Source organism: Tenacibaculum jejuense, assembly GCF_900198195.1.
Taxonomy (GTDB): domain Bacteria; phylum Bacteroidota; class Bacteroidia; order Flavobacteriales; family Flavobacteriaceae; genus Polaribacter; species Polaribacter jejuensis.
In genome coordinates this window covers 3,725,829-3,782,508 of the sequence record NZ_LT899436.1, presented here as the reverse complement: position 1 = coordinate 3,782,508, position 56,680 = coordinate 3,725,829, and the positions used below count along the sequence as shown (strand labels likewise).

Annotated in this window: 61 protein-coding genes and 3 tRNA genes (2 of these 64 only partly in view); 36 read left to right on the top strand and 28 right to left on the bottom strand. The window is 30.3% G+C overall.

Features of this window, described 5'->3' with window-relative positions; genetic code table 11:
• From AQ1685_RS16525 to moeB, 4 genes are all read left to right on the top strand, one after another.
• Window positions 1-195 carry the end of a serine hydrolase domain-containing protein gene (locus tag AQ1685_RS16525; protein WP_095073977.1) on the top strand. The gene continues 891 nt to the left of window position 1, outside the view, so the window shows 195 of its 1,086 coding nt (coding positions 892-1,086); its start codon lies beyond the left edge, outside the window; its stop codon occupies window positions 193-195.
• A gap of 22 nt (window positions 196-217) precedes the next feature.
• On the top strand, window positions 218-1,099 hold the full coding sequence (locus AQ1685_RS16520) for an alpha/beta hydrolase fold domain-containing protein (RefSeq protein ID WP_095073975.1): 882 nt from the start codon (window positions 218-220) through the stop codon (window positions 1,097-1,099).
• A gap of 86 nt (window positions 1,100-1,185) precedes the next feature.
• On the top strand, window positions 1,186-2,523 hold the full coding sequence (locus tag AQ1685_RS16515) for a hypothetical protein (RefSeq protein WP_095073973.1): 1,338 nt from the start codon (window positions 1,186-1,188) through the stop codon (window positions 2,521-2,523).
• Window positions 2,510-3,565, top strand: a complete 1,056-nt coding sequence (gene moeB / locus AQ1685_RS16510) for a molybdopterin-synthase adenylyltransferase MoeB (protein ID WP_095073971.1) — start codon at window positions 2,510-2,512, stop codon at window positions 3,563-3,565. Before AQ1685_RS16515 ends, moeB begins: the two co-directional genes overlap by 14 nt.
• On the opposite strand, the gene AQ1685_RS16505 is transcribed toward moeB, so the two are convergent.
• Window positions 3,540-3,962 (bottom strand): hypothetical protein, encoded by a 423-nt coding sequence (locus AQ1685_RS16505; protein WP_095073969.1) that lies wholly within the window; start codon window positions 3,960-3,962, stop codon window positions 3,540-3,542. The genes moeB and AQ1685_RS16505 overlap by 26 nt on opposite strands.
• 68 nt (window positions 3,963-4,030) lie before the next feature.
• Entirely contained in the window at window positions 4,031-4,384 is a 354-nt protein-coding gene (locus tag AQ1685_RS16500) for a hypothetical protein (RefSeq protein ID WP_095073968.1), read from the bottom strand.
• Window positions 4,385-4,578: 194 nt separating this feature from the next.
• Here AQ1685_RS16500 and AQ1685_RS16495 point away from each other — a divergent pair, with 194 nt between their 5' ends.
• The 6 genes from AQ1685_RS16495 to AQ1685_RS16470 all read left to right on the top strand — a co-directional run bounded on the left by AQ1685_RS16495 (window position 4,579) and on the right by AQ1685_RS16470 (window position 7,814).
• Window positions 4,579-4,878: a hypothetical protein gene (locus tag AQ1685_RS16495; RefSeq protein WP_095073966.1), complete on the top strand. Its 300-nt coding sequence runs from the start codon at window positions 4,579-4,581 to the stop codon at window positions 4,876-4,878.
• A gap of 57 nt (window positions 4,879-4,935) precedes the next feature.
• A complete protein-coding gene (gene ctlX, locus AQ1685_RS16490; RefSeq protein WP_095073964.1) occupies window positions 4,936-5,871 on the top strand; it encodes a citrulline utilization hydrolase CtlX in 936 nt (311 codons plus the stop codon).
• A 121-nt stretch (window positions 5,872-5,992) separates the two neighbouring features.
• A complete protein-coding gene (locus AQ1685_RS16485) occupies window positions 5,993-6,346 on the top strand; it encodes a hypothetical protein (protein ID WP_095073962.1) in 354 nt (117 codons plus the stop codon).
• Between the two features lie 132 nt (window positions 6,347-6,478).
• Entirely contained in the window at window positions 6,479-6,835 is a 357-nt protein-coding gene (locus AQ1685_RS16480) for a hypothetical protein (protein ID WP_157730263.1), read from the top strand.
• 160 nt (window positions 6,836-6,995) lie between these two features.
• Window positions 6,996-7,280, top strand: coding sequence for a hypothetical protein (locus tag AQ1685_RS16475; protein WP_095073957.1), 285 nt, complete (start codon window positions 6,996-6,998; stop codon window positions 7,278-7,280).
• 207 nt (window positions 7,281-7,487) lie between these two features.
• Window positions 7,488-7,814 carry a hypothetical protein gene (locus tag AQ1685_RS16470; RefSeq protein WP_095073955.1) on the top strand — a complete coding sequence of 109 codons (327 nt, stop codon included), beginning with the start codon at window positions 7,488-7,490 and terminating at the stop codon, window positions 7,812-7,814.
• A gap of 27 nt (window positions 7,815-7,841) precedes the next feature.
• On the opposite strand, the gene pafA is transcribed toward AQ1685_RS16470, so the two are convergent.
• Window positions 7,842-9,494 (bottom strand): alkaline phosphatase PafA, encoded by a 1,653-nt coding sequence (gene pafA / locus AQ1685_RS16465; RefSeq protein ID WP_095073954.1) that lies wholly within the window; start codon window positions 9,492-9,494, stop codon window positions 7,842-7,844.
• A 144-nt stretch (window positions 9,495-9,638) separates the two neighbouring features.
• Between pafA and AQ1685_RS16460 the strand changes: the two genes are divergently transcribed.
• The 4 genes from AQ1685_RS16460 (at window position 9,639) to AQ1685_RS16445 (ending at window position 11,456) form a co-directional block, all read left to right on the top strand.
• Complete coding sequence (locus AQ1685_RS16460) at window positions 9,639-10,379, top strand: MlaE family ABC transporter permease (protein ID WP_095073953.1); 741 nt, start codon at window positions 9,639-9,641, stop codon at window positions 10,377-10,379.
• Window positions 10,380-10,382: 3 nt separating this feature from the next.
• Window positions 10,383-11,147 (top strand): ABC transporter ATP-binding protein, encoded by a 765-nt coding sequence (locus tag AQ1685_RS16455; protein WP_095073952.1) that lies wholly within the window; start codon window positions 10,383-10,385, stop codon window positions 11,145-11,147.
• A 113-nt stretch (window positions 11,148-11,260) separates the two neighbouring features.
• A tRNA-Lys gene (locus tag AQ1685_RS16450) sits at window positions 11,261-11,333 on the top strand.
• A gap of 40 nt (window positions 11,334-11,373) precedes the next feature.
• A tRNA-Tyr gene (locus tag AQ1685_RS16445) sits at window positions 11,374-11,456 on the top strand.
• A gap of 280 nt (window positions 11,457-11,736) precedes the next feature.
• Here AQ1685_RS16445 and AQ1685_RS16440 read toward each other — a convergent pair.
• The 5 genes from AQ1685_RS16440 to AQ1685_RS16420 form a co-directional block, all read right to left on the bottom strand.
• A complete protein-coding gene (locus AQ1685_RS16440) occupies window positions 11,737-12,207 on the bottom strand; it encodes a hypothetical protein (protein ID WP_095073951.1) in 471 nt (156 codons plus the stop codon).
• Window positions 12,208-12,230: 23 nt separating this feature from the next.
• Entirely contained in the window at window positions 12,231-12,845 is a 615-nt protein-coding gene (locus AQ1685_RS16435; RefSeq protein ID WP_095073950.1) for a hypothetical protein, read from the bottom strand.
• 169 nt (window positions 12,846-13,014) lie between these two features.
• Window positions 13,015-14,202: a sensor histidine kinase gene (locus tag AQ1685_RS16430; RefSeq protein ID WP_095073949.1), complete on the bottom strand. Its 1,188-nt coding sequence runs from the start codon at window positions 14,200-14,202 to the stop codon at window positions 13,015-13,017.
• The gene (locus AQ1685_RS16425; RefSeq protein WP_095073947.1) at window positions 14,199-14,738 is read right to left on the bottom strand and encodes a heme NO-binding domain-containing protein; all 540 of its coding nucleotides are present in this window, start codon (window positions 14,736-14,738) and stop codon (window positions 14,199-14,201) included. Before AQ1685_RS16425 ends, AQ1685_RS16430 begins: the two co-directional genes overlap by 4 nt.
• A gap of 2 nt (window positions 14,739-14,740) precedes the next feature.
• Window positions 14,741-15,145: a response regulator gene (locus tag AQ1685_RS16420; RefSeq protein ID WP_162288584.1), complete on the bottom strand. Its 405-nt coding sequence runs from the start codon at window positions 15,143-15,145 to the stop codon at window positions 14,741-14,743.
• Window positions 15,146-15,360: 215 nt separating this feature from the next.
• On the opposite strand from AQ1685_RS16420, the gene AQ1685_RS16415 reads away from it, so the two are divergent.
• Entirely contained in the window at window positions 15,361-16,797 is a 1,437-nt protein-coding gene (locus AQ1685_RS16415) for a DUF389 domain-containing protein (protein ID WP_095073945.1), read from the top strand.
• 50 nt (window positions 16,798-16,847) lie between these two features.
• On the opposite strand, the gene AQ1685_RS16410 is transcribed toward AQ1685_RS16415, so the two are convergent.
• The 4 genes from AQ1685_RS16410 to AQ1685_RS16395 form a co-directional block, all read right to left on the bottom strand.
• Window positions 16,848-17,474, bottom strand: a complete 627-nt coding sequence (locus tag AQ1685_RS16410) for a hypothetical protein (RefSeq protein ID WP_095073944.1) — start codon at window positions 17,472-17,474, stop codon at window positions 16,848-16,850.
• Window positions 17,475-17,485: 11 nt separating this feature from the next.
• Window positions 17,486-17,908 carry a DUF2141 domain-containing protein gene (locus AQ1685_RS16405; protein ID WP_095075102.1) on the bottom strand — a complete coding sequence of 141 codons (423 nt, stop codon included), beginning with the start codon at window positions 17,906-17,908 and terminating at the stop codon, window positions 17,486-17,488.
• 133 nt (window positions 17,909-18,041) lie between these two features.
• Window positions 18,042-20,198 carry a TonB-dependent receptor gene (locus tag AQ1685_RS16400; RefSeq protein ID WP_095073942.1) on the bottom strand — a complete coding sequence of 719 codons (2,157 nt, stop codon included), beginning with the start codon at window positions 20,196-20,198 and terminating at the stop codon, window positions 18,042-18,044.
• 96 nt (window positions 20,199-20,294) lie between these two features.
• Window positions 20,295-21,203 (bottom strand): AraC family transcriptional regulator, encoded by a 909-nt coding sequence (locus AQ1685_RS16395; RefSeq protein WP_095073940.1) that lies wholly within the window; start codon window positions 21,201-21,203, stop codon window positions 20,295-20,297.
• 86 nt (window positions 21,204-21,289) lie between these two features.
• On the opposite strand from AQ1685_RS16395, the gene pdxH reads away from it, so the two are divergent.
• The 13 genes from pdxH to moaA all read left to right on the top strand — a co-directional run bounded on the left by pdxH (window position 21,290) and on the right by moaA (window position 32,963).
• Window positions 21,290-21,937 (top strand): pyridoxamine 5'-phosphate oxidase, encoded by a 648-nt coding sequence (gene pdxH, locus AQ1685_RS16390; RefSeq protein ID WP_095073939.1) that lies wholly within the window; start codon window positions 21,290-21,292, stop codon window positions 21,935-21,937.
• A 30-nt stretch (window positions 21,938-21,967) separates the two neighbouring features.
• Entirely contained in the window at window positions 21,968-22,456 is a 489-nt protein-coding gene (locus AQ1685_RS16385; protein WP_095073938.1) for a SixA phosphatase family protein, read from the top strand.
• Between the two features lie 12 nt (window positions 22,457-22,468).
• Entirely contained in the window at window positions 22,469-23,362 is an 894-nt protein-coding gene (locus AQ1685_RS16380) for a Ppx/GppA phosphatase family protein (protein WP_095073936.1), read from the top strand.
• Window positions 23,363-23,481: 119 nt separating this feature from the next.
• A complete protein-coding gene (locus AQ1685_RS16375) occupies window positions 23,482-25,569 on the top strand; it encodes an OmpA family protein (RefSeq protein WP_095073934.1) in 2,088 nt (695 codons plus the stop codon).
• Window positions 25,570-25,716: 147 nt separating this feature from the next.
• Complete coding sequence (locus AQ1685_RS16370) at window positions 25,717-26,733, top strand: XdhC family protein (protein ID WP_095073932.1); 1,017 nt, start codon at window positions 25,717-25,719, stop codon at window positions 26,731-26,733.
• A gap of 3 nt (window positions 26,734-26,736) precedes the next feature.
• Window positions 26,737-27,315, top strand: a complete 579-nt coding sequence (locus tag AQ1685_RS16365) for a nucleotidyltransferase family protein (protein WP_095073931.1) — start codon at window positions 26,737-26,739, stop codon at window positions 27,313-27,315.
• A complete protein-coding gene (locus AQ1685_RS16360; protein WP_095073930.1) occupies window positions 27,312-28,484 on the top strand; it encodes a molybdopterin molybdotransferase MoeA in 1,173 nt (390 codons plus the stop codon). Before AQ1685_RS16365 ends, AQ1685_RS16360 begins: the two co-directional genes overlap by 4 nt.
• 3 nt (window positions 28,485-28,487) lie before the next feature.
• Window positions 28,488-29,234, top strand: coding sequence for a sulfite exporter TauE/SafE family protein (locus AQ1685_RS16355; protein WP_095073928.1), 747 nt, complete (start codon window positions 28,488-28,490; stop codon window positions 29,232-29,234).
• A 2-nt stretch (window positions 29,235-29,236) separates the two neighbouring features.
• Entirely contained in the window at window positions 29,237-29,470 is a 234-nt protein-coding gene (locus tag AQ1685_RS16350; protein WP_095073926.1) for a MoaD/ThiS family protein, read from the top strand.
• 12 nt (window positions 29,471-29,482) lie between these two features.
• Window positions 29,483-30,451 carry a hypothetical protein gene (locus AQ1685_RS16345; RefSeq protein WP_095073925.1) on the top strand — a complete coding sequence of 323 codons (969 nt, stop codon included), beginning with the start codon at window positions 29,483-29,485 and terminating at the stop codon, window positions 30,449-30,451.
• Between the two features lie 18 nt (window positions 30,452-30,469).
• Window positions 30,470-30,904 carry a molybdenum cofactor biosynthesis protein MoaE gene (locus AQ1685_RS16340; RefSeq protein ID WP_095073923.1) on the top strand — a complete coding sequence of 145 codons (435 nt, stop codon included), beginning with the start codon at window positions 30,470-30,472 and terminating at the stop codon, window positions 30,902-30,904.
• 146 nt (window positions 30,905-31,050) lie between these two features.
• Complete coding sequence (gene moaCB, locus AQ1685_RS16335; protein WP_095073922.1) at window positions 31,051-31,959, top strand: bifunctional molybdenum cofactor biosynthesis protein MoaC/MoaB; 909 nt, start codon at window positions 31,051-31,053, stop codon at window positions 31,957-31,959.
• Window positions 31,959-32,963, top strand: coding sequence for a GTP 3',8-cyclase MoaA (moaA, locus tag AQ1685_RS16330; RefSeq protein WP_095073920.1), 1,005 nt, complete (start codon window positions 31,959-31,961; stop codon window positions 32,961-32,963). Before moaCB ends, moaA begins: the two co-directional genes overlap by 1 nt.
• A 9-nt stretch (window positions 32,964-32,972) precedes the next feature.
• On the opposite strand, the gene AQ1685_RS16325 is transcribed toward moaA, so the two are convergent.
• Together AQ1685_RS16325 and AQ1685_RS16320 are read right to left on the bottom strand one after the other, a co-directional pair.
• Window positions 32,973-33,890 carry an OmpA family protein gene (locus AQ1685_RS16325; RefSeq protein ID WP_095073918.1) on the bottom strand — a complete coding sequence of 306 codons (918 nt, stop codon included), beginning with the start codon at window positions 33,888-33,890 and terminating at the stop codon, window positions 32,973-32,975.
• A gap of 134 nt (window positions 33,891-34,024) precedes the next feature.
• A tRNA-Ser gene (locus AQ1685_RS16320) sits at window positions 34,025-34,109 on the bottom strand.
• A 307-nt stretch (window positions 34,110-34,416) separates the two neighbouring features.
• Between AQ1685_RS16320 and aroC the strand changes: the two genes are divergently transcribed.
• On the top strand, window positions 34,417-35,481 hold the full coding sequence (gene aroC / locus AQ1685_RS16315; protein WP_095073916.1) for a chorismate synthase: 1,065 nt from the start codon (window positions 34,417-34,419) through the stop codon (window positions 35,479-35,481).
• Window positions 35,482-35,495: 14 nt separating this feature from the next.
• Here the strand turns inward: aroC and AQ1685_RS16310 are convergent, their stop codons facing one another.
• Complete coding sequence (locus AQ1685_RS16310; RefSeq protein WP_095073914.1) at window positions 35,496-36,215, bottom strand: LytR/AlgR family response regulator transcription factor; 720 nt, start codon at window positions 36,213-36,215, stop codon at window positions 35,496-35,498.
• Window positions 36,216-36,232: 17 nt separating this feature from the next.
• Window positions 36,233-37,327 carry a sensor histidine kinase gene (locus AQ1685_RS16305; protein ID WP_095073913.1) on the bottom strand — a complete coding sequence of 365 codons (1,095 nt, stop codon included), beginning with the start codon at window positions 37,325-37,327 and terminating at the stop codon, window positions 36,233-36,235.
• A gap of 210 nt (window positions 37,328-37,537) precedes the next feature.
• Between AQ1685_RS16305 and AQ1685_RS16300 the strand changes: the two genes are divergently transcribed.
• Window positions 37,538-39,853, top strand: a complete 2,316-nt coding sequence (locus tag AQ1685_RS16300; protein WP_095073911.1) for an outer membrane beta-barrel family protein — start codon at window positions 37,538-37,540, stop codon at window positions 39,851-39,853.
• Window positions 39,854-39,986: 133 nt separating this feature from the next.
• Window positions 39,987-41,051: a PA0069 family radical SAM protein gene (locus AQ1685_RS16295; RefSeq protein ID WP_095075101.1), complete on the top strand. Its 1,065-nt coding sequence runs from the start codon at window positions 39,987-39,989 to the stop codon at window positions 41,049-41,051.
• A 78-nt stretch (window positions 41,052-41,129) separates the two neighbouring features.
• Here AQ1685_RS16295 and AQ1685_RS16290 read toward each other — a convergent pair whose 3' ends face one another.
• Both AQ1685_RS16290 and AQ1685_RS16285 read right to left on the bottom strand, forming a co-directional pair.
• Window positions 41,130-41,990, bottom strand: coding sequence for a hypothetical protein (locus AQ1685_RS16290; RefSeq protein ID WP_095073910.1), 861 nt, complete (start codon window positions 41,988-41,990; stop codon window positions 41,130-41,132).
• A gap of 23 nt (window positions 41,991-42,013) precedes the next feature.
• Entirely contained in the window at window positions 42,014-42,700 is a 687-nt protein-coding gene (locus AQ1685_RS16285; RefSeq protein ID WP_095073908.1) for an Ig-like domain-containing protein, read from the bottom strand.
• Between the two features lie 301 nt (window positions 42,701-43,001).
• Between AQ1685_RS16285 and AQ1685_RS16280 the strand changes: the two genes are divergently transcribed.
• The 3 genes from AQ1685_RS16280 (at window position 43,002) to AQ1685_RS16270 (ending at window position 46,581) form a co-directional block, all read left to right on the top strand.
• Window positions 43,002-43,907, top strand: coding sequence for a helix-turn-helix domain-containing protein (locus tag AQ1685_RS16280; RefSeq protein ID WP_157730262.1), 906 nt, complete (start codon window positions 43,002-43,004; stop codon window positions 43,905-43,907).
• 93 nt (window positions 43,908-44,000) lie between these two features.
• The gene (locus AQ1685_RS16275; RefSeq protein WP_095073904.1) at window positions 44,001-44,426 is read left to right on the top strand and encodes a nuclear transport factor 2 family protein; all 426 of its coding nucleotides are present in this window, start codon (window positions 44,001-44,003) and stop codon (window positions 44,424-44,426) included.
• A gap of 1 nt (window position 44,427) precedes the next feature.
• Window positions 44,428-46,581, top strand: coding sequence for a DUF5916 domain-containing protein (locus tag AQ1685_RS16270; protein WP_095073903.1), 2,154 nt, complete (start codon window positions 44,428-44,430; stop codon window positions 46,579-46,581).
• A gap of 73 nt (window positions 46,582-46,654) precedes the next feature.
• On the opposite strand, the gene AQ1685_RS16265 is transcribed toward AQ1685_RS16270, so the two are convergent.
• The 8 genes from AQ1685_RS16265 to AQ1685_RS16230 all read right to left on the bottom strand — a co-directional run bounded on the left by AQ1685_RS16265 (window position 46,655) and on the right by AQ1685_RS16230 (window position 54,246).
• Window positions 46,655-48,286, bottom strand: coding sequence for a pyruvate dehydrogenase complex dihydrolipoamide acetyltransferase (locus AQ1685_RS16265; protein ID WP_095073901.1), 1,632 nt, complete (start codon window positions 48,284-48,286; stop codon window positions 46,655-46,657).
• Between the two features lie 25 nt (window positions 48,287-48,311).
• Window positions 48,312-49,301 carry a pyruvate dehydrogenase (acetyl-transferring) E1 component subunit alpha gene (gene pdhA, locus AQ1685_RS16260; RefSeq protein WP_095073900.1) on the bottom strand — a complete coding sequence of 330 codons (990 nt, stop codon included), beginning with the start codon at window positions 49,299-49,301 and terminating at the stop codon, window positions 48,312-48,314.
• 113 nt (window positions 49,302-49,414) lie between these two features.
• A complete protein-coding gene (locus AQ1685_RS16255) occupies window positions 49,415-50,083 on the bottom strand; it encodes a hypothetical protein (RefSeq protein ID WP_095073898.1) in 669 nt (222 codons plus the stop codon).
• A gap of 65 nt (window positions 50,084-50,148) precedes the next feature.
• Window positions 50,149-50,817: a M15 family metallopeptidase gene (locus AQ1685_RS16250; protein ID WP_095073897.1), complete on the bottom strand. Its 669-nt coding sequence runs from the start codon at window positions 50,815-50,817 to the stop codon at window positions 50,149-50,151.
• 96 nt (window positions 50,818-50,913) lie between these two features.
• The gene (locus AQ1685_RS16245; protein WP_173862365.1) at window positions 50,914-51,444 is read right to left on the bottom strand and encodes a nuclear transport factor 2 family protein; all 531 of its coding nucleotides are present in this window, start codon (window positions 51,442-51,444) and stop codon (window positions 50,914-50,916) included.
• Between the two features lie 29 nt (window positions 51,445-51,473).
• The gene (locus AQ1685_RS16240) at window positions 51,474-53,462 is read right to left on the bottom strand and encodes a PspC domain-containing protein (protein WP_095073896.1); all 1,989 of its coding nucleotides are present in this window, start codon (window positions 53,460-53,462) and stop codon (window positions 51,474-51,476) included.
• Window positions 53,455-53,799: a PadR family transcriptional regulator gene (locus AQ1685_RS16235; protein ID WP_095073895.1), complete on the bottom strand. Its 345-nt coding sequence runs from the start codon at window positions 53,797-53,799 to the stop codon at window positions 53,455-53,457. Before AQ1685_RS16235 ends, AQ1685_RS16240 begins: the two co-directional genes overlap by 8 nt.
• Window positions 53,800-53,811: 12 nt before the next feature.
• The gene (locus tag AQ1685_RS16230; protein WP_095073894.1) at window positions 53,812-54,246 is read right to left on the bottom strand and encodes a DUF4870 domain-containing protein; all 435 of its coding nucleotides are present in this window, start codon (window positions 54,244-54,246) and stop codon (window positions 53,812-53,814) included.
• Window positions 54,247-54,394: 148 nt separating this feature from the next.
• On the opposite strand from AQ1685_RS16230, the gene AQ1685_RS16225 reads away from it, so the two are divergent.
• Both AQ1685_RS16225 and AQ1685_RS16220 read left to right on the top strand, forming a co-directional pair.
• Window positions 54,395-54,865: a DUF4442 domain-containing protein gene (locus AQ1685_RS16225; protein WP_317042146.1), complete on the top strand. Its 471-nt coding sequence runs from the start codon at window positions 54,395-54,397 to the stop codon at window positions 54,863-54,865.
• 42 nt (window positions 54,866-54,907) lie between these two features.
• The gene (locus AQ1685_RS16220; RefSeq protein WP_095073892.1) at window positions 54,908-55,714 is read left to right on the top strand and encodes a TIGR00266 family protein; all 807 of its coding nucleotides are present in this window, start codon (window positions 54,908-54,910) and stop codon (window positions 55,712-55,714) included.
• A gap of 104 nt (window positions 55,715-55,818) precedes the next feature.
• On the opposite strand, the gene AQ1685_RS16215 is transcribed toward AQ1685_RS16220, so the two are convergent.
• Window positions 55,819-56,040, bottom strand: coding sequence for a hypothetical protein (locus AQ1685_RS16215; RefSeq protein ID WP_095073891.1), 222 nt, complete (start codon window positions 56,038-56,040; stop codon window positions 55,819-55,821).
• 290 nt (window positions 56,041-56,330) lie between these two features.
• Window positions 56,331-56,680: the 3' end of a TlpA family protein disulfide reductase gene (locus tag AQ1685_RS16210; RefSeq protein WP_095073890.1), read on the bottom strand. 1,048 nt of this gene lie beyond the right edge of the window; only the last 350 of its 1,398 coding nucleotides appear in the window; its start codon lies off the right edge, out of view; the stop codon is at window positions 56,331-56,333.

The following is a 56,680-nucleotide window of genomic DNA, read 5'->3' as shown; positions in this document are numbered from 1 at the left end:
ATCACATTGCGTCCACTTTCACCAGAAGCGCCAGAAGATACTTTTGCAGCCTTAGGGAAAAATGGTCAAACTATAGCAGTAGTACCAAGCGAGGATATTGTAGTAGTTAGATTTGGTGATGAACCTAATCAAGGTCAATTATCTATAAATTATTTTAATGATCTGTGGGAAAAAATCAACAAGATTATCAATTAAAAGCAAATAGAAAAATCAATAAATGTTAAGAAATCTTACTTTTTTTATTATTCGATTAATGGGAATCAAAAAGATATTTTCAAAAACTCCTGTTGATTATGAAAAATTAAGAAAGTCAGATAGAAAATTACCACCTAAGCGTTTTTTAAAAAAGTTTTCAGTAGAAAGTTTAGATTTAGATGATACTAAAATTTATAAAATAAAAAAGGCAGATACCACTAGTAAGGATTTAATAATTTTTATACATGGAGGGGCTTTTATTTCTGGTCCAGCTGAACATCACTGGAATGCTATTGAGAAAATAGTAAAAGATACAAGCAAAGAATTGTGGTTGATAGATTATCCTAAAGCTCCAGAATATAACATTCATCAAATTTGTCAAAATATAGATTGGGTTTACGAGTTTGCAACTCAAACTTTGGCCTTATCTGAAAATATTACTTTGATAGGAGATTCTGTTGGAGGGAATTTAATTATGACTTTAACGCAAAGGCTCTTAGAAAAGAAAAAAGAAATTCCTAAACAATTAATTTTAATTACTCCGGTTTTTGATGCGAGTATGTCAAACACTGAAATAGAAAGCATAGCTGAAAAAGATCCAATGTTAAACGTATCGGGAATACTTTCTGCAAAAGAAATGTGTGCAAATGGCTTAGATTTAAAAGATAAAACCATTTCTCCTTTATATGGAACGTTTAAAGGGTTTCCTAAAACTGAGATTTATATTGGAGCATATGATATTATGTATCCAGATGCAAAAATAGGAGTTAAGAAAATGCAAGAAGAAGAGGTAGATGTAAAACTTATAGATGGAGCTAAAATGCCACATATTTATCCGTTACTACCAGTTTTACCACAAGCAAAAAAAGCTTTACAGCAAATTATTGAAAGTATAAAAGAGTAATAACACTCTATGTTTTCTAAAATGGATTATGACAAGATTAATACTGTTTTAATATATATTGAAACTTAGAATTAGTAGTTTTACTTATGCAGAAAAAGAACCTTATTACATTTTACTTTATCGTATTTATTTTAGGATTATATGCTCAGAAAAATGAATACTGGAAGGATAATTGGAAGAAAATTACCATTACTGATGATTTCTATAAACCTAATAGTGTTTATTTTAGTAGTAAACATAACAAATGTGAAATAAATAGAAATTATGAACTTCGCTCACTTGTAAATAATGAGAATATAACTACTAAAATTAATTCTAGTCTAATAGATTCGTTATTTCTAGCTATTCAAACTCAGAAGAAATCAAAAACAAATCCTTTACAAATGTTTAATAAAGATTCAGATTGGTTGGCTAGTAATGCTGAAGAATTATGGGGGAAATATTGGTATAGAATAGACGAGAAGAAAAACGAGCAAATAGATTCTTTTGCAATTACGATTATTAAAGATTACAAAAAAAATAAAAATCTAGTTTGGTCCATGCAGGGAGAAGGAACAGATAGAAATTTATCATTTGTAAGAATCCAAATCATAACAGAAAAAGATACATTGAACATTACTTCTACTGGTAAATTTCCTTATATGCTTCCTTGGTATGTGGAAAATACAAAAGTGTATAATAGTGATATTTCAACAATACTATCTAAAATTATTCCAGATGAAGTAGAGGTAAATAAAGAAAAACTGTTAGGAACTAATTTTAACTTTACACTTCTAAATTTAATAAAGAACAAATACTTAAAAGATAGAATTAATTATATTAAGCTTAAGAAGAAATATAAAAAACAATTCAAATATTTAGAGAAAGAGTTTGTAATTAAGAGAATAGAAGAATCTTATATGTCTTCTGTTGAATGGGAAGGTATCATGACAAAATCTTTGGAAATAGAACTTTTAGATAAGAATGGGTTTGATAATATTGAGTTTTATACCATATTTAACGCAAACTTTCCTTTTAGTTCTTCTAAATCAATTGTTCGGAATAAGAACAAATTACTTAAAATTTTAGAAAATAATCCAGTCTTTAAATATTCTATCAATTGTGAAAATTGTGTAGGTGAAATTCATTGGGTGAAATCTAAGTCATTTAGTAGAAAAGCTAAAGAGCATTTTATTGAAGACTTGATAAATCGAGGCGCAGATAAAAACAAATATAAAGGTCGTTACAAAGATGCCATTTTTTTTGAATTAACAGAAGAAAGGGAATCTGGTAAAAGCATTTCAAGATGGATTTTTCTAAAAGACGGGACTTTAATTTTATGGGAGTTAGAAGGAAATTATTTAATGAACTTGTCAAAAGAACTTATGAAAGAAAGAGGTTTTGTGTGTTTAGAAATTAAAAAAGAAGAATTTGATGCTAACTAGAGAAGAACAAAAACAATATAATCGTCATCTTATTTTAGAAGAAATAGGAGAGAAGGGACAAATAAAGTTAAAACAGGCTAAAGTTTTAGTAATTGGTGCAGGAGGTTTAGGCTGTCCTGTTTTACAATATTTAACAGCCGCAGGAATAGGAACAATTGGCGTTATCGATGATGATGTTATAGATCAAACCAATTTGCAGCGTCAGATTTTGTATACTGTTGAAGACGTAGGAAAATCAAAAGCAGAAACTGCAGCAAATCGATTATCAAAATTGAACCCTTTTATCAATTTTCAGATATATAAAGAGCAGTTAACTAAACATAATGCGATTGAGTTATTCAAACAATATGATATTATTGTAGATGGAAGTGATAATTTCCAAACTCGATATTTATCCAATGACGCTGCTGTAATCACCAACAAACCTTTAGTTTATGGATCTATCTTTAAATTTGAAGGTCAAGTAAGTGTTTTCAACTATAAAGGAAGTGCAACATACAGATGTTTATATCCGACACCACCAAACCCGAAAGATGTTCCTAATTGTTCTGAGATTGGAGTTTTAGGAGTTTTACCAGGAATTATAGGAAGTTTACAAGCAAATGAAGTGCTTAAAATGATTATTGGTTTAGGTGATGTACTTTCAGATAAATTATTAGTGTTAGATGTGTTGTCGATGCGTCAATTAGTGTTAAACTACAGTAAAACTGAAAGAGCTGAAGTTACTGCTTTAGATGAAAATTATGAAGCATTTTGTGGTGTAACAATTATTGAAGATGAAATAACTCTTGAAGATTTGAATCAGAATAAAACAAAATACAATTTGTTAGATGTTCGTGAAAACTGGGAACGTGAACAATATCATATTGGCGGGCAACATATTCCACTAGGAGAATTACCTAGTCGTTTTTCTGAAATCGATATATCCAAACCAGTAGTTGTGTATTGTAAATCAGGAATCCGTAGTACCAGAGCTATCGATTTTTTACAAGAGCAAGAATTACAAGGAAACTTTATTAATTTGAAGAATGGGTTGAGTTAGTTTTTTTCTCTTCCAAACGTAAGATAGTATCTAAAAAAATTACATCTCTTCCATTATTGGGTTCAGTATACCCGAAAGAGGCATAATAATAGGTGTTACAATTATTACAACAAGTCACTTTGGAGCAAAAACCAATTCCATTGTGATTTCTTATATCGTTAGTAGCAATAATAACTGGAGTATCTGTGTTTGATTGATACGTACAAGTTTTATTTCCAACATTTCCAAGATCATAATGGTTTATTTCTACAGTGGCATCATTACAAACAATACACTTAAATTTATATGGAGTTTCAGTAATATGATCTAAAATAGTGTATTTGTTAGTCCAGCCTTTATCATTTGATAAAACAACTTCTTTAACACGATATTCTCTTGGCTCTTTATCTTGTTTCATAAATTAAAATAGAAATATTAAATATAATGTAATATCATGAAAGTAAAATAGAATAAAAAGAGTTGTTTTTAATTTATAGCTTCATCTTTTACTCTAAAACAACGTTCAGAACCTAAAAAATTTGGATCTCCAAATTCTTCAGACCAAAATCCATCTAAAATATCTTTTGTGATACATCTATAAGCTGCTGTTCCAGTACAAGCAATATGATTCTCGTCTAAATATTGAAAGTTAATAACAAGAATATTATCGTTAAAGAATCCATATCCAGTTTGTTCTTGTTCCTTGCCAATTATCCAACGTGCATGTACTCTTTTATGTTTATCTATAGTTATAGATAGCGTTCCTTTATATTCGCTATTTTTTTCATCTTGATTAGAACCTATTATTGAAAACTCACCTACTAAATCTTCTACAACCATAAATAGTTTAACATAAAAAGTTTACAAATATAAATGATTATTTACGTATAAATCTTATGTGCTTGTAACAGTCATTATGCAGTTTTTAGGGGGATTTATCCCCTTTTATGGGTAATAACGAGCATTTCATCTTTAACATATGTTAATTTTATTTAGAAAAAACTATATTTAAATGTGAACATAATTAGGAGGATATGGTTAAAGGAAGAATTTACGGAGTGATTTTGAGTTTATTATTGTTTAATGTTCAATTTTTATTATCTCAAAATCAAGAAGAAAAAGGTTCGGTTAATAGATTAAGAAATAATATTTCTGAAGTAGTTAGGCCAGAATATGTTTTACATATAAAATTAAAAAAGAGACCTAATAGTAATAAAGTAGTTATCACGTCTATGACTTATGAAAGTAGACAGCCAAATATATTCAAGTTATTAATTGCTCAAAAAGAAAGGATAGCAGCTTTAGAGAAAAAAGAAAAGAAAAATAGAAAATAAGATTTTCTTCACTTATAAATAGCAGAACAGAAGTCAAAAAAAGTTACTTTTGCGGCTATGAAACAAACTACCAATACGATTCTAATGATTCGTCCTATTGGTTTTAGGATGAATGAACAAACAGCTGTAAATAACTACTATCAAAAAGTTTTAGATAATGTTTTACCGGCTACAGTTAACGCAAAAGCCCAAGAAGAATTTGATAATTACGTAGAGAAACTAAGGAGTTATGGAGTAAATGTAATTGTAGTTTCTGACACAAAAGATTCAGATACACCTGATTCTATATTTCCAAACAATTGGATTTCATTTCATCAGGATGGAACAGTAGCTTTATATCCTATGTTTGCTGAAAATAGAAGATTAGAGCGAAGAGAAGATATTTTAGATACTTTAGAAGAAAACGGTTTTGTTATTGAGAACGTGATTGATTATACTTCTGCTGAAGAAGAGCAGGTTTTTTTAGAAGGAACAGGAAGTTTATTGTTAGATAGAGTAAATAAAAAAGCATATTGTGCTTTATCCCCTAGAGCAGATGAAGAGTTATTTATTGAGTTTTGCGAAGATTTTGAATACACACCTGTAGTATTTACAGCAAATCAAACTGTAAATAATGAAAGAAAAGCAATTTATCATACTAATGTTATGATGTGTTTAGCTGAGACTTTCGCTGTAATTTGTTTGGCTTCTATAGATGACAAGAAAGAAAGAAAAAATGTTGTAAAGCATTTGAAAGAAGATGGAAAAGAAGTTATAGATATAACAGAAGCTCAGGTGAATAATTTTGCAGGAAACATGTTGCAAGTAAGAGGTAAAGATGAAGAAAGGTTTTTAGTAATGAGTCAAGCGGCTTATGATTGCTTAACTAAAGATCAGATAAATAAGATAGAAAAACATTGTAAAATTATATCTAGTTCTTTAGATGTAATTGAAGGCTGTGGAGGTGGAAGTGCCAGATGTATGATGGCAGAAGTCTTTTTACCAAAACAATAAAATAAACAAAATCCGCTAACAATCGCGGATTTTTATTTTATATAGTTTATATGGAGAATTTCTGAAATGTGACTTTTTAATAAATTGAGTGTCATAATAGTGTAATTAAAATTTATAAACTATGACTTCAAAAATCAAATTATTATCAGTAGTAACATTTTGTTTATTCTTAGGAATGAATACAGTAGCTGCACAAAAAGTTGTAGTTAAAAATGGAGTAGAATATCTTGAAGAAGAGGATGCATCAGAAGACTTAAACTCAATTACAGTACCTTCAAAATCATTACAAGTAAAACTCAAGAAGAAAGGGAATAAAAATGTAGTTGATAATGCAACTATCGCAAATATTAGAAAGGTTTCTAAGAAAAGAAAATCGTTATTACGATTTAGAAAAAAGAGAAAACAAGTTTCTAATAAATGTTTCAAGGAAGCTGATAAAAAGTGTAATTCGATAAAAATTAAAAAGAAACATTAAGAAAGTTTCCATATGTGAAGTTCTCATTATGAGTTTTTTACCATTCATCGATACTTTTAAACGCTTTATCGATACTAGTTTTTTTTAAGCTGTTTTTTTTCGTATATTTATTCTATCCCCAAATTAATGAATATGTATGCTAAAAATCCCCTGTTATTAGTAGTAATCATTTTACTATTTTTAAATTCCAAAGAAGCTTTTTCACAAGAAAAAGTAGTTGTAAAACACGGTGTTGAATATTTAGAAGAGTCTGATGACGACGGAGGTCTAAATTCCATAAAAATACCAGTTAAGAAAGCCAAAACTAAGGCAAAAACAAAAAAAACTAAGCAATTAAGTAAAGAAGTTTTAGCGATACAAAAGCTAAGCAAATCTTCAATAAAAAAGAAAAAATTAAGATTTAGAAACAAAAGGAAAAAAGGATCTAACAAGTGTGTTAAAGACGCAAAGAAACAGAAATGTGATTCATCTAAATCTAAGAAAAAATAACTCCAAGCTGCTCATGAGCAGCTTTTTTTATTTAAAATACTTCGTAAACAAAAATAAAGAATAACCATTCATCGAAACAATACTTTACTTTCATCCATCTTCATGAAAATTTATAAAGTCTTAAAGATATCTTTAAATTAATAACATTAATCAAAGAAAGATGAGAAGAAGAACAAGTTTACAAGTAGTAATACTTTTAATATTAAGTGTAACTTTAGTAAATGCCCAAAAAGTAGTTGAAGAAAATGGTTTGCAATACCTTAAAAATCAGAAAGCAGAAAATCTCAATACAATTGATAGACCTTCTTTTATGATGAATGTGAAAGTTCAAAAGAAAAAGGGAGAGAAGGCAATAGTATCAACAAAAATTATAAGTACACATAAAACGAAGCTTGATACAAAAGTGTTGAGATTTAGAAAAAAGAGAATATGTAAGTCTAAGTAGATATATTTTTATATAATAATATTAAGATGAAAACCACTAATTAGGTGGTTTTTTTTGTGGCCTAGAATAGTTGATTTTGCTGGTTTTTTGAAATGCATATAAGAAAAACTTATTCTTTTTTGTAAAGTCATTGAGAATAATGAGACTATTATATCAAGCATGCTGATTTAAATAATTAGAAATATAACCAGATAAAAATTAATTATTATGGACTCAAAAATTAAAAATATACTTATTCCTCTACTAGTTGTATTGGTTTTAGGTATTCAGCAAACAAAAGCTCAAAAAGTAACTAAAAGTAATGGTGTAGAATATCTAGAGAAAGCTACTGAAACCAACGACTTAAATACAATAAAAGTACCTGTAAAAAGCCTTAAGAAAAAGAAATTAAGAAAAGTTAAAAAGAGTATTAGAACTGTTGCAGATTTAGAAAGAATAGTTCAAAGACGAAAAAATCTTAGATTTAGAAATAAAAGAAGATCACAAGAAAAGTGTTACAGTCACACAGAAGAGAAATGTGAAACTAAAGAATAAAAAAGAGCACCCTTGGGTACTCTTTTTTTATTTTAATACATCATGAATTATTTTTCCTGTGGCTCCGTTAGGAAATTCAATTTTTAATAAATTAGAAATCGTAGGAGCTATATCAATAACTTCATAATATTCTTTAGAGCTTCCATTAGATATTCCATTGCCATAAAATAGTATTGGAACATGGGTATCATAAGAATAACCTGATCCATGAGTTGATCCTTTCTTAGGATATATAATTGTTGATGGATTAGGGATTAATAATACATCACCAGAAAATTTTTGATTGTAACCATTTTGTAAATGGTTTAAAATACCATTGTTAAATTGTGCGTTTTGTAAAGTGTTAGCAGTTATTGACTTATAAATGCCATTGAAATTAATAACGTTATCACTAATCACTTGTGCAACTTGATTCACAGTCAATTTTTTCTTTTCAATGTTTTCTTTATTTAGGAATATTTGAAAATTAGAAATATTTTCAATGAAGTCATCTGACTTAAAATATTTCTTGGTAATTTCATTTACATAGTCTAAAAGTTTTTTTCCACTTAAGTAATTTGCAGGAATTTTTACTGATTTCAAATAATTCGGAACTTGAACAGCAGCATGGTCAGCAGTTAAGAAAAGAGTATAATTATTTTTACCAACCTTTTCATCTAAAAATATTAGTAAACTCTCTAGTTCTTTATCAAATCTAAGATAAGTATCTTGAATCTCTTTAGAATCTACTCCAAATTGATGTCCTACATAATCTGTAGACGAGTAACTTACAGCTAAAAAATCGGTATGTTTACCTTGTCCTAATTCTTCTCCAATAATAGCAGCTTTAGCAAAGTCTGTGGTTAAAGAATTTCCAGCAGGTATAGCTTTAATAATACTATAATTGTTATTCTTACTTCTTAAGTTCGGAATATCATGAGGAAAAACAGGACGCTCTTCTCCTTTAAAAGTTTTTTCAAAATTATTATCGTCAATAATACTTTCAGTGTAAGTATTAATATCATAAAGAGTTTCCCAAGGTTGTTTTAAGTATTCATCAGCTTTACCAGAAGTATTAAAATCAGTAACCCATTTTGGTAATTCGTTCATGTAAAATGAAGAGGTAATCCATTGTCCTTTACTACCACCATCAAACCAATATGCTGCATTAGCAGTATGTCCAGCAGGTAAAATAGCAGAACGATCTTTAATACCAATTCCTATAGTTTTACCCTGCATATTTTGAGCCAATCGTAATTGATCGGTAACAGTTGTAGTTAACATTCTGTAAGGAGATTTCTTTCCGCCATCACCATCGTTACCAATAGTTTTATATCTCTTATCATCAACACAATAAATTGATTTTTTTTCGAATTTATCATACCAATTATTACCAATAATTCCGTGGTTATTAGGTGTAGTTCCGGTGTAAACAGAAGTATGGCCTACTGCCGTATATGTTGGGATATAATTAAAATGAGCATTCTCTAAAGAAAATCCATCCTTAATTAATCGTTTAAATCCACCCTCTCCATATTTACTATCGAATCTAGTTAGATAATCATATCGCATTTGATCTACGATAATTCCTACTACTAACTTAGATTTCTTAATAGAATTATCTTTTTGCGTATCCTTTTGATTACATCCCAGAAGAATAATAGATAGAGTTATTACAATAAGTTTTATCCTATAATTCATTATTTAAATTTTAAGAAGCAAAATTAAATAATTCAGAAATGAAAATAAATTATCTGAAGGCGTTATAAATGATTTTTTTAATCTTAAAGTATAATTTATACAAATGAATATTCTTTAGTACATTAGCAAAATAAATTGTATTAGATGAATTATATCGAGCATGTAGGGAAGTATTTTATGATGCTTGGTCAAGTTTTTAGAGCACCACAAAAGTTCCGAGTTTTTTGGGAAGCTTTATTTAGAGAGATAGAAGAATTAGGATTAAAATCCATTGGTATAATTGCATTTATTTCTTTCTTTATTGGTGGAGTAATCGCTTTACAAACAGCCTTAAATATTAGTGATCCCTTAATACCAAAAATGCTTATTGGTTTTGCAACAAAAAGATCAGTAATATTAGAATTTGCGCCAACATTTTGTTCTATAATTTTAGCAGGAAAAGTTGGATCGTACATAACTTCAAGTATTGGAACTATGCGAGTAACAGAGCAAATAGATGCCTTAGAAATTATGGGAGTTAATTCATTAAACTATTTAATTCTTCCTAAACTATTAGCTACTATTTTCTTTTATCCTTTTTTAGTGATTTTAGGTATGTTTTTAGCAATCTTTGGAGGTTGGGTAGCAGGAACAGCTACGAATATGTTTTATGAGGCAGATTACATAGCAGGAATTCAATATGATTTTGACCCGTATCTAATTATTTATGCGTTAATAAAAACAATTGTATTTGCTTTTATTATTGCAACAGTTCCTTCTTATCACGGATATTATGTAAAAGGTGGTTCTTTAGAAGTAGGGAAAGCCAGCACACAATCTGTAGTTTGGACTATCGTAGTAATAGTTGTTTGTAACTATTTCTTAACTCAAATGTTACTTACTTAATATATGATTAAAGTTAACGACATACATAAAAGTTTTGGTGAAGCACAGGTCTTAAAAGGGATTTCGACTTCTTTTGAACCAGGAATGACCAATCTAATAATTGGTCAGAGTGGTGCAGGAAAAACGGTTTTTTTAAAGAGTTTATTAGGGCTTTATACGCCAGAAGAAGGAACAATAGTATACAATGGTCAGATCAACAGAGAAATGACAATTGATGATAAAAGAGAGTTCAGAAAGGAGTTAGGCATGGTTTTTCAAGGAAGTGCTTTGTTTGATTCTTTAAATGTGGAAGAAAATGTAATGTTTCCACTAAAAATGTTCACTAAACAATCTTTAGAAGAGATGTTAGAACGTGTGAACTTTGTTTTGAAAAGAGTTGATCTTGAAAACTCAAATATGAAATTTCCTGCAGAACTTTCTGGAGGGATGCAAAAAAGGGTAGCTATAGCTAGAGCAATAGTTATGAATCCAAAATATTTATTTTGTGATGAACCAAACTCTGGTTTAGATCCAAGTACTTCGATACTTATTGATAACTTGATAAAAGAGATTACAGAAGAGTATCAAATCACAACAGTAATAAATACCCACGATATGAATTCCGTTATGGAAATTGGAGATAAAATTGTCTTTTTAAAAAACGGAATTAAAGCATGGGAGGGAAGTAGCAAAGAAATATTTAAAACAGATAATACTGCCGTTGTAGACTTCGTTTATTCTTCGAACTTATTTAAAAAAGTTAGAGAAGCATATTTAAATGAAAGATAAAATACTGATATTTAGAGTGCTGTTTTTTGATAAAAAAAATATTTAAAATTTATTGAAAAAACATTTGGTGCAATCAAAAAAGCTCTATATATTTGCAACCGCTAAGAAAAAATGACCGGGTAGCTCAGTTGGTAGAGCATCTCCCTTTTAAGGAGAGGGTCCTGGGTTCGAGCCCCAGCCCGGTCACAAAAAGCTTCTCTTCGGGAGGCTTTTTCTTTGCAAACTTGGGGAGATTCCAGAGCGGCCAAATGGGACGGACTGTAACTCCGTTGTCTTTCGACTTCGCAGGTTCGAATCCTGCTCTCCCCACTAAGTTTTTATACTTTAATTAGGGGATTTTTATGAAGGGCGTTTAACTTGAGGGAGTTGGGCGTTTTTTTTTAAAAGAAGATGTCATCTTTCCTTTTCTTATTCGCAAGTTTACAGAATCATACTACTTTTTTACAATTGAACAAAATAGTTATTCCTTAAAACTTATCTAAGTTTCAAGGAATATTACCAATTTTATGTATTGTTTTCTATATTAGACATTGATTATTAATTTTCTAATGACAATTTTATCCTATAAAATTTAGGTAAGTAACTTAACCTATAGCATTTGATATCGTTTAAAACTTAAATCGAATAGGTTTTTAGAAAAGTTATTCTTAAGATATTCATCAGCAAATTCCCATATAAGATCAGGTAAATATTCATCCTCATTTATAATACCCGATCCAATATTTTCAACAATTTCGCCTTGGGAAGAAATGTGTTTTCTTTCGAGTATACCGTCGTTGAATTTTTCAAAATAATAAGTGTCAGAAACTTCAGAAATAATAAACTGAATTATTTCTCCCTTACTAGAACTTAGGTCATACATTTGACCGAGTTCAACAAAAATTAAAGTTCCATGTTCGGTAGTTAATAAATCAATTGTTTTTTCTTCTTTAAAAGCGCTCGAGGCTTGATCAAAGTCTACATCTTCTGTATATTTAAGACTACAATCAAAAAACAATTCTATACTTTGTATAGTTTTAAAGGAATCTTTAGCGACAATCCCTGCAATATTAAATCCCATATTAATTATTTTATATTTAGTTTTTAACTGTAAAATTCGATTTCTTTTTTCCCTTTTTTATAAGATGTATAAGTCCAATATAAAAAAGCCATTACAACTAAACTACCTACAACAATAGTGTTAGTAGTACCTAGTGATTCTGCTAGTAGTAACATTAATCTTTTTAGTCCTCTTTTTCCACCACTAATACTAACTGTATCTCCAGACTCTATACTTCTAGCCATATTAAATGTTATTATAGTCATAATAAAAGCGATTATTGTATATAGTGCTTGTTTAATCCATGAAGAAAAAGAGTTCGATGATTCTTTCTTTAAGGAAAAATTAGTAGTGTATAAGAAGTATTCTTTTACGGCAGTATACTCTGAAATATCGTTAAATTGAAAGTATGTTTTAGAGTTCTTATTTCCTTTTTTGAAGAACAATTGGATGGCTAACTCTTTTTCTTCTAAGATAAACTTTGTGATCTCTTTAATTTTGATATGAATATGAGTATCTAAAAATGATTTTTTTTGGGTGTTTACTTTGTCTAAGAAGGTTTCTTCATTTTCATAATTTTCATCTGAAGCTAAAATAGTATCATCTTTAATGAATACATTTTTCATTAGTGCTTCTTGGTTAACAATAAACTTGTGCATATACTTCTATATTTAAATTAAAGTTTCAAACTATAAGGCGCTAAAATATAATTAGTGCTTTACAGAGAATACTTACGATGTATATACGCAATTACTAAAGCTATATTTGTGTATAGTTTTAAGAAGGTATGAAATGAAGTGAATTATTTAGTGTAAAACAAATAATATATTATTTGGGTAAAAGAAAAATAAATGTAGCTCCTTTACCGAGTTCAGACTCTACCCAAATTTTACCTTGATATAGTGCAATAATCTTTGTTACAATAGCCAAACCTATACCTGTAGAATTATGATGATCGTCTAACGTTTGAAAAATGTCAAATATTTTTTTGTGGTATTTTTCTTCAATTCCCTTACCGTTATCTTGTATTCTAAACTCCCAGTATTCTTCTTTATCAGTATAACTTACAGTAACTAAGCCATTATCTTCCTTAGCGTACTTAATAGCATTACTAATTAAATTTTGAAAAAGTTGATGTAATCTAAATTTATCTCCACGAATTGTAGGTAGCTTGTAAGGAATATCAATTTTTACATGATTGGGCACATGAATAGTTTCTGTTATTTCACCAACAACAAAATCTAAATCTACTTGACGATCAGCTCGTTCAATTTTATCAACCCCGGCATATTTTAAAATTCCATTAATTAAATGATCCATTTTATCGATCTTCTTAATTAAAAGTTGGAAGTTTTTTTCGATGTCTTCATTATCAGTAATTTGACTAAAATCTTCATGTAGCCAAGTTACTAAAGCATTCATACTTCTCAGCGGTGCTTTTAAATCGTGAGAAACAACGTGAGCAAAGTCATTAAGCTCTTTATTACTAATAGTAAGATGATTTAGTAATTCTTCTCTTTCTTTTTGAGCTGTTAAATCTTCTGTAATATCTCTAACAATACCATGAGCAAAAACAGGTTCATTGGCTTCGTTATAGACTAAACTAGAGTTTATTTCTATCCAGCGAAGCTCCTTATCTTTATTATATACTCTGGCTCTAAAGTTTTTAAATGTTCCTTGTTTTAATAAAGTGGCATAAGACTCCATTGCATAAGGAACATCTTCTTTATATAAACTTTTTGTTACATTAAAAGTATCAGTATAACCAAAGAAGTTTTGAGAAGCATCATTCATTTTTAGAACATTACCATACAAATCCATTAATATATAAGGATCAACAATAGTTTTAAATAAACTTTCTAAGTGTATTTCTTTTTCACTAAGAACGTTTCTTAAATTCTGATTGGTTTGATAAAGTTCTAGAGATTTGTCTTCAAGGATTTTTTCTGCAGCTTTTCTAGCTAGTCTTTCTCTATTAAGAGCTTTCTCTAATAGAGCTATTTTAGCATCACTCATTTTTTAACGATTTCAAAACGTACTTCTGAACCATCTTCTTTGAGTAGTTCATGTTTAATATCACAGTTTTGGCCATAGTGTTCAAAACTCTTTTCCATTAGTCCGTGGGCAAATGGATAAAGCGATCTTGAAGAACGATATATTAAAACTAGTTTTTCATCGGTTTGCTCTAAAGTTTCAAATTGCGGTAATTCAGCATCTGGATACAATTTACGTACTTGAACATGAATATGCCCTTCTATTGAAGATAACAATTCAATTGGACCTTTGTATGATTTTAGGATAGATCCATAATTATTTACTAACGCATCAAAAAAATGTAAACCATATACTCTAAGAAGATCGTTGGGGGCTATTTTTGTGGCTTTACTCAAATTGGTAAGTAAAGATACCATTTCATTAAACTTGTAAGTTCCAACAGAAGTATAAACTCCATTAGATTCCAATTCAGATTCATCAATGATTTGTTGAACTGTCTCCAGTCCAAATTTAGATTCTACTAAATCTAAGAATTCTGTAAAAACGATTCCTTTCATAATTAACCGACTAATTCACTACTTGTCCAATAATCTAACATAGTAGTTATGTTTTTGCTGTAATCTTCGTAACGGATAGGTTTTAAAATGTAACCTGCTATACCAAGTTCGTAACATCTTTTAAGATCCTGCATGTTATCAGAGCTAGATAGAATTATTATAGGAATGTATTTTAGTCGTTCATCAGCCTTTAGTATTTCCAGAAATTCTATACCATTCATTTTTGGCATATTCAAATCTAAAAAAATGAGTTGAGATAATGAAGAGTTTTTTAATTTCTCTAGTGCATCTTCTCCATTAGTAGCTTCAATTATTTCTGTAGGGTGATCAGTTTGTCTACAAACCCTAGAAAATTTCATTCTTTCTACTTCGTCGTCGTCGATAAATAATATGTTTAATTTTCTCATTATCATCATGAAATCTAAATTGCGATATGAAAATAGAAAAAATGAGCGTTAAAAGTTTTTTTATTCATTCGACGAGGATTTAAGTTTAGATTATTGGTTGATTACTGTAGATGAATGTTTTTTGAAAATTTCGAATTAAATGAATTGAAGTATTTAATTTTCAGATGAAATACTACATGTTTTTGTATCTTTCGCTCAAAAAATAAATCAAAAGTATGGATGAAAATAAGCAGGAAGAAACGATAGATAAGTCTAAAGAAGCTGTAAGGCAAGATGCTAAAGGTTTGTGGGCTAGTTTTAAAACGTTCATGAATGAACTTTTAGATTTTAAACATGATACAGATCAAGAAGCTACTATAGAAGCTATAAAAGGTGACGTTCCATTTAAAGGAGCTACAGCTTGGATTTTAATTTGTTCCATCTTTGTTGCATCGATAGGTTTAAATGCAAATTCAACAGCAGTAGTAATCGGAGCCATGTTAATATCTCCGTTAATGGGACCAATTTTAGGAGTTGGAATGTCTTTAGCAATAAATGATATAGACACCTTAAAAAAATCATTAGTCAATTTGGCTACAATGATTGTTTTAAGTTTAATCACTGCATTTTTATTCTTTTTTCTGTTTCCTTTAAGAGAAGAAACATCCGAATTAATGGGGCGTGTAAAACCAGATATTCGAGATGTTTTAATTGCGTTCTTTGGAGGTTTAGCTTTAATTATCGCACGAACTAAAAAAGGAACGATAGCCTCTGTAATATTTGGAGTTGCGATTGCTACAGCTTTAATGCCACCATTATGTACTGCAGGGTATGGTTTAGCGATAGGGAATTTAGATTACTTTTTGGGAGCTATGTATTTATTTACCATTAATGCAATCTTTATTGCTTTAGCTACCTTTATTGTATTAAAGTTATTAGGGTTTACAATGATTCGTTATGTAAATTCTAAAAAGAGAAAACGTGTAGCTCAAATTGCTTCTTTAATCGCATTATTAGTAATGGTACCAGCGGTAAGAACATTTATTAATGTTTATAAAGAAACTGTTGTGCAAGCAAGTTTTGACAAGTATATAAAAACAGAAGTAGAAGATAACGATAATTTATGGTTAAATGGTGAGCCAAGAAAAGATGACGAAAAGAAACAAATCAGATTAAGATTTAATGGAGAAATAGCACCAGCTGTTGAAACAAACTTAAAGCTGAAAGTTAAAGATTATGATAAGATTAGTGATTACGATGTTGTAGTAATTGGTAATAAATCGAGAAGTATAGATGATATTTCTAAATCTTTAGAAAGAGCATATAATAACTTAGATCAAAAAGATTATGTTATTAATGGGTTACAAGATAAGATCAAAGAGTTAGAAAATGAAATTTCAGGATTAACATCTACAATAGAAAAAGCTGATAAAAGTAGTATTCCTTTTAGTAAGATTGCTGGTGGAGCTAAACTTAGATTTAATGATATTCAGGAAATTCGTTTTTCTAAAGTATTGTCTACTAAAGATTTTATTAAAATCGATACACTTCCAGAAGCTACTGTAATTTGGAGTAATAAATTGAAGAAAGACTATGTAGCAAAGAAGGAAATCGAATTAAAGAAATGGTTACAGAAAGAAATGAAATTAGATACTCTAATTATCAAGAAATAAAAGAGTATACAAAACAAAAAGAGCATTCGTTAGAATGCTCTTTTTTGTTTTTATTTATTTTGACTACAGTTTTTCAAAATTTCTTCTGCTCTTTCTTTACCATATTTAGGATAGTATTTAGGTAATTCTTCTTTTTCAAATAAGGCTAAGGCTTTTTCAACATCTTTACAATACGGATCAGTAGGTTGACCAAAAAACTTTGCGCTTCCCATGTCCCATTCAGCTTTTCCTAAAATAACTCTAGGATTTTTTGGAGCTAATTTTAGAGCTTCGTTATATAAAACTGCATTTTTGCCAGATAAAGTCATTCCATATTTTTGTCCATCAAAAGCAATATAAGCTGTATTTAATAAAGCTTGATTAATCATAATTTCAGGATTTTTAGGAGAAATACTTTTGGCGATATCTAAAAACTCTTGTGCTCTTTTCAATTTAGAGTTTAGTTTAGCTTCATCTTTTAAACCAAAACTTCCTAATATTTCAATAGTTGCCACGTAGTAAGACGGTAACCATTCATTTTGTTCAGCTTTAGCGATTCTCTCAAATAATTGAGATGCTTGATCATTTTTTTTCGCTCCCCAAAGTTCAAAAGCTTTTTGCATTCCTGTATCGTATTTCGATTGGCTAAAAATTGAAAATGATATAGTTAATAATAATAAAGTGATTATTTTTTTCATGATAAGCGTTTTTATTTTATAGTAATAGCTAAAGAAATATTTTTATCGACAGTGAATTGTGCATCTTTATATTTTGGGGGCCCAAAAAATCCTTTGGCATCATTAGAAATTCCTATAGGTTCTTTTGGAATACCAAATATTTTAGTGTCCATTTTTTTATTATCATTTTCATCATGAAAAGCAGAAATTGCATAATTTCCTGCTTTAATGTTTTTAAAAACGGCTGTAGCTTTCTTATCACTTATTTTTACGATTTCACCTTTCATTGGTGTTTTTAAGAAAGTGTTTTCAGAGTTATACAGAGCAATGTATAAATCACCTTTGTCTGATTTCATTCCAGAAAAATCAATAGTAATGGAATATGTTTCTTGTGCTAAAATGCTTGAAAAAGTGCTTAACACGAATACGAAAAGGAGTAAAATAAGTCTTTGCATAGTTTTAAGATTTAAATTCATTTCAAATATCTTTCGATTTATTTTTATTTAATCAAAATTCTTACCGAGTTGTTATTTTTAGTTACCGAATTGTGATTTGATTATTGTTATTTATAGTTTGCTGATAATTATATTAAATATTATCTAGCTGATTACTTTTATTATCGTCACTAATAGACCAGAAAAATCCGATAAAAAAGAATTGATCTGCTGTAGGTCTTAATGCTTGTCTTTCAAAAGTTCCGTTCATGTTCGGTTGGTTACTGTAATTATATCCAAAAACGTTTTCTGTTCCTAAAACATTGTTTACAGATATGTATAATATCTTTTGTTGGCTAATCAAGTAAGCGGCGTTTAAACTTACGGAATTATAATTCTTAGTTTTTTCATTTAAAAAACCGATTTTATTAGGATTTGTATATGTTCTACCGGTTGCAAATCTATAAGAAACACCAAGTTGAGTTTTCCAAGAATCAACCCAATATTTACCAACTACAGAAGCATTGTGTGATGATGCAAAATTTGGAGTTGCTCTAGTAGGGAAATTTCTATGATCTCTTTCTGTGTCTAAATAAGAGTACGATACCCAGTAATCTAAGTTTTTAATATTCTTATTATCTCTCCAGAATACATCTACACCTTTTGCAAAACCATCTCCATTATTATCAAAATTTGAAGAAGGAGAAGCAAACTGATCGTCGAATTTAACTAAGTCATCATATTGTTTGTAGTAAGCTTCAATTCTAAATTGTTGCTTGTCTTTCATAAATTGATAGTTAGCAATGTAATGTGTCGCATTTTCAGGATTTAAATCGGTAGAAAATTTTAAATATTCACTTCTCGGATTCTGGTAAAACTTACCATAAGCAAAAGAGAATTGAGATTTAGCTCCTGATTTATAAGCTAAAGAAGCTCTTGGAGAAAACGTCATTTGATCAGAAAACTCATTGTTTTCGGCTCTAAGTCCAACTTTAGCTGCTAGTTTTTTAGAAAAGAAAATATCTGTTTCCGCAAATGTTCCAAAAATATTATTATTAAATCCGTAGTTAAAAGAGTTGGTGTTATTTAGTGTGAACTTTTCTTTAAAGTTTGTGATAAAATATTCAGAACCAAAGTTTAGTTTTATTCGACTTGAAAAACGTTTAGAAACTTTTACTTTAAAGTGAGCAGAATTTTCCTGATCATCTATCAGATTATCTTGTAAAGTAAAATCAGTATTTTCATTAGTATAACTCATTCCTCCAGAAATAGACCATCTGCTTCCTAAACGTTGTTTGTACGAACCATTAAAGTAAAGGTTGGTGTTTTGTAAAGCAAAATTGAAACCGTTAGCGAAGTTAATATCCTCCTGAATCACATCTAAATTAGAATAGTTAAAAGCACTATAAAGTTTTAATAATCCATCTTCATTTGGTTGATAGCGATATACCATTTCACCACTTGCACCTTCAAAAGGTTTATTCCATTCTTCTCTTCCTGGAAATGCAATTTGATATGGAGCTAAGTTGATATAAGAAGTATTTATACTGAAAGAGTTTTTACCCCAAATTTGAGTGTTTCCAATTCCAGCACCAACTGTCATTAATTGGATTTCAGTTTTTTCTTGATCTGGTTGATCAATAGTATTTAAAGTAAGTACGCTCGATAGCGCTTGTCCGTATTCAGCAGAATAACCACCAGTAGAAAAAGTCATTCCTTTAAAAAGAAAAGGAGAAAAACGTCCTCTAGTTGGAACATTGCTAGATGTTGGAACAAAAGGATTAAAAACTCGAATTCCATCAATAAACATTTGAGTTTCATTTGCGTCACCCCCTCGAACAAATAATCTACCATCTTCATCATTAGCTGAGGTTCCTGGTAATGTTTGAAAAGCTCCAACAACATCACCTAAAGCACTTGCAGTGGTAACAATATCCAAAGGTTTTAAAGCTACAGCTCTTGCTTTTTCTCCAGCATCAAAACTTCCTGCATTAATTACAACTGCATCTAAAGTGTTAATATCTTCTCTAAGTTTTATCACTAAATTATTTAGTTTACTTAACACGGCTGTTTTGTAAAAAGTTTCAAAAGAGATAAATGAAACTACTATGGTTTGTGTTCCTTCTTCAGAAGTTGTAAAGCTGTATTTCCCATTTTCATCGGTAGAGGCTCCGTCATAAGTTCCGTCTAAATATACATTTGCTCCAGGAATTGGATTTCCTTTAGTGTCTATAACTTTACCAGAAATTTCTACTTGAGCAAAAGTTACAAAGCTCATTAAAAGAGAAAAAATAAATAGTTTGGTTTTCATGTCGTTTTTTTATTTGATGACACAAAGGTGTGTTTGTATTCTTCTTTTTCATAAAAAGAAATACCGAGTTGTAAAAAAAATAAGCTGAACTGTTTTTTAGAGTACTGGAATATAAATAGTAGTATTACATTTTTTTTGAGGATGCGTATTAAAGTCGTTATGATAAATATCAAAAGGATCTAATTCACTGTTAATTTTATATCCTTTATTAAAAATCCAAACGAAAATACCTTCCCACATGTTAGGAAGTTCATCCATTCCTAATTCAAAATTAGCTTCAATATATTTTCCTGAAGAAATAGTTCGAGTGTTTATATCAGTTGTATCAATATTAATTCCATTTAGACTAATACATGCACTAACTTTTAGCTTATCAGGTTCAGTGATTTTTGGACTATCATGATAAATTGACATAATTTGATGTTTCCCATTCATTAAGTTTCTGGGGTAAGCCCACTGGAGTAGTTTTTGAAATGCAGTTCCCAAATTTTCAAAAGGTCCTATGTGCGGAACATAAGCTACATCAATATCGTTAATGAAAACAGTATCTATTTTTTTAGCGTTACGATCAATAAATTGTAAATGTTCATTCATGTTACAAATGTATTGTTCCAGTTGAGTTTCTATTTTACCATTCTTGCTTTCTGTTTTGCAAATCTTGCTAAATCTACTCGAGCTGCTTTCTTGAAATTGTTTAGGACTCATTCCATAAAACTTTTTGAAAGTTCTAGAGAATGTGGATATTGAACTAAAGCCTGAAGAAAAAGCAATTTCAGAAATACTTTTATCCGGTTTGTGAAGCAAATAATCGGCAGATTTTTCAATACGCTTTCTAACAATAAAATGATTAAAAGTCTCGCCAGTTATAGCTTTAAAAATACGATGAAAATGAAAAGGAGAAAAATGAGCTTTAGAGGCTACATCTTCTAACAAAAGTTTAGCGTTACTATTTTCTTCTATGTATTGAATAGCTTTATAAATTCTTACCGCAATATCGTTATTCATACCTTTTATTTTCAGATGAACAAATGTATACTATTTATAAAGAACTCGCATTTATATTGTATTTTTACAAAGCTAAAAAAATACAAATGTCACAAGATTTAAGCGATTACAGAAAGTCGTATGAGAAATCAGAATTGTTAGAATCTAATTGTCCAGAAAATCCTATAGAATTGTTTAGAGATTGGTTTTTAGTAGCAAATGATTCTGAATTAGTAGATGAAGCTAACGCTATGAGTATAGCGTCAATCGGTTTAGACGGTTTTCCAAAAACTAGAGTTGTTTTACTAAAAAAGTATACACACGAAGGTTTTATTTTTTATACTAATTATAACTCTGAAAAAGGAAAAGCAATAACAGAAAATGGAAATGTTTGTTTGTCGTTTTTTTGGGCAGGATTAGAGCGACAAATTATCATAAAAGGAACAGCAGAAAAAGTCGCAGAGAACTTATCTGATGGATATTTTGAATCTAGACCAGATGGAAGTAAGTTAGGAGCTTGGGCATCAAATCAGAGCGAAGTAGTTGCAGATAGAAAAGTGTTGTCAAATAATCTTGCTGAATTTGAGAAAAGGTTTAAAAACAAAGAGATACCAAGACCAAAACATTGGGGAGGTTTTATAGTGAAGCCAATTTCAATAGAGTTTTGGCAAGGACGTCCTAACAGACTTCACGATAGAATTCGTTACGAATTACAAAAAGATTTTAACTGGAAGCTTGAACGTTTAGCTCCGTAATACTATATTTGAACATTCTTTTTTAGTTGAATGAAAACAATTTACATAGTTCGTCATGCTAAATCATCGTGGAAATATACAAGCGTAAAAGATCACGATAGACCGCTAAAAGAAAGAGGAATTAATGATGCTCATTTAGTTTCTAAATATTTAGCGAAAAATATTCAAAGGCCAGATGTGTTTATTTCTAGTAGTGCAAATAGAGCATTACAAACAGGAATAATTTTTTGTGAAAACTTTGGATATCCTATGGCTAATCTGAAAATTAGCAAACAACTCTACAGTTTTAGTGATGGCTATCTTGTGAAAACAGTAAAAGCATTAGATGATAGCTTTGATAGTGCAATTATCTTTAGTCACGATCATGGAATAAATACTTTTGTAAATAAGTTTGGAAGCAAGCCTATAGCTCACGTAACCACTTGTGGTGTTGTGGGTATTCAATTTAAAGAAAAACATTGGAAAGACATTAAAAAAGGAGCCACAGTTCTTGTTGAGTTTCCTAAATATCATAAATAAAACGAATCACTTTTGAAGATAAGGAAATACGCCGCCATTGATATAGGTTCGAATGCTGTACGATTATTGGTAGCTAATGTAATAGAAGATAAAAAGAAAGAACCTAAATTTAAAAAATCATCGTTAGTAAGAGTTCCTATCCGTTTAGGAGCCGATGCTTTTGTTGAAGGTAGTATCTCTGATAATAATATTGATCGAATGTTAGATGCCATGAAAGCTTTCAAATTGTTAATGAAAGTTCATGGAGTAGAAAAGTATAAAGCATGTGCGACTTCAGCAATGCGTGAAGCATCTAATAATCAAGAGATAGTTGAGAAAGTTTTTAGAAAAACAGGTATTGAAATAGATGTAATAAATGGCGCAAAAGAAGCTGCAATTATTTCCTCAACAGATTTAAAGCATCTTATTAATTCAGATGAAACATATTTGTATGTAGATGTTGGTGGGGGTAGTACTGAACTTACCATTTTTTCTGAAGGAAAAATTATCAATTCTAAATCTTTTAAGATAGGTACTGTTCGTTTGATTAACAATTCAAAAGAAAAGAATAAAAAGATCTTTGCCAAGGTAGAAGAGTGGATAACCAAACACACAAAAGAATATAAAAGAATTTCTTTGATAGGTTCTGGAGGAAATATCAACAAGATTTTTAAAATGTCTGGTTTAGATGCTGGTCGACCTATATCTTATATTTACCTAAATGCTCAATTTGAATATCTAAAAAAGATGACTTATGAAGAACGAGTTTCTGAGTTAAGTTTAAATCCAGATCGTGCAGATGTAATTGTTCCAGCTACAAAAATTTATCTTTCTGCAATGAAATGGAGTGGTGCGAGAAGAATTTTTGTACCAAAAATAGGGCTTTCAGACGGTATAGTTAAGAGTTTGTATTTTAATAAATTATAAAATTATTTAACAAGTCTTTAACATTAGTGAAATTTGTTTATATTTGTTAGGCATGTGACTTTTCCCCCGAAAAAGGGTCACAAGAAAGCTAAGTAATCAAAAAACAAATTTTATCCATTATGAAAAGACTTATGGTATCTGGTGCTTTAATAGCAATCGGATTTACGGTATCTGCTCAGGATCTACCAACTAATGCAGAACCAGGGAAGTGTTACGTTAGATGTAAAACTCCTGAAGTTTGGAAAAACGAAGATGTAACTATAGAAGTAGCGCCTGCTTACAAAAGAATAGTTACTTATCCTGCAAAATATAAAACTGTTACAGAAAGGGTTTTAGTAGATGAAGGAGGGGAAAAGTTAGTAGTAGTTCCAGCTAAGTACGAAACTCAAAACTTCACAGTAGTTACTAAAGAAGCTAGTAAGCGTTTAGAAAAAACAATAGGAAGCCCTTCTGTTGAAAACGTTTCTGTTGTTACTAAAGAGGCTAGTAAGCGTTTGGAGCTTGTGCCAGCTAAGTACGAGATGCGAGACGTTGTGGTAACTATTAAAGAGGGATATAAAAGATTAGTAAATGTTCCTGCTAAATTCGAAACTCGTGACGAGGTTATTACGATTAAAGAAGCTAGTAAGCGTTTAGTAGTAATTCCAGCTAAAATGAAAACAATATCAGAAGAAGTTGTAGTAAAAGAAGCAAGTAAAAGACTTGTTTCAGTTCCTGCAAAATATGAAATGCAAGATGTTGTTGTTACAGTAAAAGAAGCTTCAAAAAGAGTAGAAATAGTTCCTGCAAAATATGAGCTTAAAGATGTTGTAGTTACAGTAAAAGAAGCTAGTAAACGTTTAGAGATAGTTCCTGCTACTTTTGGAACAGAAACAGTTTCTTACAAAAAAAGAGAATACGGGAACAAATTAAGAGTAGTTCCAGCTTCATTCACAAAAGATAGTGAAGTTATTGAAGTAAGAGCTAAATCTGCGAATTGGCAAATGAGTGAAAGAGCTCCAGATTGTACTTCGTCAGATCCTAACGATTGCCGTTACTGGTGTTATAAAGAAGTTCCAGCTCAATTTACAACTGTTGATAAAACATTATTATCTGCTGATGCTTCTATTGTAAAAACATCAACTTGTAATGATGCAGATACACCAGGAGGTTGTGGTAATGCTACATATGTAAAAAGAGTTATGAAAACTCCACCAACAACAAGAACAATTGATATTCCTGAAGTTACTAAGGTTATTAAGAAGCGAGTAATGGTAACTCCACCAACTACAAGAGAAATAGATGTTCCAGCGGTGACAAAAGTTGTTAAGAAGCGAGTTATGGTAACTCCACCAACTACAAGAGAAGTAGAAATTCCTGAAGAAAGAAAAATTATTAAAAGAACTGTGGTTGATGTACCAGCTTCAACAAGAGAAGTAGATGTACCAGCAATAACAAAAGTTGTTAAAAAGACAGTTATGGTAACTCCTCCAACAACAAGAGAGGTTGATGTTCCAGCGGTGACAAAAGTTGTTAAGAAACGAGTAATGGTAACTCCACCAACTACAAGAGAAATAGCAATTCCTGAGGTAACTACTACAATAAAGAAAACTATTCCAGCTGTTCAAGGAGCAAGAGAAATAGAGATTCCTGAAGTAACAACTACAATGAAGAAGACTGTAATGGCTACACCTCCATCAACAAGAACAGTTAAAATTGATCAGAAGTATGCTACTATCAAGAAAACGATCTTAGAAAAAGATGCGTATTCTGAAGAAAAGCCTGTAAGTGCAAAATATAAAACTGTAACTAAAGAGGTACTAGTTTCTAAAGGAGGTTTAACTACTTGGAAAGAAGTTGAATGTAAATTAGTAACTAATACACCGTTACCAATAAACTGGAATTTAGGAAGTGCTACATTAACTTCTGGAGCTAAAAGAATTATTGATGCACGTTTATTACCAATCTTAAAAGACGGTGTTGCAGTAGCAATTGAATCTCATACAGATGCTAGAGGATCTAGAACGAGTAATCAATCTTTATCAGAAAGAAGAGCACAAGCTGTAGTAAATTATTTAGTTTCAAAAGGAATTAATCCAAGTAAGTTAACAGCGAATGGTTACGGAGAAGCTAGATTAACAAACAGATGTAAAGATGGAGTTTCTTGTACAGAACGTGAGCATGCAGCAAACAGAAGAACTACATTTAGAGTAATCGATCAAAAATAGTCGATTAACCTAACTTAAATATCTAACAAAAATCAAGGAAAGCCCGAGTGAAAGCTCGGGTTTTTTGTTTTGTTATAATGGAGTTAAATACAATCGAAAAAATGTTCTTGTAATGATTATTTGATTTTTTATTGCTAATTTAACAACATGACATATGAATTTGTAGACATAGTAAAACAAGCTGTACTTCATCAAGAAAAAGGATTAAAAAATGTATTGGCAACTGTAGTTCATTTAGAAGGTTCTTCTTACAGGAAACCAGGTGTTCGAATGCTGATTTGTGAAGACGGAAAAATGATCGGAGCAGTTAGTGGAGGTTGTGTAGAAAAAGAGGTGAAACTAAGAGCGCAGTCAGTTTTCAAAGATGGAATAGCTAAAGTTATTACTTACGATGGACGTTATCGTTTGGGATGTGAAGGAATCTTGTACATTTTAATTGAACCTTTTCATGTTTCAAATGATTTCACCAATGCTTTAGAAAAACGTTTATCAGATAGAGAAGAGTTTACAATTCATTCTTCTTTTGTAGCTGAAGATGAAGCTAAAGGAGATTATGGAAGTACTATTACTTTTCAAAATGATAAACAATATACGTTTAATGGAAAGCTGGAGTTCTCAAGTGATTTACAAAAGTTCTCTCAGAAACTTAAACCACTAACAAAATTATTAATTGTAGGAGGAGAACACGATGCTGTAAAATTAACATCAGTGTCTAGTTTGTTAGGTTGGGAAGTTGATGTGATTACTTCAATTAAAGATCCAAAATCTAAAACTGATTTTCCTGGAGCAAATACAGTAACTGCAAGTACTCCGGAAATCGTTGATTTAACTATAGATTCTGATACTGTTGTAGTGTTAATGACGCATAATTACGTTCAAGATTTAAAGTATTTATTGAAGATTATAAATTTCAATCCAATGTATATTGGGGTTTTGGGTTCTACAAAAAGAAGAGATCAGTTAGAAAATGACTTGTTTCATTACAAAGAAGATGTATCAGAAGAATTATTAGATAAAATTTACAGTCCGGCAGGATTGCATATCGGAGCAATAACTCCAGAAGAAATTGCAGTCTCAATTGTTGCTGAAATTTTAGCAGTAATTCGAAAAAAAGAACCGTATTCTTTACGTAAAATAAAAGGGAAAATTCATCTTCAGAAGTAAGATATGAAAATAGCAATGCTAGTTTTAGCAGCAGGAAAAGCTTCTCGTATGGGAAGAGTAAAACAGTTACTTCCATATAAAAATAGCTCAATACTAGGAACAGTTTTAGAAAGTAGTATTAAGGTTTTTAATTCAGAAGATATTTATGTTGTTTTAGGCGCAAATGCTCAAAAAATAAAAGAAAACTTACAAAACTACACTGTAAATTATATAATTAACGAAGGTTTTGCTTCAGGATTAAGTTCAAGTATTTGTTCAGGAGTAACAAAACTTTCAAATTACGACGCTATTTTAATTACTTTAGGAGACCAACCTAAAATTGATGTCACCTACATCAACGAAATGGTTACTTTGTATAAGAAAAATAAAGAATGTATTGTTGCTTCTAGATACGATGGTTTCAATGGTGTGCCAGCAATTTTTCCTAAAACATTCTATCCTAAACTCTTAAATTTAACTGGTGATAAAGGCGCAAAACAATTGTTAAATTCTGAGTTAAATTTTATAAAAACTGTAGCTTCTTCAGGAAAATTACTCGATATTGATACACCTGAAGATTACCAAAAATTAATCAACCCATGATTTCAGTTTCTGAAGCAATTCAACATATAGAAAATTACTGTCAGCCCAATAAAATTATAGAAAAACCAATACAAGAAGTGTTAGGTTTAGTTTTAGCAGAAGCCATAGTTTCTCCAATTAATATGCCTCCATTTAAGCAATCTTCAATGGATGGATATGCATTTATCCATAATGAAATATCAAGTTTTACTGTAGTTGGCGAAGTTCAGGCGGGAGATTCAAAAAATGTAGTACTACAAGAAGGTGAAGCTGTACGAATTTTTACAGGAGCTAGAGTTCCTGATCAAGCTGATACTGTTGTAATGCAAGAGCACACAAGTGTTGAAGGTGATCAGCTAACAATTAATGAATTACCTAAAAAATCTTCTAATGTAAGACCATTAGGAGAACAAATAAAAACAGGAGCAATAGCTTTAGAAGAAGGAACAGTTTTAAACGAAGCGGCAATTGGATTTATTGCTGGTTTAGGATTAAGTACAGTAAAAGTTTATCAGAAGCCTAAAGTTAGTATTTTAATTACAGGAAACGAGTTAAAAGCTGTCGGTGAAGTCTTAGAGGAAGGTCAAGTTTACGACAGTAATTCGATTACTTTACAATTAGCTTTGCATAGATTAGGAATCGATGAGGTTGAAATTGTAAAAGTTGAAGATACATTTGAAGCAACAAAAACAGCGATTAAAAATCAGTTAGATTTTGCTGATGTTATTTTAGTTTCAGGCGGAATTTCTGTTGGAGATTATGATTTTGTAAAACGCGGGTTGGAAGAGAATAATGTGTCGGAAGTTTTTTATAAAGTAAATCAAAAACCGGGTAAGCCTTTGTGGTTCGGAGAAAAAGAAGAGAAATTAGTTTTTGCTTTACCAGGAAATCCTGCGTCAAGTTTAAGTTGTTTTTATTCTTATGTATTACCAGTTATAAAAGCACAGTTAGGTTATAAAGATTATCATTTACCAAGAAGTACAGCTAAAGCAACAAATGATATTAAAAACGCTTTTGGTAAAACCTTATTCTTAAAAGGAATAATAGAAAACGGACAAGCAACACAATTAACGGGTCAAGCTTCTTCAATGTTAAAGTCTTTTGCTGTCGCAAATGGTTTATTGATCGTTCCAGAAGATGTACAAGAAATAAAAAAAGGAGAAGAAATTACATATATAAAACTTAGTTAATCGATGGGAGTATTACAACTAGAAGTATTAGTTCCATTTTTATTAATTCTCGTTGTAGTTGCTTTTTTATATGCAAGTGTCGGACATGGAGGAGCAAGTGGGTATTTAGCATTAATGGCTTTATTTACTTTTCCTGTTTTGTTTATGAAACCGATAGCTTTAGTACTCAATATTTTTGTTTCTGGAGTATCGTTTTGGTTTTTCAGGAAGCATCAACATTTTAAGTGGAAGTTGTTTTATCCGTTTGCGATTAGTTCTATTCCAGCAGCTTTTATTGGAGGTTATATCTCAGTGAATGCTGGTTTTTATAAAAAAATACTAGGTTTTTTTTTGATTTTCGCAATTCTTAAGATGTTAAATGTATTTGGAGATGAAAAGGAAGAATTAAAAGAGAATAATTTAGTAATTTCACTATTAATAGGGGCTTGTATCGGACTTTTTTCAGGTATGATTGGTATTGGAGGAGGTATAATTTTAAGTCCGGTTATAGTGCTTTTAGCGTGGGGAAATATGAAACAAGCAGCTGCGGTTTCGGCCTTATTTATTTTTGTGAATTCAATTTCAGGATTAATAGGTTTTACCATAAATGAAGGAATAGTTCCGTTAGAGGTTTTATACTTTATTCCAGTTGCATTAATTGGCGGAAGTTTAGGTGCTATCTATGGAAGTAAAAAGTATTCTATGAATATGTTGAAATATGTATTAGCAGGAGTATTAACAATAGCAGCTGTAAAATTATTTTTAGTGTAAGAATGAAAGTTATTTATTTCGGAAAAATAGCAGATGTAGCAAAAAAATCATCTGAAGAAATTAATCTAGAGGAAAATTCAATTCCAGGTTTAGTCGCGTTTTTACAAGAAAAGTATCATCTCGATTTAGATGATATGCAAATAGCAGTAAATCATAATTTAGTTTCTAAATCAGAAGAAATCCTTTTAAAAGAAGCTGACGAAGTAGCAATATTATCTGCTTTTGCAGGAGGTTAAAATGGAATAGAAATGCGGTATACTCTAATTGTCTTATTATTTCTTACAATTGCTTGTCAGTCCAAAAAAGCAAAAGAAAAAACATTTACTGAAGAAGTAGAAGAGGTTTCTACTGTAAAAGATACAATCGTTGATTCTAAGGATGAAACCAAAAACTCAAAGGTCGAAATTGTAGAAGAGAATAAATTAGTGGTTACTGACGATAAATCTATTTATGTAGGACTTTTAGAAAAGATAGATCAAGGAAAAGATTATTATATACCTGTAAGTTTTAAAACAACTACATCAACAATACTTCAAGAAGATTTTCATAACAATTTCGAAAAATATACTAGTGATGTTATCTTGAAAAGCATTGAGTATACAAGATTTAAGATCGAAGATGCTGTAGCGAACAAATATTTAGAGATTAGTAATTTGAATACTATTTTGGTGTTTGATGACAATCAAGAAGTCATAGATACACTACATTTAAAAAATTACGAATACTTTTCAGGTCAACTCGAAAGTCAGGTGATTGCTACATATAACTCGAGTGAAAAGCTTAATGAAAATAAACAGTATGTATGTGTAACGATTAACGATTTTATAGCAAAGAATAATTATAAGTTTTCAAAAGACAGTATCTATTTAAAAGAAACTTTAAAGGAAAATAAATTTGAACCGACAGATGTATATGCACATTGTAAAATGATAAAAGATAAGGATACAATTTCGTTTCTATCTTTTGGATCATATGGTAAAGAAGTTGCAAAACATGGCTTCTATTTATTTAAAAATAAAGTGCCAACTGATTCTATAATCAACAAAAACTTGATAACAGAAATAATTCCAACGCCATTGACTTTAAATGGTCAAGGGTTATTTATGACAAGTCAATTTATTCCAGATACCGATGCGGTTTGGACAGCACTTGTGGGAATAGATTTTAAAACAAATCAATTAAAACAGTACGAAAGAAATAGAGTATCTTTAGAGTAAGGGAAGAACAAGAGTAAAATGAAGAAAAAATTAGTTTTCATAGAAGGTCAAATCACTCCAGATTTTATTGCAAATGCAATTGCGAAACATCAAGTAAAAACACAAATTGGAGCACATAATATTTTTTTAGGTCAGATTCGAAAAGATGAAGTAGAAGATAAAGTAGTTAGTGCGATAGAGTTTAGTTGTTATCAAGAAATGGCAGAGCAAAAACTACATGAAATTAGAGAAGAAGCCTTTGAAAAGTTTGATTTAACGTGTATGCATACGTATCACAGTTTAGGAAAAGTAAATGTAGGAGAAGTGTGTTTCTTTGTTTTTGTTTCGGCGCCACATAGACCTCATGTTTATGAAGCAACAGAGTATATTGTAAATAGAATAAAATCTGAAGTTCCAATATTTGGCAAAGAGCTTTTTGAAGACGAATCGTATCAATGGAAAACAAATGTTTAATATTGAAGGTTGAAGTTGAAAAATAGCGATAAAAGTTTTTAATTTTTATTTATGTAGCTGTTAGAAAAAATAGTTTTAGATAACTGATAACTGATAACTGATAACTGATAACTGATAACTGATAACTGATAACTGATAACTGATAAATGGTAGATATTACACATAAATCAAATACATTAAGAATAGCAACAGCACAAGCAATTGTAAAAGTAAGTTCACAAGCTACAATAAATGCTATTCAAAATGATACTGTTCCTAAAGGAAATGTTTTTGCAATGAGTAAAGCAGCAGGTTTGCTTGGTGTAAAAAAAACACCTGAATTATTGCCAGATTGTCATCCAATGCCAATTGAGTTTACAGGTGTTACTTATGAAATAGAAGGATTAAATGTTGTTGTAAAAGTTACAGTAAAAACGATTTATAAAACAGGAGTAGAGGTTGAAGCAATGCACGGAGCTAGTGTAGTTGCTTTGAATATGTATGATATGTTAAAGCCTATTGATAAAGGAGTTGAAATACATGCAATAAAACTACTTCAGAAAAAAGGAGGAAAAACATCTTACCCTGTAAAAGATGTTTCAGAAGTAAAAGCAGCAGTTATTGTATGTTCTGATACAATTTTTGAAGGAAAAGGTGAAGATAAATCAGGAAAGTTAATCAAAGAAAAATTGGAAGGTTATCAAGTAACTACAAAAGAAGTAGAAGTGGTTCCTGATGATTTTGATACAATTCAACAAAGAGTTCTAGCTTTAAAAGAAGAGTTTAGTTTAATTGTGTTAACAGGCGGAACAGGTTTATCAGCTAGAGATACAACACCTGAAGCTATTTTGCCTTTATTAGATAAAAGAATCGTAGGAGCAGAGGAAACTATTCGGAGATATGGACAAGAACGTATGCCTTATGCTATGTTATCTAGAAGTGTTGTAGGAACAATTGATAATAATTGTTTGGTATTAGCGCTTCCAGGTTCTAGTAAAGGAGTTGTAGAAAGTTTAGATGCGGTTTTTCCACATTTATTTCATAGTTATAAAGTATTAACAGGAGAACGTCATTAATGAGTAAGAGACAAAATATACTAACAGATACTTTTGGTAGGCATCATAATTATTTACGAATTTCACTTACTGAAAAGTGTAATTTACGTTGTACCTATTGCATGCCCGAAAGTGGAGTAGTATTGTCTCCTAGAAATCAAATTATGACGGCTGCTGAAGTAATTGATATTGCAGCATTGTTTGTGCAACATGGAGTTACTAAAATTAGATTGACAGGTGGAGAACCTTTGCTGAGAAAAGATTTTGAAGAGATTATTTCTGGACTCTCTAAATTGCCTATTGAACTTTCAATGACCACAAATGCAATTCTAGTGGATAGAAATATTGAGGTATTAAAAAAGTCATCGTTAAAAACAATCAATGTAAGTTTAGATACTTTACATCCTGAAAAATTCAATACAATAACAAAACGAGATCAATTTAAAAAAGCTTTTGAAAATACACAGTTATTATTAGATGAAGGTTTTAATGTAAAACTGAATGTTGTGTTGTTAAAAGGTTTTAATGATAATGAAATTATCGATTTCGTAGAATTTACGAAAGATAGAGCAATTTCAGTCCGTTTTATAGAGTTTATGCCTTTTGACGGAAATAGATGGGATAAATCTAAATTAGTAAGTTATAATGAGCTTTTAAATCAGGTTGAGGCTAAATATTCAAAAGATGTAGTTGTTCCTTTGCCTCACGAGGATAATTTTACAGCAAGAAATTTTAAAATTGATGCTTACCAAGGTAGTTTCGGAATTATTTCTTCAGTAACCAATCCGTTTTGTGATGTTTGTAACCGTATTCGATTAACTGCGAATGGCAAACTAAAGAATTGTTTATTCTCTACATCAGAAACAGATTTACTAAGTACATACAGAGCAGGAATTTCTATTGAACCCATAATTCAAAGTGCAATTCGTAAAAAGAAAGCCGTTCGTTCTGGAATGACAGATAGCAAAGATTTTGAAAACTTAACCAACCATAATAACCGAAGTATGATTACTATAGGTGGTTAAGTATATTTTTTAATTTATAGATACTGTAGCACGTCTGTTTTTTTGTCTTCCTGCTTCAGTTTTGTTACTTGCTACAGGTGAACTTTCACCCTTAGAAGTAGTTTTTACTTTGTTTTCTGATATTCCACTTCTAATAATGTAATCCTTTAAGAAATTAGCTCTTTTCAAGCCTAGAGTTAAATTACTTTCTGTAGAACCAGTATTGTCTGTATGTCCAGTAATTAAACAATTAGCATTATCAACTTTATCTAAATACGTAGATATATTTACAATTTTTATTCTTTGTTCAGATGTAAATTCAGATTGTAATCGTCCAGAATCGAATTCTAATACTAGAGGATTCTCTTCAATTTCTTTCATTATTCTCTCTATGAGTTTACTATAATCCTTAGATTTCCCAACACTAAACTTAATGGGTTTTTCCATGGTATTATCTGTAGTTACAGTTAAGGTATCATTAAGTTCACCATAAATATCAATCAACTTTGTAGGAATACCACGAGAAGACATGTAGTTTTTGATTTTTATAGCACGTGCTAATCCAATATTCGGAAAAATAGAATTATTCGTTTCATCACTCATATAATACCCTGTAATCGATAAAGCTTTTTCGTTTTCAGGTTGAACCACGAAATCTTTTAATTCACTAAGTTCAGTGTCTAACCCAGACATAAAAGAAGGAGAAAAATCCATACTAGATTTTTTAAATTTTATATTGTCAAAGGAAAAATTAATATTGCCGTTTTCATCAATGTTCCCGAAAGATAATTTTGGAGTTTCTTCCTTAATAGATTCAGGATTTTGTGCAGGTTGAGCAATTGTTTTTTGTGAATCTATGTTTGTGGTACAACAATATTTCCAACTTAAAAATGTACCTAGAATAATTGTGATTAGTATACCTAAAAGATAAATTGTTTTTTTTGACATCTTGTTTTTTTTGTTTCTTGATTTATAATCTTAGTGGAGGGAATTACAATTCATTAGAAACAAAAAAAATAGAAAGTCACATGGAAGGAAGTAGATAAAAACAAAAAAGCTTCAAGTTTCCTTGAAGCTTTTCGCGGTGAAAGAGGGATTCGAACCCCCGGACCTGTTACAGTCAATGGTTTTCAAGACCACCGCATTCGACCACTCTGCCATTTCACCAGGCCGAAAACGTTTAACCGTTTTGCGGGTGCAAATATAAGAACCTTTTTTATTTAGAGAAAATAAAATGTAACTTTTTTGAAAAGTATTTTTAAATAAATCTGTAAATAATTTACTTTCAGTTTTTTAGTTTTTGATTTTTTTAAGCCTTTTTTATGTTGATCAAATGTTCTGATAGAGCAGATCTTAAAAACTAATTAAAAATGTGTATCTAAAATTACACAGTTAATAATAATTCTCATTTTTCTGAGTGCTTCTTCTTCTCGATTTAAGTGAAATAGTTACCTTCGTTTTAAAATTAGAAAGAATGTTTAATTCCTTTGGAAATATATTACGAGTATCTACTTTCGGAGAATCACATGGAGTAGCAATTGGAGGAGTTATCGATGGTTTTCCTGCTGGAGTAACAATTGATTTTGATGCTGTTCAAAAAGAATTAGATCGTCGTAAACCAGGTCAGTCAAAAATCGTAACACAACGTAAAGAACCAGATACTGTAGAGTTTTTATCTGGAATTTTTGATGGTAAAAGTACAGGTATGCCAATTGGTTTTGTAATTAAAAATACAAACCAAAAAAGTAAAGACTATAATCATAATACAAATGTGTATAGACCTTCACATGCCGATTACACATACGATAAAAAATACGGAATAAGAGATTATAGAGGTGGAGGTAGAACTTCTGCTAGAGAAACTGCAAACTGGGTAGTTGCTGGAGCTTTAGCAAAACAATTACTTGCTCATATTTCTATTAACGCATTTACATCTTCTGTTGGAGATATATTTATTGATAAACCTTATCAGGATTTAGATTTTTCTAAAACAGAATCTAATATTGTTCGTTGTCCAGATGAAAAATCTGCTGAACAAATGATCGATAAGATTAAAGAAATTAGAAAAGCTGGTGATACAATCGGAGGAACAATTACTTGTGTTGCTCAAAACGTACCTGTTGGTTTAGGTGAACCAATTTTCCATAAACTTCATGCAGAGTTAGGAAAAGCAATGTTGTCTATCAACGCTGTTAAAGGATTTGAGTTTGGTAGTGGTTTCTGCGGAGCAAAAATGCAAGGTTCTGAACATAATGATATCTTTAATCCAGATGGAACTACACAATCAAATTTATCTGGAGGAATTCAAGGAGGAATTTCAAATGGAATGGATATTTATTTCAGAGTAGCATTTAAGCCAGTCGCTACAATAATGCAAAATCAGCAAACAATTAATTCTGAAGGTGAAGCAACAGAAATACAAGGAAAAGGAAGACACGATCCTTGTGTTGTACCAAGAGCGGTGCCAGTTGTTGAAGCTTTAACAGCTTTAGTTTTAGCTGATTTTTACCTAATGGATAAAACACGAAAAGTACTATAACAAAATTATATCGATTAACTTTTTAATTGTTGTAAGAACGAAATAGTATTTTCTTTATAACTAATTCCGATAGGAATTTCTACAGCATTTACTTCTATGTCATGAGAAGTAAATGCTGTTATTTTTTGAGTATTTATCAAATACGAACGATGAACTCTTAAGAACGATTTGGTATCTAATTTTTTTTCAATCTCACTTATGCGATGTTTCGCTACAATACGTTTGTCGTCTTCTAAATGAAAACGAACATAATCTTTTAAGCTTTCGATATAAATAATTTGTTCAGTGAAAACTTTATGATGCTTATTTCCTGATTTGATAATCAAAAAATCATGTTCTTCATTATTTGCATTAAAAGTTCTTTCATTATTATTACTAGTATGAGAACGCGTAAATTTTTCTACGGCTTTAAAAAAACGTTCAAAAGTGATGGGTTTTAATAAATAATCTAATACTTCTAAATCGTAACTCTCAATAGCATAATCGCGATAAGCAGTCGTCAATATTGTTTTTGGTGGATTCTTCAGACTTTTTAAAAAATCAATACCGGTTAAGTTCGGCATGTTAATATCTAAAAAAAGTAAATCAACGTCAGTAGTGTGTATAATTTCAAAAGCTTTTATAGCGCTATTGCAAGTTGCAACGACTTCTAAAGAATCAACTTTAGCAATATGATTTTCTATAAGTTTTATAGCCAAAGGCTCGTCGTCAACAATAACACATTTGTAAGGCATATGCTTTTCTTTTGCAATTATTTTTTAATGATTAACGTAACAGTGAATAACAATTTCGATGGTTCGTTGCTAATTTCTAAAGAATATTGCGAACCATAAATTAAAGATAATTGTTTTTTAATATTGACCAACCCTAATGGTTTTCGTGTTTTAACTTTTTCGGAATTAGTAATGGAATTCGAAATTTTAAAAGTTAGTTGATCTTCTGTACTTTGTAAATCGATATGTATTTCTGGAGCTGTACTATTTGATTTTTCTCCGTGTTTAAAAGCGTTTTCAACTAATGATAATAAAACTAACGGAGGGATCGTATTTGAAGCTTGTATGTCTTTAGTAAATGATATTTGTAAATCTTCATTATAACGAAGTTTTTCTAGTGTGATATAGTTTTCAATTAGTGAAATTTCATTTTCAAGAGAAACCAGTTCATCATCACTTTTAAATAATACAAAATCTAACATTTCAGAAAGTTTTGCAATTGCATTAGAAGTGTGTGGCGAGTTTAGTATAGACAATGAATAAATATTATTCAAAGTATTGAATAAGAAATGCGGATTTAATTGACCTTTTAATGTTTTTAATTCTAAGTCGACTTTTTCTTTATCTATTTCAAGTTGATTTCTTCTTTTTTCCTCACTTTCAAAGTGATATTTTACAGCAGTAAAAATAAAACTAATATAAACTAATGAAGGAATGTAATTAGGTATTAGATATCTAGGAGTTTTAATAATTTCTAAAAGTGATTCCTTGTGAAAAGGAGGTACTCTATATACACCTTCAATGATATGAATATTGTATAACCTATATAAGTTCGCCATAATGTAAATAATGACGATAAATAAAAGTATACCTAAAACGTATTTTTGTTTTTTAATAAATTTCTCAAAACAGATATAAACAACTAAATAAGAAGTAATAATTGCAGGGATATCGCTAATAATTGAAGTTAAAGGAATTAATTCTTCATAAATAGGATATTTTTCTCCTCTATGCGATCCAGCAGCAATATCTCTAATTAGGTTAAAAATTGTAAAAACACTCCAAAATATTAGGTGTTTTACAACCCTATTTGACTTTATATAGTTAGCGATTTTTTCAAAGAAGTCTACCATATTTCAAAAATACTCAATTGCTTATTTATCCAATCAAGAATCGATGAATTCGTGTTTTCTACGCCTAAATGTGATTTTTTCTCTCCTGAATTTATGTTTTTGTAGTAAATGTTTAAATCGTCGACTTTTCCTTAGTGTCTGTCTATTTTATGATTTATCACTGTAAAAACTGATGATTTTTATCTCTCAATTTTAATTATAAAATAAAAAATGAGGGTAATTATCTTATGTGCTTTGTTGCTTAATATTTGCGTTTTTAGTCAAGTAACAGTAAAAGGAAAAGTAGTAGACAAGAAAACGAAACAACCGTTAGAGTTCGCAACAATTATTGTTATGAAATCAGAATCGGAAAAATTTTTAACAGGAACTTCAGCTAATGAGAAAGGAGAATTTTCAGTGGAAGTGAAACCTGATATATATGATATTAAAGTAGATTTTGTGGGGTTTAAACCAATAACTATAAAATTAAAAAAGATTGAAAAATTTGAAGATTTAGGAACATTATTTTTAGAAGAAAATAGTACACAATTAGAAGAAGTTGAAATTAGAACAGAACGATCTACAACAGAATATAAATTAGATAAACGAATATTTAATGTTGGAAAAGATTTAATAGCAAAAGGAGGTAATGCAACAGATATTTTAAATAATGTTCCGTCTGTGAATGTTGATTTAGATGGAGCGGTTAGTTTACGCGGAAATGCAAATGTTCGTATTTTAATTAATGGAAAACCTTCTGTGTTAACTTCTAATAACGGATTGGAACAATTGCCTGCTTCTACAATAGAGAGAGTAGAAGTAATTACGAATCCGTCTGCTCGTTATGATGCCGAAGGAACGGCTGGAATTTTAAACATTATTTTAAAGAAAAATAAGATAGGAGGTTTTAGTAGTTCTTTACAATTAACAACAGGAGAACCTGCGAATCATGGAATAAATTATAATGTAAATTATAAAAAAGAAACATTTAATGTTTTTGCAAATGCGAGATATAGTTTGCAAGAATTTGAATATAAAGGATCAATTTTTCGAGAGAATTTCGATGGAAACGGACCAACGTCGTTTTTAGATTTAGAGAGAAATACCTTATTCAGAAGAAATGTGTTCAATTTGTATGTGGGAAGTGATATTTATTTCAATAAACAAAATACGACTACGTTTAGCTATTTTTTAAGAAGTAATGTGAGTAAGCGTTTTGTAGATTTTAAGTTCGATTTTTTTGATTCAGATAAGAGTTTACAAAACTCAATTTTAAATAGAGAAAACTATAGAGAACCTCAAAATTTTAGTAGAATCGAATTTAATCATGTGAAAAAGTTTACTAAAAAAGGACAGCAACTTACTATCGATGTTCAATATGATTTTTGGGATGATGATGAAAATGAATTTGTTGAAGAAGATATTAATGGTAATTCACCAAACATATTACAGAGTAGAGATATAGAAAGTAGTAAAGATCTACTGTTTCAAGCTGATTTTAAATTGCCTTTACAACCAAAAACACATTTAGAGTTAGGAATTAAAGGTGAAGTAAGAGATATTGATAGCGATTACAAAGTTTGGGATAATGGTATTTTGATTGACAGTTTGGATAACCTTTTAACGTATAAAGAACGAATTTATGCGGCTTATGTTCAATATGGAAATAGAAAAAACAAACTTCAATATTTATTAGGTTTACGAGGCGAATACACAAACACTTCTAGTACTGATAGAAAGAATGTTTTTGAAACAGATAAACGTTATTCTAATTTATTTCCAACGGTTCACCTGACTTATAATTTTAATGAAAGAACAAATCTTCAATTAAGTTATAGTAAAAGAATTAGAAGGCCACGTTTTTGGCAATTAAATCCTTTTGGCGGAATTGCAGATCGAAGAAATATTCGAGTAGGTAATCCTGATTTAAATCCAATGTTTACAGATGCTTTCGATGTCGGTTTTCTAAAGAAATGGAAAGGTTTTACGATAAATCCATCAGTGTATTATCAATATACAACGCAGCTGTTTGAAACTTTAGTGAGTGCTAATAGCGATGGAGCAATTATCAGTAAACAAATTAATTCTGGAACAGAACACAGAGTAGGAGCTGAGTTAGGAATTCAATATGCGGCTTTTTCTTGGTGGCGATTAATGGGAGAAATCAATTATTTCAGCTTTCAGCAACAAGGTTTATTTAATGTAAAAGATAATGCGTGGACAGCTAAGTTGAATTCAAGAATGAAATTACCAGCGGTTACAATTCAAACCAATTTAAATTATCAAGGAGAACGTGCTTCTGGCCAAATTATAACTGAACCGATTTTTGTTGCTGATTTAGGTTTGAGTAAAGACTTTTGGAACGATAAAATTTCGGTGACTGCGAATATTCAGAATGTTTTTAATTCTAGAGTACAAACACAAACCATTTCTGGCGCTGATTATACTATTTTAAATGAAAGAGCTTTACTCGGACCTCAATTTAGACTTAATGTTACGTATCGTTTTAACAGAAATAAAAAAGATAGAGATCGTTTACCTGATTAATTCAAACATATTTTTGTTAAATTTGTAATATTAAAGAATGGTTTCGGTTTCTGTATCGAGGTTGTATTGAGGAGTTTTTACATCTTTTTCTCAATAAAGATCATTCCATGTGAATTTAATTAAAGTAATTTTTATGGATTATATCAAAGGAAGAGGTGCGCAACATAATACTCATAATAAGTTTTTACAACATAGTCACGAGGTTTTAGATGACTTCTTAAATTATTGTGCTGCTGAAAATGAAGATGCAGATCAGAACAAAACTGCATATTTAGAGATTTTTCCAAAAACCATTGTGAATAAAGTTACAAGTCCAGATATCGGAGCTTCATTTTCAATGAATCCTTATCAAGGTTGTGAACATGGTTGTATCTATTGTTACGCAAGAAATTCTCATGAATATTGGGGATATTCAGCTGGATTAGATTTTGAAAGAAAGATTTTATACAAAAAGAATGCAGCAGAGTTACTTGAGAAAAAATTAAGAGGAAAAAATTGGGAAGCGATTCCGATTATGCTTTCTGGAAATACAGATTGTTATCAGCCAATTGAGAAAAAACTAGAAATTACCAGAGAAATATTAAAAGTATTATTGAAGTTAAAACATCCGGTAGGAATAATTACGAAGAATGCTTTAATACTTCGAGATTTAGATCTTCTAAAAGAGTTAGCCTCTTTGAATTTATTAAAAGTGAATATTTCGATCACATCTTTATCTGAACAAACAAGACGTATTTTAGAGCCTAGAACCGCAACAATTAAAAAACGATTAGAAACAGTTAAAATATTGTCTGAGAATAATATTCCTGTTAATGTTATGATGGCGCCAATTATTCCAGCAATCAATAATCATGAAATTTTACCGTTGGTAAAAAAAGTAAGTGAACTAGGAGCGAAATCCGTTGCTTATACAGTAGTAAGATTAAACGGAGCAATTGGTGAGATTTTTAAAAAATGGGTTGAAAAAACGTACCCAGATCGAGCAGAAAAAATATTACATCAAATAGAAGATTGTCATAACGGAACTTTAAATGAATCGCGTTACGGAGTGCGAATGAAAGGTGAAGGGAAGTTTGCAGAACAAATAGCAATGCAGTTTAAATTGGCAAGAAAACTATATTTAAAAGATAAAAAAATACCAGAATTTGATTGTACAATTTTTGATAAGTTTCAAACGAATCAAATGTCGTTATTTTAATATTATAGCGTATTGCAGAAATAAAAAAGCCTTCACTAAAAAATGTGAAGGCTTTTTCTGTATATAATGAAAAATGACCTACTTAATATCTAGGAAAATTCCACCAGAGAAAGAAGGACTAGCTGCAATGATTTTTCCATCAAAAGCAGAGTCAAAACCTAATGAAATACCTAGTTTTTTAGTGATGTGATAAGCAGCTTCAAATCCAAAACTGCTAAATTCTATATTGTTAGCAAAAATACTTCCGTTACTATTTACGGCGCTTAATGTTCCGTTGTTAAAAGATTTTACAACATTTAATCTTGTAATTAGCCAAAGTTTAGAATCGAATACATTAATTCCTGCTTCTAATCCTGTTCTAAATTCATCAGAAAAACCTTCAGTTCTATTATTAAATCCTAAATAAGATTTAGCATAAAAAGGCAAGTCGCCTAAAGATGTACTATATCCTAAATGAGTCGATAAATATTGGTTGAATTCTCCATCTCCATTCTGGTAACTTCCATCACTTCCTCCTGCATCTTCACCAGTAGGTAACCCTAAGATAAGTTTTACAGAAGCAGCCCATTTTCCTTTTTTATAAAATCCGTAATTAATACCTAAATCTACATCTCCAAAAGAAGTTACAGACTCTCCTGGTTGTATAGTTCCTCCATTAGTTCCAGAAATTTGATTATTCTGAGAAGAAACAGCAACAAAAGGAACATAAGCTAGAATATCTATTTTATCAGTAATACCATATTCTGCATAAATGTTTGTATTGAACTGAGTTCTTGTTGCGTTAGGATCAATTGCTCCAGTATCTGTATAATGTTGATCGTATTGTAAATACCAAGCAGATAATTTATAGTATCCTTTTCCTTTTCCTTTACTCCATTGAGCGTAAGCAGTATTTCCTAAAGAAAAAGTAATAACGAATAGTAAAATATATTTTTTCATTGTTTTTGTTTCTTGTTAAATGATTATTGAATTTCAGCTTCTCCTACTTTTACACTAAAAGGTTTACACCAGTATAGAATATGAGAAAAATCGTTTATACCAGTGTCTTCTATGATGTATGTATGTGCGCCATTGAATACTCTAACTGCTTGAATTTCTTTCGCGTTATTTACAGTATTCGGATTGTTTGTTAGGTAAATATATAATCCTGGTAAGCTAGATGAAGCTCTATAATTATCATTTATAACAAGTTCTAAATTATTTGTGTTAGGTATTTCACGTAGTGTAAAAGTTCCTTCTAATACATAACTACTAGTAGTTCTAATAGTTCCAGTTTTTTCTTGAGTAGTGTTATTGTCCACCTGATCCATAGTTACAGTAACTACTATTTCATCGGTAATTGTTTCACCTTCTTCAGAAACAATAGACGCCATAATAGTTGTTTGTCCTTGAGCTACAGCTGTAACTAATCCGGAGTTAGAAACTGTTGCGATCATTTCATTTGAGCTCGACCAAGTAATATTTGTTGTAACAGTTTTACCAACATTATCTGTGTATTTTGTTGTTAATTGAAAAGTATCACTTAACGTAATTTCAGAAATTGGGTTTGTAATGCTAAAAGATGCGTCAACTCGATCGTCAATAATATCGTCTTGTATACAACTTTGTAATAAGAAGATAGATAGAAGTAAAATGGACAAATGTTTCATTATTTCATATTTAATATTGAGCTATTTGTCGATAGAAATATGAAAGATTTACAAATTATTAAAAATTAAATTTGAAGTAATATGAAAAATAAAGCCGTTTTTTTAGATATAAATAGTTAGAATCATTTTTTATTTTAGTTGAAAATTTTGTTAGAAGATTATGTTTGATAATCAAGTGTTGTTTTTTATTTGTGGCTTAGGAGTATTTAATGGTTTTCTGGTCGCATTTTATTTTCTTTTTTTTAATAGAGAAAAAAGAACACAGAATCTATTATTTGGGTTGTTAGTTCAGTTTCTTAGTATGAGAATTGGTAAATCTTTATACGTGATTTTTACACCAAGAGAAGAACGAAATATAACTTTAATACAAATTGGTTTATCGGCTTGTTTTTTAATAGGAGTGAGTCTGTTTTACTACACAAAATCATCATTAGAAAATAGAAAAGAATTTCCTTTAAAGTGGAAATTAAACTTTGTTTTTTTAGCTTCAGTAATTATTATCTTAGGATTCAATTACCCTTACGAAAACGCTCAGAAACTATGGAGTATGTATATTGTATATTTTATTTATGCTGTCTGGGGAATTTATGTATTAGCTACAGGTTTTATTCTAAAAGATACATTTAAAAAGCTATTTAAAAAATCTGAGAATTGTACGACTTCCGAACTTTGGTTAATCTGGGTTTATGTTGCTAATTTGTTAATTTTTGTTGCGTACTTAATAGGTATGTTTTATCTGTATTTAATTGGTACAATTACATTTTCAATTGTTTTTTATGTCTTGCTGATTTTCTTTTTGTCAAAGAAAAATAGAGAAGAAATTTTTAAAGATATTCCAGAGAAATATGCATCAAAGAAAATTATAGAGACTGAAGCGAAAGGTTTATTAGAAGAGTTAAATGAGTTAATTATTACTCAAGCTTTGTATAAAGATACTAATGTGAAAATCTCAGATGTAGCAAAAGGAATCAATATTACACCGCATAAATTATCGCAATTATTAAATGATAACTTAGGGAAAAGTTTTGCGGCTTATATGAATGAATATAGAATTGAAGAAGCTAAAAAATTATTGCAAGAACGAACAGAATTGACACTTGAAGCGATAGGGTTTGAAGCCGGATTTTCTTCTAAATCAAATTTTTACGCAACCTTTAAAAAAGTAGTCGGATTAACTCCATTACAATTCCAAAAACAGTTTTTATAGTCTAGTTTTATAATTCTGGACACCTGAATTATAAAAAATTATCTTATTAAAAAAGTCTTTCAAGAGTTTTGAATCAAATTTAAATTCAAAATTATGAAACGAACTTTATTAGTATGTGCATTTATTTTATCTCAAGTTTTATCAGGTCAATCAGAGTTTGGTAATCTAGAAAAAACACTTCAAAATTATATCAAAGGAAGCTCGTATAATGAATTAGATATTTTAAAAAGTGCTTTTGCTGAAAATGCAACATTATACTTAACAACAAGAGACGGATTCAAAAGATTTACTCCAGAAGAATACGCTGGTTTTTTCAAGAATCGTAAGAAGGGAGAATTTAACGGTCGTGTAGGTAAAGTATTATCAATTGATATTATAAAAGATATCGCTTTTGCAAAGGTTGAAATTGCTGGACCAGATAGGAAGTGGGTTTACATAGATTTATTCTTGTTGAAAAAAGTTAACGAGAACTGGCAAATTATTAGTAAAACGGCTACAAAAGTAAACGACAGTAAGTAGTATGAAGATAATTAAAGTTGTTGTTCTTTTTCTTGTCTGTCTAGTTGGTTATACTCAAAATCCGTCAATTCCATTTAAAGCTGTTGCTATTGAAATAGATGGAAAGTTGAATGAAGAGGTTTGGAAAACAATTCCAACGCATACGAACTTTCATAACCTTTTACCAACCGATGAAGGTTTAGCTAAGAATCAAACAGAAGTCAAAATATATCACGATGGCGAATTTCTATATATAGGAGCTGTGTATCACGATACCACTTCTAAGCAACAAGTAAGTTCTTTAAAAAGAGATGTTTCTATAGGTATAAGTGATGCTTTTGTAATGGTTTTAGATACACAACATCAACAACAAAACGGAAATTTATTTGCTGTCAATACTTACGGGACGCAAGTCGATGCTTTGGTTGAACGAAATGAAACAGGTTATGGTTTAAATTTTAGTTGGAGTGCAGTTTGGAGAACTAAAACATCGGTTATTGGAAATGATAAAGTTTATGAAATTGCTATTCCTTTTAAAGCGCTAAATTTTGATAAAGAAAATACAACATTTGGAGTTCAATTTTATGTGAGAGATATAAAAAACAATTCATGGACGATACTTACTGATTTAAGTAGAAATTATCCAACATTTGATTTACGTTTTACAAGAGCATTTACTTTAGAAGATGTGCCCGAAACGATTCGTTCTCGATTTGCAGTTTCTCCTTCTGTAACTTTGAATTATCAGAATGTTGATAGTGATGAAGAAACTATGTTTAGGCCAAGTTTAGATGTGCAATATAATGTGTCTTCTTCTTTAAAGTTAGACGCTACAATTAACCCAGATTTTTCTCAGATCGATGTAGATCAGCAAGTGACTAATCTATCTCGTTTTTCAGTTTTTTTTCCTGAACGAAGAAATTTCTTTTTAGAAAATGCAGATTTATTTTCAAATCTAGGAACTTCAGATGTAAATCCATTTTATTCTAGAAAAATAGGAGCTGAGAATGAAATTCAATTCGGACTAAAATTATCTGGAAATATTGCTCAAAAAACTAGAGTAGGAGTAATGAATGTTCAAACAGATAAGAATGAAAAAATTAATGCTCAAAATTACACAGTATTAGTTGGAGAACAGCAATTGTTAAAACAGTTATCTGCAACAGCCTTTTTAATCAATAGACAAGAAACAGCTGGATTTAATTTTGTTGATGATTACAATCGCGTGACAGGAGTTAATTTGAATTTCAAATCGGATAATAAAAAATGGATTGGATTAGCGAATATGGCGATGAGTTTTAATGATGATGTTTCAGGGAAAAACAAATTTTTTAATGTCGGAATTGATTATAACGACAGAGGATTACAAGGAGGTTTTTCTATAAAAAATGTTCAAGATAATTATCTAACTGATGTAGGTTTTACACCAAGACTGTTTACTTACGATGCTATAAATGATTTGCTAGTTAGAGAAGGTTATTATCAAACTTCAAGTAGTTTACAATACACTAAGTTTTATGATGAATCTAAAAACTTGAATTCTATTCGATATGTGAATTATGTAAACGATACTTACTTTGATATAGATGGAAGTTTAAATCAAATGAGTCATTTTTTAAATTCAGCTATATTTTTTAAAGATTTTTCAGCAGTATATTATGTGCTGAATTATGATGATATTGATTTAAAATATGGTTTTGATATTCTTGGAAATGGTAATGCAATTTCACCTGATAATTATCAAAACTGGAATATAAAAGTAGGATACAACTCTGCAAATAATCAACAATTTCGTTACCGTGTAAATATTCAAAAAGGAAAGTTTTATGGAGGAGATAAAATTTCAGGAGGAGTATATCTGAATTATCAATTATTGCCTTTTGCAAACTTAGAATTATCACATGATGTAAATTCTATTGATTTACATGAATTAGGAAAAGAGGTATTTCATTTGAATCGATTCACTGGTCAGATTTTTTTCAATAATCGTTTGAATTGGACGACTTACGTTCAGTATAATAATCAACGAAATAACTTTAATGTGAATAGTAGATTACAATGGGAGTACAAACCATTAAGTTATGTTTATTTGGTTGTCACCGATAACTTTGATGATAATTTTAATCGAACAAATTGGGGAGTTGCTTTTAAAATGAATTACCGATTTGATTTTTAATAATGTTACAAACAAAAAAAAACTCGAAGAAATAATCTTCGAGTTTTTTTTTATGTATGTGTTTAAAAACAAGTTACACTAACATGGTAACAGGGTTTTCAATAAACGTTTTTAATGTCTGTAAGAATTGAGCTCCAACAGCACCATCAACGGTTCTGTGATCACAAGCTAAAGTTAGCATCATTGTGTTACCAACAACAATTTGTCCGTCTTTCACTACTGGTTTTTGAACAATAGCTCCAACAGATAAAATCGCTGAGTTTGGTTGATTAATGATTGAAGTAAAGCTTTCAATACCAAACATACCTAAGTTAGATACTGTAAACGTACTACCTTGCATTTCGTTTGGCTTAATCTTTTTACTTCTAGCTTTTCCTGCTAAATCTTTAACGCTTGCTCCAATTTGAGTTAATGTTAAAGCATCTGTGTGTTTCACTACAGGTACAACTAAACCTTCGTCTACAGCAACAGCAACACCAACATGAATATGACTATGGTATTTAGTTACATTTTCTTCCCAAGAAGTATTTACTTGAGGGTGTTTTCTTAATGCCATTGCACATGCTTTAACTACCATGTCGTTGAATGATACTTTTACATCTGGAATTGCATTTATAGTTTTACGAGAAGCAATTGCATTGTCCATATCTACTTCAATATTTAAGTAGAAGTGAGGAGCAGAGAATTTAGAATTACCTAAACTTCTAGCAATAGCTTTACGCATTTGAGAATTCTTAACATCTTCAGTTCTTTCTTCACCAGCGATAGCAAAACTCGTAACTTGAGGTGCTGCTGATGGAGTAGAAGCTGTAGCAGTTGGTTGAGGTGCAGCAGAAGGAGTGTAGTTTTCTACATCTTTCTTTACAATTCTACCATTTTCACCAGAACCTTTTACATCTGCTAAATTGATTCCTTTATCCTTAGCTATTTTTTTAGCTAAAGGAGAAGCGAAAATTCTTCCACCAGTATTCGTGTTCGTATTTTCTACAGCTTTTGGAGCATTTGAAGTAGTTTCTGAAACAGGCTTGCTTTCTTCTTTTTTGTCTTCTGTACTGGGAGTGGCCGTAGCAACTCCGCCATTTTTATGAGCTTCAATAACAGCAGAAACATCAGTACCTTCATTTCCTATAATAGCTAAAAGACTATCTACAGGAGCACTGTTTCCTTCTTCGATGCCGATATGTAATAAAGTTCCTTCGTAGAAAGATTCAAATTCCATTGTCGCTTTGTCAGTCTCGATTTCAGCTAAAATATCACCTTCTTCTACTTTGTCGCCTACATTCTTTAACCAAGAAGCTACTGTACCTTCCACCATAGTATCACTTAATCGTGGCATAGTTACAACTTGAACTCCTTCTGGAATAGCAGTTGAACCATTACTAGTAGTTTCCTCTTTTTTAGGAGTTTCTTTGATTTCTTCAGTCTTAGGAGTTGAGTTTCCATTTAATAAAGCAGAAACGTCTTCACCTTCTTCACCAATAATAGCTAATAAAGTATCTACAGGTGCGCTGTCTCCTTCTTGAACTCCAATATGTAATAAAGTTCCTTCATGGAAAGATTCAAATTCCATTGTCGCTTTATCAGTTTCAATTTCAGCAAGAATATCTCCTTCTTCGATTTTATCACCAACTTTTTTTAACCAAGAAGCTACTACTCCTTCTTCCATTGTGTCGCTTAAGCGAGGCATATTTACGATTGTTGCCATTTGTACTTAATTTTGTTGGTTATTATTATTTAATGAAAGGATAATCTTCTTGTTCGTAAACAACATCATGTAAAATATTAAGTTCTGGGAATGGAGATTCTTCAGCGAATTTTTCACATTCTTTCACCATTTCCTTAACTTCTTTTGTAACAGCATCGATATCTTCATCAGTAGCATATTTCTTTTCTTTGATGATATCTAATACTTGTGTAATAGGATCTATTTTACGATATTCTTCAACTTCGTCTTTTGTACGATAGTGCTGAGCATCTGACATAGAGTGACCTCTATAACGATATGTTTTCATTTCTAAGAAAGTAGGTCCTTCACCTTTTCTTGCTCTTTGAATAGCTTCATCAACTGCTTCAGCAACTTTAACAGGATTCATTCCGTCAACTGGTCCACAAGGCATTTCGTAACCTAAACCTAATTTCCAAATATCTTCGTGATTTGCTGTTCTTTCAACAGAAGTTCCCATAGCGTAACCGTTATTTTCACAAATAAAAATTACTGGTAATTTCCAGTTCATTGCCATATTGAAAGTTTCATGTAATGAACCTTGGCGAGCAGCTCCGTCTCCAAAATAACATAAAGTAACAGCATCACTATTGTGGTATTTATCTCCAAAAGCAATTCCTGCTCCTAAAGGAATTTGTCCACCTACAATTCCGTGACCTCCGTAAAATCTGAATTCTTTAGAAAAAATATGCATAGAACCACCTAAACCTTGAGATGTTCCTGTAGCTTTTCCGTATAACTCTGCCATTACTCTTTTTGGATCTACCCCCATTCCTATTGGTTGAACATGATTACGATAAGCAGTAATCATCTTGTCTTTAGTTAAATCCATAGCATGTAAAGATCCAGCTAAAACAGCTTCCTGACCATTGTACAGGTGTAAAAAACCTCTTACTTTTTGTTGGATATATACTGCAGCTAATTTGTCTTCAAATTTTCTCCAAAAAAGCATGTTTTTATACCAATCAAGATAGGTTTCTTTAGTTATTTTTTTCATTCTGAATGTTGTTTGTTTCTAGTTGCTTAATATAAATGCAAGAACAAAAATAACTGTTTTTTGTAGAATAAAAAACGCAATAAGTATGATTTATCTCAAACGTTTTCGCTAATTTATTTGCTCTTAGCAACTACAAGTGTAGCTTTAGCACCTGTTGCTAGATTCCATTCGTTAGACGAAAGTTCCATTCCTGCATCATTTATCACTTTAAATGCAGCTGTATTTGGACCTGATGAACCTTGATTTAGTGCGACAATTTTGATTCTATTAACACCTTCTTCCAAAGGTATTTTAAAAGATTGATAACGTTGTTTGAGTGTAAGATTTGTAACAACTGGTATATCATTTACGTATATGGTAACTCTATCTCCATCAGGATATTGATGATCTCTGCAAATAATGTTAACACTTTTAGAGTCTGTGCTAATACTTCCTAAATCTTGATCTATAACTGGGTATGTAAATTGACCATTTACTCTTTGGAAATTTTTAAGGTAACGTTCCTCAGCCATTTTAGCTTTGGTTAAAATACCTTTGTTTTTTAAATCTTCTTGATCCTTTTTTCTTTTCTTCTTTTTTTGAAGTTCATCATTAGCTTTTTTAAATCCATCATTATTACCAAAACCTAAAGATTTAGGTTTAGTAACTTTTTTAGCTGGAGCTGCAACAATTCCAATAGAAGTTCCTTTTTTAGTACCACCAGTACTCCCATCTACTTGAGCTAATGTAGTTACCGAATTCGTGAATACGGTAAAAATAAAAATGTTTAATAGTAATCGCATAATAAACAATTTATCGCAAAGATAGTGCCGATTTGTTGAATTTAGTCGATAAGAAGTGTTAATTCTTACTTAATAGGGAAGTCAAAATAAGTTTTAGGGAAAGGTTCGTTTCGTAGCGTAAAATGCCACCACTCGTAAGAGTACGGTTTAAAACCAAATTCTAACATAATTTTACGTAATAGCATTCTGTTTTCTTTTTGTTTTTTCGTGATGCCTTTGTAAAATACATGAGATACTTTTCCGAAGAAATCATAAGGTCCTCCCATATCGAGTTCTTTGTTGGTTTTTAAATCGACAATGGTTAAATCTATAGAACTACCTCTAGAGTGTCCAGATCTACTCGAAATATAACCTAATTTAAAAAGATTACGTTTGTTGAGTTTTGGATAGAATTGTTGTTTTGTTAACGTATCTTTTGGAGTTCTTGCCCATCTACCAAAATGATTTACTGCGCGTTGTGGTCTGTAAGCATCGAAAATTTTCAGACTCAATCCTTTCTTTATTAATTTATCTTGAACTTTTTTTAAAGCAAGTGCAGCTTTTGTTGAGGTAATTAGTATTGGTTCTTCATATCCTTCTACAGAAGCACCAACAAAATTATTTGTGTAACAGTAACGTAATTCCTTTTGTATACTTGGAGCTACATCTTTTATGTAAGAAAAACCCTTTGGAAGTTCTTGTGTGAAAAGAGTTAATGCTGACCAATATAAAAAGAATGTGAAAATTTTCTTCATACAGTAAAATTAAGAAAACAAACAAAAAAGCCAAAGCTCAAAAGAGCTTTGGCAAAGTAAACCAAGTATTAGTTTAGAAGTTAGCTAACCGATAAACTAATTTTGTGTAGGAAGGTGATTGTAGCTTAAAACTCGTTTCAGCTTCCATATGTTGTTGTTAAGAATCCATACATGAGTAAATAATGCAGATCCTGTTGCTTTGAGTTTATTGTTTTTTTTGATATGAAATGTGTGTTTTCCTTTTTGAATCGCACCATACAATTCTCCATTTTTTTTCAAAGGATAAACTTTCAAACTATCGTCTACTAATTTTCTAATTAATTTTTCATCTGTGTTTCCACAAATATTATTTTGTACAGATTTAAAGAAATCTTCTCTGTTTTCTATACCACCTAAATCATGATAAAATTCAAAATCTTGATCGATAATGTGATCTAATTTTTGTAATTCACATCTATTGAATGTGCGTTCAAAAATTATACTGTCTTTACTTTTTAAAGTTTTAAATAGTACTGAGTTTTTATTAACCTGTCCGTTTACTAACATGGCAGATAATAAAGACCAAAGTAATAAAACTATTTTCCAAAATAGGTTTCCTTTAAAGAAAAAGTCGAAAAGTTCTTTCATAGTTAGTTGTTTTTTGAGTGTTTTTTCAATTACCAGGTTTTAAATGCTAGTATTCCTTCATCTTCATCATAATTTCTAAGAAAACCTTTTGAGATATTAGGTAAAGTTCCGTTTGTAATTTTTAATTCACCTTTATGTCCATCGTTACAATCTATTTTTAAAGTAATTCTTTTAATTCTATCTTCAGAATCAAATAAAGGATCATAAATATCAATATCAATGTTTTTCTTGTCTTTAAACCAGTTGATCAAACGGTTTAATTGTTTTTCAGTAGTTTGTTTACTGATAATAAATTCAGCTTTTGTATCATTAATAGTACTATCGAATAAAAACGTTAATTCGTCATCATTATCATCATTAACATTGTTGTCACTATTGTTAGCTTTTGAAGAAGTTTCATCTTGTTTTAAAGATTGACAATCTGTACACTCTAGTCCTTCTGTTGTCATTTTAAAATGATGACTTCCCATATCTCTATCATAAATGTCTTGGGTGTTTTCTATTTCATATAAGAACTTTCTCGATGATTTTTCAAAGAAAAGTGTAGTGCCTTCAGGAATATAAAGTGTTAAATATACTTCCTCTCTTTTCCAAATATTTTTATAATCAGATAAGAAATAAGCATCAAAAACGATTTTATTGTTTTTTAAATCGAACTTGTAAATAATATTTTCTGCATTACTTATGGCTAATCTCTTTTTTCTTCCTTCAGATTCCTTTTTAATTTCAATGTAAGCCTCATTGGTTTCGCTCTTTTCAACATCAATTTTAATGTTGTTAGAGTATTTCATCTTTTTATCATCAACATAAACTTCTTTAGCGTTTCTTCTCCTTTCTAAGTTATGTAAATAATAAATATCGTTATCGTTCTGAACTCCTATTTTTAAAGGAGAAGTAGCGTTGTATTGAATAGTTTTTTTACTTGCTTTAATTCCCGTTCTTGCTCTAGATGTAGCATATTCTATTCCCGAAAATCCAACAATAAGAACTGCAGCCAACCAAATACCAAATAAACTTAATGAAGTAGCGGTATTAACCCTTTTAATGTTAGGAGAGATAATTCTTAAACCTAAAATTAGAAGTGCAAAAAACGGTACAGCAACAATGATTAAACCAAAAACAGTTAATAACCATTTTGGAAAAACAGAATCATAAAAAAATGGAGGCGCATTAACAAAATCACCTTCAAAACCCAGTATTTCAAGACTACTTATTGAAAATAATGCAAACAATAACGAAATAAGAGTTATACTAGAAACAAATATAAGTAGAGCACCAATGAACTTTCCAAAAACTTTAAAAAGTGAGGATAGAATTTTTCCAACTGTATCTAAAAAATCCTGTAGACCAGATTTGGTATTTGTACGTAATTTATCATAATCAGCACTAGAAATCTTGTCTGTGAGCTCATTGGCACCATCTTTTAGCTTCGTAGAGAGGAATTCAAACTCGTTACGAATTTTTTTTTCAATGCTATCGATGTTTACAGGCTCGCCTTCCATCTGCAATTTCTCGCTTGTTGTCTTAGCTTCAGGCAATAAAACCCATAATACAATATAAGCTAAAATTCCAATTCCAGTAGTCACTGCGGCAAGAATAAATGCTAAACGAATCCAAATAGTATCAATATTCACATAATGTGCGATACCAGAAGCTACACCTCCTAAAAATTTACTATCACCATCTCTAAATAATTTCTTATTGGTGTTTCTCTTTCTATTGTATGTATAGTTTTCGCTATAAGACTCTTCAGCTTCAGTATAATCTTCAGGTTGTCCCATTATAGCAATAATTTCTTCAATATCACCTTCATTAACTACTTGTCTGGCATCAGTAATTCTCTCTGATAATAATTCGCTAATTCTAGCTTCAATATCTGCTATAATTTCATTTTTTCCTTGAGGATCATCGCTTAACGATCTGGATATGGCATCCAAATAACGTTTTAATTTTTGGTAGGCATTTTCATCTATATGGAAGAAGAATCCACCTAAGTTTATATTGATAGTCTTATTCATCTGATGTTGATTTTGTACTTGTTACTTGATTTACTGCATTTACTAAATTATTCCACGTTTTATCGAGTTCTTTTAAGAACATATTACCATTTTCGGTTAATACATAATATTTTCTTGGTGGTCCAGATGTAGATTCTTCCCATCTGTACGATAAAAGTCCAGCGTTCTTAAGCCTTGTCAGTAGCGGATAAATAGTACCTTCTACTACAATCATTTCTGCACTTTTTAATGTTTCTAAGATTTCTGAAGTGTATGCGTCTCCTTTTTGTAAAATGGAAAGTATGCAATACTCCAAAACTCCCTTTCGCATCTGTGCTTTTGTATTTTCTATCTTCATTTATAAGGGATGTTATTTTATAAATTTTATAATAAATGGATACTTGTAATGTTCTCCATTGTTTGCTTTCATTGAAGCTATAATAACCAAGGCAATTTTAATAAGTGATACAATTCCTACGATAGAGAAAATCCCGAAGAAACTGAAAAAATTTCCATTAAAGCCAATTTGATTACCAAAGTCTACATGATCAAATCTATCTAATATTCTAAAAATGTTTCTCATGAAAAACGTGAAAAAAGAAGCACTTAAAATAAAAATATATAGACCAAAACTAATATTAAAATTTACAGCTTCTTTACCATGTTCATCTAGAAATTGACTTCTATCTTTTTGTGCTTGCCACAAAATGAGAGGAGTAATAATACTTCCTAGCGGAAATAAATATCCTGCGAAAGATGAAATGTGTATCAAAAAAGCATTAGTGTTTTCGTTCTGATTTTTCATAATAAAATGATTTATATAATACTTTACATTGCAAATATATATCTAAAAAAAGGTATTATGCAATGCATAGTACTGTATTTTAACTAAATTTAACATTTTTTAAGTGCTTTTATGATAATAATTAAGAAATAAAAAGACTTAAATTGCGATGAAATACATTTTTATGAAGTTTACACCCAGAAAAATTAATCTTTACTTATTGTACAAATTACCCTCTGCTTTTATAACAGGAATTCGAATAAAATCAATATCTGAAAAAAGTGCAGTAGTAAAAGTGAGACATAAATGGATAAATCAAAATCCTTTTAAATCAATGTTTTGGGCTGTACAAGGAATGGCAGCAGAATTTTCAACAGGTATTTTAATGGTGAAATGTATTAATGATTCGGGTAAGCGAATTTCTATGTTGGTAACTAATATGAATGCAACTTTTACCAAAAAAGCAACTGGAAAAATAATATTTGAATGCAATCAAGGAGAGTTAATTCAAAAAAAAATACAAGAAGCAATTGAAACTCAAGAAGGACAAACGATGATTTTAACTTCTGAAGGATTTAATGAAGATGGAGTTTCTGTATCTAAATTTGATTTTGAATGGAGTATTAAAGTAAAATCGTAACAAATACATTTGTTTTTAGTCTAATCAAATAAAATAGAATTTATGTTTTTAAAAAATGCTCACGAAATAGATTATCGCATTTTTGGTGAGGAAATGCAATTTGTAGAAATAGAACTTGATCCAGAAGAAGGAGTAGTAGCAGAAAGTGGAAGTTTTATGATGATGGATTCTGGAATTAAAATGAACACTATTTTTGGAGATGGATCAAATCAAGAAAAAGGTTTGTTGGGGAAAATTTTCTCAGCAGGTAAAAGAATATTAACAGGAGAAAGTTTGTTTATGACTGTTTTTACCAATGAAGGTCATGGAAAAAAACAGGTGTCTTTTGCTTCACCTTACCCAGGAAAAATCATTCCTATCGATTTAACTGAGTTTGGAGGTAAGTTTATTTGTCAGAAAGATTCATTTTTATGTGCAGCCAAGGGAGTTTCTATTGGAATAGAATTTTCCAAAAAGTTAGGAAGAGGATTGTTTGGTGGAGAAGGTTTTATTATGCAGAAGATGGAAGGTGACGGTTTAGGTTTTATTCATGCTGGTGGAACTATGGCAAAAAAAGAATTACAACCTGGTGAAGTTTTAAAAGTAGATACAGGTTGTATTGTTGGTTTTACACAAAATGTAGATTACGATATAGAATTTGTAGGCGGAATCAAAAACACAATTTTTGGAGGTGAAGGTTTATTCTTTGCTACATTAAGAGGTCCTGGTACTGTATATGTTCAGTCTTTACCATTTAGTAGATTAGCAGGAAGGGTTCTTTCTTCTATTCCTAGTGGAGGAAAGACAAAAGGCGAAGGTAGTATTCTAGGAGGAATTGGAGATTTATTAGATGGTGATAATAGATTCTAGTATTTTTATAGTATCAAATAAATTTATATTAAATAAAGAACCGCGACAAGATTTAATCCTATCGCGGTTTTTTTATATTATTTTACCTTAGAATACCAGTAATGTTATTGTTCGTCTGAAACACAATACCATAATCCTGAATGAAACTCATGATGATGACCATCTTCACAACTATAATGGAATGATTTATCAATATCGTTAAAACCACTATGACCAGTAAAGTCATCATTGTCGTTATCATTACCTTTTCCTTTATTTCCTCCAGTAATTTGTTTTAATTGATTTAGGTTAAGTTGTTTTCCTAATTTTAAAATTGAACTTGTCATAATAATTATAAATTTAATAGTAATAATCTGTAAAGAACTAATCACTTCTTGAGATTATTATTTTGTTTCTATTATATAGTTCATGATTTTAATAAAATGTTACTAAGCTCAAAAAAATAATTGTAATAGGTTTTAAGTATATAGTTACTTTTTTGTTAGGAAATGTTTATCGTTACATAATAAATAAAAAAAACTTCGATACTTGGTCATAGCCAAATAACGAAGTTTAATAACGTCTATGCTAATTTATTGTTTTAATTTTCTGTTGTGTTTTAACAGAAAATAAGTATCTATTTAATGTTTAACTCAGTAAATAACTCTTCTAATTTTTTATGATTACTTGGTCTTGGGGCATTAGCACTTATAATTTTTCCATCAGGGTCGATTAAGATAAATCGTGGTAATCCTTTGATTAAGTAATCTTTTGTAAACTGAAAATCTTCTTTAGTTTCACCAGCAAAAAGTTGTATTCCTCCAAGTTCTCTATCTTCTATAATAGTTTCCCACTTCTTCTTATCTTCTCTTTTGTCAACACTTATACTAATAAATTCAATATTTTGATCGTGATATTTTTGTTCTAATCTTTTTAATAATGGTGTTTCTTTTTTACAAATACCACACCAAGTAGCCCAAATATCAA

What these genes read in the sequence shown, in the direction of transcription:
- AQ1685_RS16520 (WP_095073975.1), top strand. Translation starts at nt 218, where the DNA reads ATGTTAAGAAATCTTACTTTTTTTATTATTCGATTAATGGGAATCAAA.
- AQ1685_RS16515 (WP_095073973.1), top strand. Translation starts at nt 1,186, where the DNA reads ATGCAGAAAAAGAACCTTATTACATTTTACTTTATCGTATTTATTTTA.
- AQ1685_RS16505 (WP_095073969.1), bottom strand. Translation starts at nt 3,962, where the DNA reads ATGAAACAAGATAAAGAGCCAAGAGAATATCGTGTTAAAGAAGTTGTT.
- AQ1685_RS16500 (WP_095073968.1), bottom strand. Translation starts at nt 4,384, where the DNA reads ATGGTTGTAGAAGATTTAGTAGGTGAGTTTTCAATAATAGGTTCTAAT.
- AQ1685_RS16495 (WP_095073966.1), top strand. Translation starts at nt 4,579, where the DNA reads ATGGTTAAAGGAAGAATTTACGGAGTGATTTTGAGTTTATTATTGTTT.
- ctlX (WP_095073964.1), top strand. Translation starts at nt 4,936, where the DNA reads ATGAAACAAACTACCAATACGATTCTAATGATTCGTCCTATTGGTTTT.
- AQ1685_RS16485 (WP_095073962.1), top strand. Translation starts at nt 5,993, where the DNA reads ATGACTTCAAAAATCAAATTATTATCAGTAGTAACATTTTGTTTATTC.
- AQ1685_RS16480 (WP_157730263.1), top strand. Translation starts at nt 6,479, where the DNA reads ATGTATGCTAAAAATCCCCTGTTATTAGTAGTAATCATTTTACTATTT.
- AQ1685_RS16475 (WP_095073957.1), top strand. Translation starts at nt 6,996, where the DNA reads ATGAGAAGAAGAACAAGTTTACAAGTAGTAATACTTTTAATATTAAGT.
- AQ1685_RS16470 (WP_095073955.1), top strand. Translation starts at nt 7,488, where the DNA reads ATGGACTCAAAAATTAAAAATATACTTATTCCTCTACTAGTTGTATTG.
- pafA (WP_095073954.1), bottom strand. Translation starts at nt 9,494, where the DNA reads ATGAATTATAGGATAAAACTTATTGTAATAACTCTATCTATTATTCTT.
- AQ1685_RS16460 (WP_095073953.1), top strand. Translation starts at nt 9,639, where the DNA reads ATGAATTATATCGAGCATGTAGGGAAGTATTTTATGATGCTTGGTCAA.
- AQ1685_RS16455 (WP_095073952.1), top strand. Translation starts at nt 10,383, where the DNA reads ATGATTAAAGTTAACGACATACATAAAAGTTTTGGTGAAGCACAGGTC.
- AQ1685_RS16440 (WP_095073951.1), bottom strand. Translation starts at nt 12,207, where the DNA reads ATGGGATTTAATATTGCAGGGATTGTCGCTAAAGATTCCTTTAAAACT.
- AQ1685_RS16435 (WP_095073950.1), bottom strand. Translation starts at nt 12,845, where the DNA reads ATGCACAAGTTTATTGTTAACCAAGAAGCACTAATGAAAAATGTATTC.
- AQ1685_RS16430 (WP_095073949.1), bottom strand. Translation starts at nt 14,202, where the DNA reads ATGAGTGATGCTAAAATAGCTCTATTAGAGAAAGCTCTTAATAGAGAA.
- AQ1685_RS16425 (WP_095073947.1), bottom strand. Translation starts at nt 14,738, where the DNA reads ATGAAAGGAATCGTTTTTACAGAATTCTTAGATTTAGTAGAATCTAAA.
- AQ1685_RS16420 (WP_162288584.1), bottom strand. Translation starts at nt 15,145, where the DNA reads ATGAGAAAATTAAACATATTATTTATCGACGACGACGAAGTAGAAAGA.
- AQ1685_RS16415 (WP_095073945.1), top strand. Translation starts at nt 15,361, where the DNA reads ATGGATGAAAATAAGCAGGAAGAAACGATAGATAAGTCTAAAGAAGCT.
- AQ1685_RS16410 (WP_095073944.1), bottom strand. Translation starts at nt 17,474, where the DNA reads ATGAAAAAAATAATCACTTTATTATTATTAACTATATCATTTTCAATT.
- AQ1685_RS16405 (WP_095075102.1), bottom strand. Translation starts at nt 17,908, where the DNA reads ATGCAAAGACTTATTTTACTCCTTTTCGTATTCGTGTTAAGCACTTTT.
- AQ1685_RS16400 (WP_095073942.1), bottom strand. Translation starts at nt 20,198, where the DNA reads ATGAAAACCAAACTATTTATTTTTTCTCTTTTAATGAGCTTTGTAACT.
- AQ1685_RS16395 (WP_095073940.1), bottom strand. Translation starts at nt 21,203, where the DNA reads ATGAATAACGATATTGCGGTAAGAATTTATAAAGCTATTCAATACATA.
- pdxH (WP_095073939.1), top strand. Translation starts at nt 21,290, where the DNA reads ATGTCACAAGATTTAAGCGATTACAGAAAGTCGTATGAGAAATCAGAA.
- AQ1685_RS16385 (WP_095073938.1), top strand. Translation starts at nt 21,968, where the DNA reads ATGAAAACAATTTACATAGTTCGTCATGCTAAATCATCGTGGAAATAT.
- AQ1685_RS16375 (WP_095073934.1), top strand. Translation starts at nt 23,482, where the DNA reads ATGAAAAGACTTATGGTATCTGGTGCTTTAATAGCAATCGGATTTACG.
- AQ1685_RS16370 (WP_095073932.1), top strand. Translation starts at nt 25,717, where the DNA reads ATGACATATGAATTTGTAGACATAGTAAAACAAGCTGTACTTCATCAA.
- AQ1685_RS16365 (WP_095073931.1), top strand. Translation starts at nt 26,737, where the DNA reads ATGAAAATAGCAATGCTAGTTTTAGCAGCAGGAAAAGCTTCTCGTATG.
- AQ1685_RS16360 (WP_095073930.1), top strand. Translation starts at nt 27,312, where the DNA reads ATGATTTCAGTTTCTGAAGCAATTCAACATATAGAAAATTACTGTCAG.
- AQ1685_RS16355 (WP_095073928.1), top strand. Translation starts at nt 28,488, where the DNA reads ATGGGAGTATTACAACTAGAAGTATTAGTTCCATTTTTATTAATTCTC.
- AQ1685_RS16350 (WP_095073926.1), top strand. Translation starts at nt 29,237, where the DNA reads ATGAAAGTTATTTATTTCGGAAAAATAGCAGATGTAGCAAAAAAATCA.
- AQ1685_RS16345 (WP_095073925.1), top strand. Translation starts at nt 29,483, where the DNA reads ATGCGGTATACTCTAATTGTCTTATTATTTCTTACAATTGCTTGTCAG.
- AQ1685_RS16340 (WP_095073923.1), top strand. Translation starts at nt 30,470, where the DNA reads ATGAAGAAAAAATTAGTTTTCATAGAAGGTCAAATCACTCCAGATTTT.
- moaCB (WP_095073922.1), top strand. Translation starts at nt 31,051, where the DNA reads ATGGTAGATATTACACATAAATCAAATACATTAAGAATAGCAACAGCA.
- moaA (WP_095073920.1), top strand. Translation starts at nt 31,959, where the DNA reads ATGAGTAAGAGACAAAATATACTAACAGATACTTTTGGTAGGCATCAT.
- AQ1685_RS16325 (WP_095073918.1), bottom strand. Translation starts at nt 33,890, where the DNA reads ATGTCAAAAAAAACAATTTATCTTTTAGGTATACTAATCACAATTATT.
- aroC (WP_095073916.1), top strand. Translation starts at nt 34,417, where the DNA reads ATGTTTAATTCCTTTGGAAATATATTACGAGTATCTACTTTCGGAGAA.
- AQ1685_RS16310 (WP_095073914.1), bottom strand. Translation starts at nt 36,215, where the DNA reads ATGCCTTACAAATGTGTTATTGTTGACGACGAGCCTTTGGCTATAAAA.
- AQ1685_RS16305 (WP_095073913.1), bottom strand. Translation starts at nt 37,327, where the DNA reads ATGGTAGACTTCTTTGAAAAAATCGCTAACTATATAAAGTCAAATAGG.
- AQ1685_RS16300 (WP_095073911.1), top strand. Translation starts at nt 37,538, where the DNA reads ATGAGGGTAATTATCTTATGTGCTTTGTTGCTTAATATTTGCGTTTTT.
- AQ1685_RS16295 (WP_095075101.1), top strand. Translation starts at nt 39,987, where the DNA reads ATGGATTATATCAAAGGAAGAGGTGCGCAACATAATACTCATAATAAG.
- AQ1685_RS16290 (WP_095073910.1), bottom strand. Translation starts at nt 41,990, where the DNA reads ATGAAAAAATATATTTTACTATTCGTTATTACTTTTTCTTTAGGAAAT.
- AQ1685_RS16285 (WP_095073908.1), bottom strand. Translation starts at nt 42,700, where the DNA reads ATGAAACATTTGTCCATTTTACTTCTATCTATCTTCTTATTACAAAGT.
- AQ1685_RS16280 (WP_157730262.1), top strand. Translation starts at nt 43,002, where the DNA reads ATGAGAATTGGTAAATCTTTATACGTGATTTTTACACCAAGAGAAGAA.
- AQ1685_RS16275 (WP_095073904.1), top strand. Translation starts at nt 44,001, where the DNA reads ATGAAACGAACTTTATTAGTATGTGCATTTATTTTATCTCAAGTTTTA.
- AQ1685_RS16270 (WP_095073903.1), top strand. Translation starts at nt 44,428, where the DNA reads ATGAAGATAATTAAAGTTGTTGTTCTTTTTCTTGTCTGTCTAGTTGGT.
- AQ1685_RS16265 (WP_095073901.1), bottom strand. Translation starts at nt 48,286, where the DNA reads ATGGCAACAATCGTAAATATGCCTCGCTTAAGCGACACAATGGAAGAA.
- pdhA (WP_095073900.1), bottom strand. Translation starts at nt 49,301, where the DNA reads ATGAAAAAAATAACTAAAGAAACCTATCTTGATTGGTATAAAAACATG.
- AQ1685_RS16255 (WP_095073898.1), bottom strand. Translation starts at nt 50,083, where the DNA reads ATGCGATTACTATTAAACATTTTTATTTTTACCGTATTCACGAATTCG.
- AQ1685_RS16250 (WP_095073897.1), bottom strand. Translation starts at nt 50,817, where the DNA reads ATGAAGAAAATTTTCACATTCTTTTTATATTGGTCAGCATTAACTCTT.
- AQ1685_RS16245 (WP_173862365.1), bottom strand. Translation starts at nt 51,444, where the DNA reads ATGAAAGAACTTTTCGACTTTTTCTTTAAAGGAAACCTATTTTGGAAA.
- AQ1685_RS16240 (WP_095073896.1), bottom strand. Translation starts at nt 53,462, where the DNA reads ATGAATAAGACTATCAATATAAACTTAGGTGGATTCTTCTTCCATATA.
- AQ1685_RS16235 (WP_095073895.1), bottom strand. Translation starts at nt 53,799, where the DNA reads ATGAAGATAGAAAATACAAAAGCACAGATGCGAAAGGGAGTTTTGGAG.
- AQ1685_RS16230 (WP_095073894.1), bottom strand. Translation starts at nt 54,246, where the DNA reads ATGAAAAATCAGAACGAAAACACTAATGCTTTTTTGATACACATTTCA.
- AQ1685_RS16225 (WP_317042146.1), top strand. Translation starts at nt 54,395, where the DNA reads ATGAAATACATTTTTATGAAGTTTACACCCAGAAAAATTAATCTTTAC.
- AQ1685_RS16220 (WP_095073892.1), top strand. Translation starts at nt 54,908, where the DNA reads ATGTTTTTAAAAAATGCTCACGAAATAGATTATCGCATTTTTGGTGAG.
- AQ1685_RS16215 (WP_095073891.1), bottom strand. Translation starts at nt 56,040, where the DNA reads ATGACAAGTTCAATTTTAAAATTAGGAAAACAACTTAACCTAAATCAA.